This is a genomic window from Uliginosibacterium sp. sgz301328, assembly GCF_041807905.1.
Taxonomy (GTDB): domain Bacteria; phylum Pseudomonadota; class Gammaproteobacteria; order Burkholderiales; family Rhodocyclaceae; genus JBGVSA01.
On record NZ_JBGVSA010000023.1, the window covers coordinates 1 to 56,117 of the forward strand.

At 62.8% G+C, this 56,117-nt stretch carries 55 protein-coding genes and 1 tRNA gene (1 of these 56 running past the window's edge); 22 read left to right on the forward strand and 34 right to left on the reverse strand.

Going from position 1 to position 56,117, the window contains the following annotated elements; translation table 11 throughout:
• The 3 genes from ACDA63_RS15850 to prpR form a co-directional block, all read right to left on the reverse strand.
• Positions 1 to 626: DMT family transporter (locus ACDA63_RS15850; RefSeq protein WP_373664253.1), on the reverse strand; the 626-nt coding region annotated here is incomplete at its 3' end.
• 134 nt (positions 627 to 760) lie between these two features.
• Positions 761 to 1,555, reverse strand: a complete 795-nt coding sequence (locus ACDA63_RS15855; protein WP_373664254.1) for an SDR family NAD(P)-dependent oxidoreductase — start codon at positions 1,553 to 1,555, stop codon at positions 761 to 763.
• 50 nt (positions 1,556 to 1,605) lie between these two features.
• Positions 1,606 to 3,522: a propionate catabolism operon regulatory protein PrpR gene (prpR, locus tag ACDA63_RS15860; protein WP_373664255.1), complete on the reverse strand. Its 1,917-nt coding sequence runs from the start codon at positions 3,520 to 3,522 to the stop codon at positions 1,606 to 1,608.
• Positions 3,523 to 3,757: 235 nt separating this feature from the next.
• Here prpR and prpB point away from each other — a divergent pair, with 235 nt between their 5' ends.
• From prpB to ACDA63_RS15880, 4 genes are all read left to right on the forward strand, one after another.
• The gene (gene prpB, locus ACDA63_RS15865; RefSeq protein WP_373664256.1) at positions 3,758 to 4,645 is read left to right on the forward strand and encodes a methylisocitrate lyase; all 888 of its coding nucleotides are present in this window, start codon (positions 3,758 to 3,760) and stop codon (positions 4,643 to 4,645) included.
• A 108-nt stretch (positions 4,646 to 4,753) separates the two neighbouring features.
• Positions 4,754 to 5,923 (forward strand): 2-methylcitrate synthase, encoded by a 1,170-nt coding sequence (prpC, locus tag ACDA63_RS15870; RefSeq protein WP_373664257.1) that lies wholly within the window; start codon positions 4,754 to 4,756, stop codon positions 5,921 to 5,923.
• 23 nt (positions 5,924 to 5,946) lie between these two features.
• A complete protein-coding gene (locus tag ACDA63_RS15875) occupies positions 5,947 to 7,398 on the forward strand; it encodes a bifunctional 2-methylcitrate dehydratase/aconitate hydratase (protein WP_373664258.1) in 1,452 nt (483 codons plus the stop codon).
• Between the two features lie 72 nt (positions 7,399 to 7,470).
• On the forward strand, positions 7,471 to 9,363 hold the full coding sequence (locus ACDA63_RS15880; RefSeq protein ID WP_373664259.1) for a propionate--CoA ligase: 1,893 nt from the start codon (positions 7,471 to 7,473) through the stop codon (positions 9,361 to 9,363).
• 43 nt (positions 9,364 to 9,406) lie between these two features.
• On the opposite strand, the gene ACDA63_RS15885 is transcribed toward ACDA63_RS15880, so the two are convergent.
• Together ACDA63_RS15885 and ACDA63_RS15890 are read right to left on the reverse strand one after the other, a co-directional pair.
• Positions 9,407 to 10,450 (reverse strand): L-idonate 5-dehydrogenase, encoded by a 1,044-nt coding sequence (locus ACDA63_RS15885; RefSeq protein WP_373664260.1) that lies wholly within the window; start codon positions 10,448 to 10,450, stop codon positions 9,407 to 9,409.
• A gap of 53 nt (positions 10,451 to 10,503) precedes the next feature.
• Positions 10,504 to 11,280, reverse strand: a complete 777-nt coding sequence (locus tag ACDA63_RS15890) for an SDR family oxidoreductase (protein WP_373664261.1) — start codon at positions 11,278 to 11,280, stop codon at positions 10,504 to 10,506.
• Between the two features lie 320 nt (positions 11,281 to 11,600).
• On the opposite strand from ACDA63_RS15890, the gene ACDA63_RS15895 reads away from it, so the two are divergent.
• From ACDA63_RS15895 to ACDA63_RS15910, 4 genes are all read left to right on the forward strand, one after another.
• A complete protein-coding gene (locus tag ACDA63_RS15895; protein WP_373664262.1) occupies positions 11,601 to 12,317 on the forward strand; it encodes a FadR/GntR family transcriptional regulator in 717 nt (238 codons plus the stop codon).
• Between the two features lie 216 nt (positions 12,318 to 12,533).
• Positions 12,534 to 13,556 (forward strand): TRAP transporter substrate-binding protein, encoded by a 1,023-nt coding sequence (locus tag ACDA63_RS15900; protein WP_373664263.1) that lies wholly within the window; start codon positions 12,534 to 12,536, stop codon positions 13,554 to 13,556.
• 86 nt (positions 13,557 to 13,642) lie between these two features.
• On the forward strand, positions 13,643 to 14,191 hold the full coding sequence (locus ACDA63_RS15905; RefSeq protein ID WP_373664264.1) for a TRAP transporter small permease: 549 nt from the start codon (positions 13,643 to 13,645) through the stop codon (positions 14,189 to 14,191).
• The gene (locus tag ACDA63_RS15910) at positions 14,188 to 15,468 is read left to right on the forward strand and encodes a TRAP transporter large permease subunit (protein ID WP_373664265.1); all 1,281 of its coding nucleotides are present in this window, start codon (positions 14,188 to 14,190) and stop codon (positions 15,466 to 15,468) included. Before ACDA63_RS15905 ends, ACDA63_RS15910 begins: the two co-directional genes overlap by 4 nt.
• 75 nt (positions 15,469 to 15,543) lie before the next feature.
• Here ACDA63_RS15910 and mnmA read toward each other — a convergent pair whose 3' ends face one another.
• Both mnmA and ACDA63_RS15920 read right to left on the reverse strand, forming a co-directional pair.
• A complete protein-coding gene (mnmA, locus tag ACDA63_RS15915) occupies positions 15,544 to 16,653 on the reverse strand; it encodes a tRNA 2-thiouridine(34) synthase MnmA (protein WP_373664266.1) in 1,110 nt (369 codons plus the stop codon).
• 48 nt (positions 16,654 to 16,701) lie between these two features.
• A complete protein-coding gene (locus ACDA63_RS15920; protein ID WP_373664267.1) occupies positions 16,702 to 17,151 on the reverse strand; it encodes an NUDIX hydrolase in 450 nt (149 codons plus the stop codon).
• A gap of 218 nt (positions 17,152 to 17,369) precedes the next feature.
• Between ACDA63_RS15920 and ACDA63_RS15925 the strand changes: the two genes are divergently transcribed.
• From ACDA63_RS15925 to ACDA63_RS15945, 5 genes are all read left to right on the forward strand, one after another.
• Positions 17,370 to 18,290 (forward strand): branched-chain amino acid transaminase, encoded by a 921-nt coding sequence (locus ACDA63_RS15925; RefSeq protein WP_373664268.1) that lies wholly within the window; start codon positions 17,370 to 17,372, stop codon positions 18,288 to 18,290.
• Between the two features lie 13 nt (positions 18,291 to 18,303).
• Positions 18,304 to 18,501, forward strand: coding sequence for a zinc-finger domain-containing protein (locus ACDA63_RS15930; protein WP_373664269.1), 198 nt, complete (start codon positions 18,304 to 18,306; stop codon positions 18,499 to 18,501).
• An 84-nt stretch (positions 18,502 to 18,585) separates the two neighbouring features.
• Positions 18,586 to 19,614, forward strand: coding sequence for a lipopolysaccharide heptosyltransferase II (gene waaF, locus ACDA63_RS15935; protein WP_373664270.1), 1,029 nt, complete (start codon positions 18,586 to 18,588; stop codon positions 19,612 to 19,614).
• Complete coding sequence (locus ACDA63_RS15940) at positions 19,611 to 20,042, forward strand: nuclear transport factor 2 family protein (RefSeq protein ID WP_373664271.1); 432 nt, start codon at positions 19,611 to 19,613, stop codon at positions 20,040 to 20,042. Before waaF ends, ACDA63_RS15940 begins: the two co-directional genes overlap by 4 nt.
• Before the next feature lie 50 nt (positions 20,043 to 20,092).
• Positions 20,093 to 21,040 (forward strand): hydrolase, encoded by a 948-nt coding sequence (locus ACDA63_RS15945; protein ID WP_373664272.1) that lies wholly within the window; start codon positions 20,093 to 20,095, stop codon positions 21,038 to 21,040.
• Positions 21,041 to 21,170: 130 nt separating this feature from the next.
• On the opposite strand, the gene ACDA63_RS15950 is transcribed toward ACDA63_RS15945, so the two are convergent.
• The 4 genes from ACDA63_RS15950 to ACDA63_RS15965 form a co-directional block, all read right to left on the reverse strand.
• Complete coding sequence (locus ACDA63_RS15950; RefSeq protein ID WP_373664273.1) at positions 21,171 to 21,662, reverse strand: YajQ family cyclic di-GMP-binding protein; 492 nt, start codon at positions 21,660 to 21,662, stop codon at positions 21,171 to 21,173.
• Between the two features lie 103 nt (positions 21,663 to 21,765).
• Entirely contained in the window at positions 21,766 to 22,089 is a 324-nt protein-coding gene (locus ACDA63_RS15955) for a pyrimidine/purine nucleoside phosphorylase (RefSeq protein WP_373664274.1), read from the reverse strand.
• Positions 22,090 to 22,170: 81 nt separating this feature from the next.
• The gene (locus ACDA63_RS15960) at positions 22,171 to 22,383 is read right to left on the reverse strand and encodes a DUF2788 domain-containing protein (protein ID WP_373664275.1); all 213 of its coding nucleotides are present in this window, start codon (positions 22,381 to 22,383) and stop codon (positions 22,171 to 22,173) included.
• A gap of 198 nt (positions 22,384 to 22,581) precedes the next feature.
• On the reverse strand, positions 22,582 to 24,048 hold the full coding sequence (locus ACDA63_RS15965) for a mannitol dehydrogenase family protein (protein WP_373664276.1): 1,467 nt from the start codon (positions 24,046 to 24,048) through the stop codon (positions 22,582 to 22,584).
• A gap of 360 nt (positions 24,049 to 24,408) precedes the next feature.
• Here ACDA63_RS15965 and ACDA63_RS15970 point away from each other — a divergent pair, with 360 nt between their 5' ends.
• The 3 genes from ACDA63_RS15970 to ACDA63_RS15980 all read left to right on the forward strand — a co-directional run bounded on the left by ACDA63_RS15970 (position 24,409) and on the right by ACDA63_RS15980 (position 28,821).
• Entirely contained in the window at positions 24,409 to 25,176 is a 768-nt protein-coding gene (locus ACDA63_RS15970; protein ID WP_373664277.1) for an FCD domain-containing protein, read from the forward strand.
• A gap of 15 nt (positions 25,177 to 25,191) precedes the next feature.
• Entirely contained in the window at positions 25,192 to 26,376 is a 1,185-nt protein-coding gene (uxuA, locus tag ACDA63_RS15975; protein WP_373664278.1) for a mannonate dehydratase, read from the forward strand.
• Between the two features lie 288 nt (positions 26,377 to 26,664).
• Positions 26,665 to 28,821 carry a TonB-dependent receptor gene (locus ACDA63_RS15980; protein ID WP_373664279.1) on the forward strand — a complete coding sequence of 719 codons (2,157 nt, stop codon included), beginning with the start codon at positions 26,665 to 26,667 and terminating at the stop codon, positions 28,819 to 28,821.
• Positions 28,822 to 28,893: 72 nt separating this feature from the next.
• Here ACDA63_RS15980 and ACDA63_RS15985 read toward each other — a convergent pair whose 3' ends face one another.
• The gene (locus tag ACDA63_RS15985) at positions 28,894 to 29,058 is read right to left on the reverse strand and encodes a hypothetical protein (protein WP_373664280.1); all 165 of its coding nucleotides are present in this window, start codon (positions 29,056 to 29,058) and stop codon (positions 28,894 to 28,896) included.
• 117 nt (positions 29,059 to 29,175) lie between these two features.
• A complete protein-coding gene (locus ACDA63_RS15990; protein WP_373664281.1) occupies positions 29,176 to 29,448 on the reverse strand; it encodes a transcriptional regulator in 273 nt (90 codons plus the stop codon).
• On the opposite strand from ACDA63_RS15990, the gene ACDA63_RS15995 reads away from it, so the two are divergent.
• A complete protein-coding gene (locus ACDA63_RS15995; protein WP_373664282.1) occupies positions 29,447 to 30,190 on the forward strand; it encodes a LexA family protein in 744 nt (247 codons plus the stop codon). The genes ACDA63_RS15990 and ACDA63_RS15995 overlap by 2 nt on opposite strands.
• A gap of 326 nt (positions 30,191 to 30,516) precedes the next feature.
• Here ACDA63_RS15995 and ACDA63_RS16000 read toward each other — a convergent pair.
• The 7 genes from ACDA63_RS16000 to ACDA63_RS16030 form a co-directional block, all read right to left on the reverse strand.
• Positions 30,517 to 30,592, reverse strand: a tRNA-Thr gene (locus ACDA63_RS16000).
• Positions 30,593 to 30,656: 64 nt separating this feature from the next.
• A complete protein-coding gene (locus ACDA63_RS16005; RefSeq protein ID WP_373664283.1) occupies positions 30,657 to 34,556 on the reverse strand; it encodes a pilus assembly protein in 3,900 nt (1,299 codons plus the stop codon).
• Positions 34,557 to 34,567: 11 nt separating this feature from the next.
• On the reverse strand, positions 34,568 to 35,191 hold the full coding sequence (locus ACDA63_RS16010) for a hypothetical protein (RefSeq protein WP_373664284.1): 624 nt from the start codon (positions 35,189 to 35,191) through the stop codon (positions 34,568 to 34,570).
• Positions 35,191 to 36,372 carry a PilW family protein gene (locus ACDA63_RS16015; RefSeq protein ID WP_373664285.1) on the reverse strand — a complete coding sequence of 394 codons (1,182 nt, stop codon included), beginning with the start codon at positions 36,370 to 36,372 and terminating at the stop codon, positions 35,191 to 35,193. Before ACDA63_RS16015 ends, ACDA63_RS16010 begins: the two co-directional genes overlap by 1 nt.
• An 11-nt stretch (positions 36,373 to 36,383) precedes the next feature.
• Complete coding sequence (locus ACDA63_RS16020) at positions 36,384 to 36,830, reverse strand: hypothetical protein (protein ID WP_373664286.1); 447 nt, start codon at positions 36,828 to 36,830, stop codon at positions 36,384 to 36,386.
• Between the two features lie 10 nt (positions 36,831 to 36,840).
• Positions 36,841 to 37,434 (reverse strand): Tfp pilus assembly protein FimT/FimU, encoded by a 594-nt coding sequence (locus tag ACDA63_RS16025; protein ID WP_373664287.1) that lies wholly within the window; start codon positions 37,432 to 37,434, stop codon positions 36,841 to 36,843.
• On the reverse strand, positions 37,434 to 37,880 hold the full coding sequence (locus ACDA63_RS16030; RefSeq protein ID WP_373664288.1) for a type IV pilin protein: 447 nt from the start codon (positions 37,878 to 37,880) through the stop codon (positions 37,434 to 37,436). Before ACDA63_RS16030 ends, ACDA63_RS16025 begins: the two co-directional genes overlap by 1 nt.
• A 350-nt stretch (positions 37,881 to 38,230) precedes the next feature.
• Here ACDA63_RS16030 and ACDA63_RS16035 point away from each other — a divergent pair, with 350 nt between their 5' ends.
• On the forward strand, positions 38,231 to 38,854 hold the full coding sequence (locus tag ACDA63_RS16035) for a hypothetical protein (RefSeq protein ID WP_373664289.1): 624 nt from the start codon (positions 38,231 to 38,233) through the stop codon (positions 38,852 to 38,854).
• Here the strand turns inward: ACDA63_RS16035 and ACDA63_RS16040 are convergent.
• Positions 38,838 to 39,737, reverse strand: coding sequence for a LysR family transcriptional regulator (locus tag ACDA63_RS16040; RefSeq protein ID WP_373664290.1), 900 nt, complete (start codon positions 39,735 to 39,737; stop codon positions 38,838 to 38,840). The two genes, ACDA63_RS16035 and ACDA63_RS16040, sit on opposite strands and share 17 nt — an antisense overlap.
• Before the next feature lie 127 nt (positions 39,738 to 39,864).
• On the opposite strand from ACDA63_RS16040, the gene aceB reads away from it, so the two are divergent.
• A complete protein-coding gene (aceB, locus tag ACDA63_RS16045; RefSeq protein ID WP_373664291.1) occupies positions 39,865 to 41,463 on the forward strand; it encodes a malate synthase A in 1,599 nt (532 codons plus the stop codon).
• Between the two features lie 81 nt (positions 41,464 to 41,544).
• On the opposite strand, the gene adhE is transcribed toward aceB, so the two are convergent.
• A complete protein-coding gene (gene adhE, locus ACDA63_RS16050) occupies positions 41,545 to 44,196 on the reverse strand; it encodes a bifunctional acetaldehyde-CoA/alcohol dehydrogenase (RefSeq protein WP_373664292.1) in 2,652 nt (883 codons plus the stop codon).
• A 356-nt stretch (positions 44,197 to 44,552) separates the two neighbouring features.
• Positions 44,553 to 45,656 carry a glycoside hydrolase family 88 protein gene (locus ACDA63_RS16055; RefSeq protein WP_373664293.1) on the reverse strand — a complete coding sequence of 368 codons (1,104 nt, stop codon included), beginning with the start codon at positions 45,654 to 45,656 and terminating at the stop codon, positions 44,553 to 44,555.
• A 23-nt stretch (positions 45,657 to 45,679) separates the two neighbouring features.
• Here ACDA63_RS16055 and ACDA63_RS16060 point away from each other — a divergent pair, with 23 nt between their 5' ends.
• Complete coding sequence (locus ACDA63_RS16060; RefSeq protein ID WP_373664294.1) at positions 45,680 to 45,859, forward strand: hypothetical protein; 180 nt, start codon at positions 45,680 to 45,682, stop codon at positions 45,857 to 45,859.
• A 36-nt stretch (positions 45,860 to 45,895) separates the two neighbouring features.
• Entirely contained in the window at positions 45,896 to 46,924 is a 1,029-nt protein-coding gene (locus tag ACDA63_RS16065) for a LacI family DNA-binding transcriptional regulator (protein WP_373664295.1), read from the forward strand.
• A gap of 133 nt (positions 46,925 to 47,057) precedes the next feature.
• Here ACDA63_RS16065 and ACDA63_RS16070 read toward each other — a convergent pair whose 3' ends face one another.
• The 11 genes from ACDA63_RS16070 to ACDA63_RS16120 all read right to left on the reverse strand — a co-directional run bounded on the left by ACDA63_RS16070 (position 47,058) and on the right by ACDA63_RS16120 (position 55,538).
• Positions 47,058 to 47,495: a MaoC family dehydratase gene (locus tag ACDA63_RS16070; protein ID WP_373664296.1), complete on the reverse strand. Its 438-nt coding sequence runs from the start codon at positions 47,493 to 47,495 to the stop codon at positions 47,058 to 47,060.
• Positions 47,488 to 48,300 carry an enoyl-CoA hydratase/isomerase family protein gene (locus ACDA63_RS16075; RefSeq protein ID WP_373664297.1) on the reverse strand — a complete coding sequence of 271 codons (813 nt, stop codon included), beginning with the start codon at positions 48,298 to 48,300 and terminating at the stop codon, positions 47,488 to 47,490. Before ACDA63_RS16075 ends, ACDA63_RS16070 begins: the two co-directional genes overlap by 8 nt.
• Before the next feature lie 14 nt (positions 48,301 to 48,314).
• Complete coding sequence (locus tag ACDA63_RS16080) at positions 48,315 to 49,496, reverse strand: CaiB/BaiF CoA transferase family protein (protein WP_373664298.1); 1,182 nt, start codon at positions 49,494 to 49,496, stop codon at positions 48,315 to 48,317.
• An 18-nt stretch (positions 49,497 to 49,514) separates the two neighbouring features.
• Complete coding sequence (locus ACDA63_RS16085; RefSeq protein ID WP_373664299.1) at positions 49,515 to 50,864, reverse strand: MFS transporter; 1,350 nt, start codon at positions 50,862 to 50,864, stop codon at positions 49,515 to 49,517.
• 269 nt (positions 50,865 to 51,133) lie between these two features.
• Positions 51,134 to 51,550, reverse strand: a complete 417-nt coding sequence (locus ACDA63_RS16090; protein WP_373664300.1) for a hypothetical protein — start codon at positions 51,548 to 51,550, stop codon at positions 51,134 to 51,136.
• Positions 51,551 to 51,657: 107 nt separating this feature from the next.
• On the reverse strand, positions 51,658 to 52,311 hold the full coding sequence (adk, locus tag ACDA63_RS16095; protein ID WP_373664301.1) for an adenylate kinase: 654 nt from the start codon (positions 52,309 to 52,311) through the stop codon (positions 51,658 to 51,660).
• Positions 52,312 to 52,408: 97 nt separating this feature from the next.
• Positions 52,409 to 53,200, reverse strand: a complete 792-nt coding sequence (kdsB, locus tag ACDA63_RS16100) for a 3-deoxy-manno-octulosonate cytidylyltransferase (RefSeq protein ID WP_373664302.1) — start codon at positions 53,198 to 53,200, stop codon at positions 52,409 to 52,411.
• Positions 53,201 to 53,204: 4 nt separating this feature from the next.
• Entirely contained in the window at positions 53,205 to 53,387 is a 183-nt protein-coding gene (locus tag ACDA63_RS16105; protein WP_373664303.1) for a Trm112 family protein, read from the reverse strand.
• Positions 53,368 to 54,378 carry a tetraacyldisaccharide 4'-kinase gene (gene lpxK, locus ACDA63_RS16110; RefSeq protein WP_373664304.1) on the reverse strand — a complete coding sequence of 337 codons (1,011 nt, stop codon included), beginning with the start codon at positions 54,376 to 54,378 and terminating at the stop codon, positions 53,368 to 53,370. Before lpxK ends, ACDA63_RS16105 begins: the two co-directional genes overlap by 20 nt.
• A 116-nt stretch (positions 54,379 to 54,494) precedes the next feature.
• A complete protein-coding gene (locus ACDA63_RS16115) occupies positions 54,495 to 54,911 on the reverse strand; it encodes an ExbD/TolR family protein (protein ID WP_373664305.1) in 417 nt (138 codons plus the stop codon).
• A 9-nt stretch (positions 54,912 to 54,920) separates the two neighbouring features.
• On the reverse strand, positions 54,921 to 55,538 hold the full coding sequence (locus tag ACDA63_RS16120; RefSeq protein ID WP_373664306.1) for a MotA/TolQ/ExbB proton channel family protein: 618 nt from the start codon (positions 55,536 to 55,538) through the stop codon (positions 54,921 to 54,923).
• Positions 55,539 to 55,917: 379 nt separating this feature from the next.
• Between ACDA63_RS16120 and xseA the strand changes: the two genes are divergently transcribed.
• Positions 55,918 to 56,117, forward strand: the 5' portion of a protein-coding gene (gene xseA / locus ACDA63_RS16125; RefSeq protein WP_373664307.1) for an exodeoxyribonuclease VII large subunit. It continues 1,189 nt past the right edge of the window; the window shows 200 of its 1,389 coding nt (coding positions 1–200); the start codon lies at positions 55,918 to 55,920; the stop codon falls past the right edge of the window.

Below are 56,117 nucleotides of genomic sequence, written 5' to 3' on the forward strand. Positions count from 1 at the left end.
CCGCCGATGGAAAGCTGGTAACCCGTCATGACGACGGAATCCATACCCTGCGACACCTTCTTGCCGTAGATCATCGCCGCCGACAGGATGAACGCCGACATCACCACCGCACCATCGCCGGCGATGGTGAAAGTAAAGTCCAGCAGATCGTGGCTGAAATTCACCGCCATCACGCCGGCAAAGCCCAGCAGACAGCCGATAGCCTTGGCGCCCGTGATACGGTCGTTCTGGTAGATGAAGTGCGCCAGGATCACACTGAAGAAGGTCGCGGTCGAGTTCATGATCGAACCCTTCACGCCAGTGGTGTAGGCAAGGCCGATATAGAAGAACACGTACTGCAGCGAAGTCTGCGTCAGCCCGAGGATGGCGAGTTGCTTCCACTTGCCGGCCGACAGCGGCCCGAGCTTGCGATGCGTGAAGCGCGCCAGCACCAGCAGCACCAGCCCGGCAAAGAAGAAGCGCCAGCCGGCGAACACCAGCTTCGAGGGAATGTCATTGGCCGCGATGTTGAACAGCGCGTAGCCGTTCTTGATGGCCGGATAGGCGCTGCCCCACAACAGGCAGCACAACGTCGCTACGGAAAAGACAAATCGCCTGTCCGTGAATACTTGCGTGTTCTTCTTCAAAATGACTCCTGCGGCGCCCTTCGACGGACGCACCAAAAAAACAAAAGCGCGCCGCGATGGCGCGCCATCAAACCTGCCCGGGGGCTTCTCGCCGCGACCTGCACAGACGGGACGCGACAAACGGAAAAACAGAACTAGATGTCGGCCTCTCGCGAAGCGTCGTCCTGCATCCACTCCTGCGCCACATATCGCGCGCCGGCGGCCAACTCACCGGAAGCCAGGATGCGCAGGATCGCCGCAGCAACACGATCGGGTGACGCCAGTTCGCCCGCGTCGCGCCGCTGGATGAAGCGGCCCACATCGGGGAGGTCTTCTTCCGGCGTGGCACGGATCAACGACTGCATGCCCGTATCCATGACCCCCGGATTGATGTTCACGGCGATCAGTGGATGGGGCTGGCGCGCCTGCTCGAGTGCGAGCGACTGGATGAAGTTCTCCATGCCAGCCTTCACCGCGCAGTACAGCGACCAACCGGCATAGCCCTTGAGTGCGGCGCCAGACGAGATGTTGGCCACCACTTTGCGACATGCGTGTGACTGGAAAGCAGCGACGACTTCGGTGAGCACCAGGATCGCGCTCGAGAAATTGACGTTCAGATTGTCGAGCACCGCATCGCGCGCCTGACGCGAGGTCGGGCCGATCGGCTCGAGCGTGGCCGCGTTGCCAATGAAGATGAGTTCTTCGATCGGTTGCACCGCCAGCGGTGCGAGCGTATCGGCCACCACGCGAGCCGCTGACGAAGGCTGCGAGAAATCCACTTGCACCGACCAGTCGTGCGGGGCGCGACGCGAGAACTCCACCACCCGGTAACCAGCGCCCACCAGCCGTTCGCCGAGCGCGAGGCCCAGCCCCCGAGAGCCGCCAGTCAATAGTGCGAGACGCATGGCAAGGGGAATCTGCCGACAAAACAACTCGGCATTATAGGTCATCCGGTGTTTCGATGCAGGAACCTACCTACGACCACCCGAACCACCGCCCTCTACTGGCCTTCCTTGAGCAAGCGCCACAAGGTCGTCCGGCCCACGCCGAGCCGGCGCGCGGCGAGTGTGGCGTTGCCGCCCGCTTCGGCCAGCGCGACACGTGCTTCGCGCCGATCGAGTTCGCGCCGGGCGCGGCGCAATGGCGCTTCGTCCTGCACGATCGAGGTGCCTTCCAGTTCGGGAAACAGCATCGTCAGCAAACCCGCACGCAGGTTGGCGTCGGGCTCGCTGGCTGCGGCCATCAAGCGCTCGACCATGTTTTCCAGCTCGCGCACGTTGCCCGGCCACGTGTAGGCGCGCGTGCGCTCCAGAAAGCGCCCGAGCAGCATCGCGTCCGGCCGCTGAAGTCCGTGGCGGCCCGCGTGTTTGGCCACGAGTGCGTCAATCAGCGCGGGCAGGTCTTCGATGCGCTCCCGCAGGCTCGGCACCACCAACCGCAAGCCGTTGAGCCGGTAGTACAGATCCTGCCGGAAGGCACCGTCCTGAACGCGCTGTGAAAGGTCGCGGTGGGTGGCGGCCACGATGCGCACGTCAATGGGAATCGGCTCGCGCCCGCCCACGCGCAATACTTCGCGCTCCTGCAGCACACGCAGCAGGCGCGTCTGCAAGGCCAGCGGCATGTCGCCGATCTCGTCGAGAAAAACGCTGCCGCGATGCGCAGCTTCGAGCAGGCCGGGCTTGCCGCCGCGCGACGCTCCGGTGAATGCGCCCTCCTCGTAGCCGAACAGTTCCGCCTCCAGCAAGGATTCGGGCATCGCCGCGCAGTTGATCGCCACGAACGGCCCGCGCCGACGGGCGCTGGCGTTGTGCAAACCTTGCGCGATGAGTTCCTTGCCGGTACCCGATTCGCCGGTGATCAGCACCGTCAGGTCGAGACTCGCGAAGCGCTCGGCCAACGCGCGCAGGCGGCCCATGGCGTCCGACACGCCGACGAGATCGTCGAGTGCATGTTTCGCCCGCAGTGGCGTGCTGTGCGCGTGGCGGCGCAGGTCGCGGTCGGCACGCTCGACGCTGGCGGCCTCCTGCAAGGTCAGCAGTGCGCCGGGCTGGGCGCTCTGTTCGTCGATAGGAATGATGTTGCCGATCACCCGCCGTGCGCCCACGCTGAACACTCTCCGCAGCAAGGGGCGAGCATCCTTGCCCAGTGCATCGCGCACATCGACCTGCGGCATGACGTCTCCGAGCGAACGGCCGATGACGGCCTGTGCGGGTGCCCCCAGCAAATCGCACGCGGCCGGGTTGGCGAGCCATACCTGCTGCGCGGCGTCGACGGCGACGATGCCTTCGCGCACGTGCCCGAGCAGCGTCGCCAATTGCTCACGGCGCGCACGCTCCACCGCCCGCACGCGGGCCAGTTCGATGGCTTCTTCGATGGCGCGGCGCGCCGATTCCGGCGTGTAGATGAAGACGCTCTGCAGCCCGTGCTGCTCCGCCGTTTCGGTGACGAGACTGGTGCCGATGACGACTTGCGCCCCGGCATCGCGCAACGCCCGCACATGCGCCTGCACGTCGTGCTCGCTCGTATAGCGCCGTACATCCAGTCGGATGCGCAGCAGACGGCCGAGGTCGCCGAGGTCCGGGCTGATCGGCTCATACGTCACCAGTCCAACGTGGTCCCCCATGCCCGCTGCGCGCGACAGGGCCCGCATGATGTCATAGCCGGTCACGTTGACCAGCGCCACCGGGTATTCGAGTTGTCGCCGCAGCAGGGCGCCGTTGGCGCCCGCACTGATGAAGACATCCACATCGCCACGCTCGATGAGCGAACGCGCCTGGGCGACCGCGTCGCCGAAGCGACGATGCTCGACGACGATGTCGGCCTGGTCCGCGTAGTCGTCGCCCACGGATTCGATGAGCGCGGAAAGACGGCTGAAGCTCACGACGCACAGGCGCGGCCGATGGACGGTTGGAGACATGGCGGACCTCGTTCAACGAGGCTTCAACTGAAACACATGTTCCATATCTGAAACAGCCACGCTTACCCTAGGGCGGACGACACATCGCGCCTTGGCGAGCCGATCCGCCTGCATCGCTTGCGGATCAATGACATAGCGCCCGGATGCGTCCGCCTGCGCTGTGGAAAACCCGCAGGGCCAGCTCGGCTGGCACAGCCGTTGCACCGTATGGCACACAGAGTTCCGAGAGACCGCCATGACCGCCAAGACGCCGGGCCAGCTTTTCCGTGAAGCCCTTGCCGCCGAACGCCCCCTGCAACTGCCGGGCGCCATCAACGCCAACCACGCGTTGCTGGTGAAACAGGCCGGCTTCCGGGCTACGTACCTTTCGGGCGGTGGCGTGGCCGCCGGGTCGCTGGGATTGCCGGATCTGGGCATTTCGAATCTCGATGACGTACTGGTCGACGTTCGCCGCATCACCGACGTATGCGATCTGCCATTGATGGTCGATGCCGACACGGGCTTCGGCGCCTCGGCCTTCAACGTGGCGCGCACGGTCAAGAGTCTGATCAAGGCGGGTGCCGCCGCCATGCACATCGAAGACCAGGTCGGCGCCAAGCGTTGCGGCCACCGCCCCAACAAGGAAATCGTCAGCCAGGCCGAGATGGTCGACCGTATCAAGGCGGCCGTCGATGCCCGCACGGACGAGAGCTTCTTTGTCATGGCGCGCACCGACGCACTGGCCGTCGAAGGGCGCGAGCGCGCCATCGAACGCGCACTGGCCTGTGTCGAAGCCGGCGCCGACGGCGTGTTCCCGGAAGCCGTGACGGAGCTTTCGCAGTACCGCGATTTTGCCGAGGCGGTGCGCGTGCCGGTACTCGCCAACCTCACCGAATTCGGCAAGACGCCACTGTTCTCGCTCGATGAGGTCGCCGGCGCCGGCGTGGGCATCGCGCTCTATCCCCTGTCGGCGTTTCGCGCCATGAACAAGGCCGCGCTCGGGGTCTACAACACATTACGGCGCGAGGGCTCGCAACGCAGCGTGCTCGACACCATGCAGACACGCGAAGAACTCTACGACGCCATCGGCTACTGGGATTACGAGCGCAAGCTCGACGAGCTGTTCGCGCGTTCGCGCAACTAGGAACCCGAACGCACCCAACCCCGACAGAGAGCAACAGAGAGCCAAGAAAAGCGGCCGGCAACACAGCACACAACAGCCGGCCGCACCCCACGAGAGGAGACACACCCCATGAGCGTGCAAGCGATCGCAGAAGCCCCCGTCAGCGCCATCAAGCCGAAGAAATCGGTGGCGCTGTCGGGCGTGACCGCCGGCAATACGGCATTGTGTTCAGTGGGCCGCACCGGCAACGACCTGCACTACCGCGGCTATGACATCCTCGATATCGCCGACACCTGCGAGTTCGAAGAGATCGCCTATCTGCTGGTGCACGGCAAACTGCCTGCACGCAGTGAGCTGGCGGCCTACAAGACGCGCCTGACCGCAATGCGCGGACTGCCGGGAAACGTGCGCAACGTGCTCGAAAACCTGCCGGCATCCACGCACGCGATGGACGTGATGCGCACCGGCGTTTCCACGCTCGGCTGCCTGCTGCCAGAGAAGGACGACCACAACACCGCCGGCGCGCGCGAGATCGCCGACCGCCTGCTGGCCTCGCTCGGCTCCATGCTGCTGTACTGGTATCACTTCAGCCATCACGGGCGCCGCATCGAAACGGAAACCGATGACGACTCCATCGGCGCACACTTCCTGCATCTGCTGCATGGCCGCCGCCCTTCCGCCGAATGGGTACGCGCAATGCACACCTCGCTCAATCTGTACGCCGAGCACGAATTCAATGCGTCGACCTTTACCGCGCGCGTCATCGCCGGCACCGGCGCCGATGTGTATTCCGCCATGACCGGCGCCATCGGCGCCCTGCGCGGACCGAAGCATGGCGGCGCCAACGAAGCGTCGTTCGACATCCAGCAACGCTATGACTCGCCGGACGAAGCCGAAGCCGACATACGCCGGCGCGTGGATAACAAGGAAGTCGTCATCGGTTTCGGCCACCCCGTCTACACCATCGCCGACCCGCGCAACAAGGTGATCAAGGAGGTCGCCCGCCGGCTCTCGCAGCAGGCCGACGACATGAAGATGTTCAGCATCGCCGAGCGAATCGAAAGCGTGATGTGGAATGCCAAGAACATGTTCCCCAACCTCGATTGGTTCAGCGCGGTGAGCTACCACATGATGGGCGTGCCGACGAACATGTTCACGCCGCTGTTCGTGGTGGCGCGCACGACGGGCTGGGCCGCACACGTCATCGAGCAACGCATCGACAACAAGATCATCCGGCCGAGTGCGAACTACACCGGGCCGGAGAACCTCGCCTTCGTCCCCATCGAACAACGCCGCTGATCCACTTCGCACAGGAACCTCGTATGAGCAGTCATATCTCGAACGTCCGCCCGCAACCCGACAAGGTACTGAGCGACATTGCCGATTACGTGTGCGACTACCGCATCGACAGCGCGCTCGCATTCGAAACCGCGCGCAATTGCCTGATCGACACGCTCGGCTGCGGACTCGAAGCGCTGGAATACCCGGCGTGCACCAAGCTGCTCGGGCCGGTGGTGCCTGGCACGATCGTGCCCAACGGCGCCAAGGTGCCCGGCACGCAGTTCCAGCTCGATCCCGTGCAGGCCGCGTTCAATATCGGCGCGATGATCCGCTGGCTGGATTTCAACGACACCTGGCTGGCGGCCGAATGGGGACACCCGTCGGACAACCTCGGGGGCATTCTCGCCACCGCCGACTGGCTGTCGCGCAACGCTGTCGCGGCCGGCAAGCCGCCGCTGTCGATGCGCGACGTGCTCGCCGCGATGATCAAGGCGCACGAAATCCAGGGCTGCATCGCGCTGGAAAACAGTTTCAATAAGGTCGGGCTCGATCACGTCGTGCTGGTCAAGGTCGCCTCGACGGCAGTCATCGCGCAGATGCTGGGCCTGTCGCGCGAAGAGATCATCAACGCTGTCTCGCTGGCATGGGTGGATGGACAAAGTCTGCGCACGTATCGCCACGCGCCCAACACCGGCAGCCGCAAAAGCTGGGCGGCGGGCGACGCCACCAGCCGCGCGGTGCGCCTGGCATTGATCGCCAGGACGGGCGAGATGGGCTATCCGTCCGTACTGACCGCCAAGACCTGGGGCTTCTACGACGTGAGCTTCAAGGGCGAGCCGTTTCGCTTCCAGCGCCCCTACGGCAGTTACGTGATGGAGAACGTGCTGTTCAAGATCTCCTACCCGGCCGAGTTCCACAGTCAGACCGCCGTGGAATGTGCCATGACCTTGCACGAACAACTGCAGGCACGCGGCCGTAGCGCGCAGGACATCCGCAAGATCACCATCCGCACGCACGAAGCCTGCATCCGCATCATCGACAAGCAAGGTCCGCTCAACAATCCGGCCGACCGCGACCATTGCGTGCAGTACATGGTGGCCGTGCCCATGCTGTTCGGTCGCCTGACGGCCGGCGACTATGAAGACGCCATCGCCGCCGATGCGCGCATCGATGCGCTACGCGAGAAGATCGTGTGCGTGGAAGACCCGCAATTCACGCGCGACTATCACGACCCGGAAAAGCGCAGCATCGCCAATGCGCTCACCGTCGAATTCAACGACGGCAGCACGCTGCCCGAAGTGGTGTGCGAATACCCCATCGGTCACAAGCGTCGCCGCGCCGACGGCATCCCGTTGCTGGAAGCCAAGTTCCGCACCAACCTGGCCCGCCGTTTTCCGCACAAACAGCAGGCCGCGATCCTGGCGGCATCGCTGGATCAGGCGCGGCTCGAGGCAATGCCGGTCAATGAGTACGTAGATTTATATGTGATCTAGACGACACGACTCCCACCGACGCACAGAGACACAAGTCCGGCGCCGCGGGCAGAGGACGGAGGAGACACACCCATGAGCACCACGCTGCAAGCGTTCCATCGTCGTTCCATCGAAGACCGCGAGGGCTTCTGGAACGATCAGGCCAGCCTCATTCACTGGCACAAGCCTTTCACGCAGGTGCTCGACTACAGCCAGCCGCCTTTCGCGCGCTGGTTCGTCGGCGGTCAGACCAACCTCTGTTACAACGCCATCGACCGCCATCTGCCAGAGCGGGCGGACGCGCCCGCGCTGATCTGCGTATCGACCGAAACCAACACCGAGCGCACCTACAGCTTTGGCGAGCTGCATCGCGAAGTCATGCGCATGGCATCGATCATGCGATCGCTGGGCGTCAAGCGCGGCGACCGTGTGCTGATCTACATGCCGATGATCGCCGAGGCCGTGTTCGCCATGTATGCCTGCGCGCGCATCGGGGCAATCCACAGCGTGGTGTTCGGCGGATTCGCGGCCTTCAGTCTCGCGTCGCGCATCGAGGACGCCGAGCCGGTGCTGATCGTGTCCGCCGACGGCGGCTCGCGCGGCGGCAAGGTGGTGCCCTACAAGCCCCAACTGGATGAAGCGATCCAGCGCTCCACGCACAAGCCCGCCCACGTGCTGCTCGTCGATCGCGGGCTCGCACCGATGGATCGTGTGGAGGGACGCGATCTCGATTACGCCGCATTGCGCGAGCAACACGCACACGCGCAGGTGGACGTCACCTGGCTGGAATCGAACGAAACCAGCTACACGCTCTACACGTCCGGCACCACCGGCAAGCCCAAGGGCGTGCAACGCGATGTCGGCGGCTACGCGGTAGCGCTGGCGGCTTCGATGAAGTACATCTACTGCGGCAAGCCTGGCGAAACCTACTTCTGCACCAGCGACATCGGCTGGGTGGTGGGGCATTCGTACATCGTGTACGGCCCGCTCATCGCTGGCATGGCGACCATGCTGTATGAAGGTCTGCCGATCTGCCCGGACGCCGGCATCCTGTGGCGCCTGGTCGAAAAATACCGTCCTAGCGTGATGTTCTCATCGCCCACGGCGATTCGCGTGCTCAAGAAGCAGGACCCGGCATGGCTGACGAAGTACGACACCAGCAGCCTGCGCGCATTGTTCCTCGCCGGCGAGCCGCTGGACGAACCGACCGCATCCTGGATACAGGAAGGGCTCGGCCACCCGGTCGTCGACAACTACTGGCAGACCGAAACGGGCTGGCCGATCATGACCGTCGCGCGCGGAGTCGAAGACACGCCGACGCGACTGGGCAGCCCAGGCATGCCGATGTACGGATATGACGTCAGGATCGTCGACCAGCAGACCGGCAAGCCCGTCGGCGCGGGCGAGAAAGGCGTCATAGCCATCGCGCCGCCGTTGCCACCCGGCTGCATGCAGACCGTGTGGCGCAGCGACGCGCGCTTTCTGCATTACTTCGACACCCTGCCCGGCCAGATGCTGTATTCGACCTTCGATTGGGGCGTGCGCGACAAGGACGGCTACATGTTCATCCTCGGCCGCACGGACGATGTCATCAATGTCGCCGGCCACCGGCTTGGCACGCGGGAGATCGAAGAGTCGATCACCGGCCACCCGGCCGTTGCCGAATGCGCCGTGGTCGGCAAGGCAGATTCGCTGAAGGGCCAGGTGGCGGTCGCCTTTGCCGTGCTGCGCAGCGCTCACGGCGCGCAGGATGCCGCCGCGCGCAAGGCCCTGGAGGCCGACATCATCGCCACCGTCGACCGCCAGCTCGGCGCGGTGGCACGGCCGGCGCAGGTGTGCTTCGTCACGGCACTGCCCAAGACGCGCTCGGGCAAAGTCCTGCGGCGCGCCATCCAGGCCTTGTGTGAAGGCAAGGACCCGGGCGACCTCACGACCATCGAAGACGCTGGCGTGCTGGAGCAGATCCGCGAGGCCGTGGCCGCCTGACCACGGCATTGACGGCGCCGCGCGTCAGGCGCAGGTGCGATGCTCAACTGAAATCGAGCAGCACTTTCATGTGCGTATTGCGGTCCCCGGCGAGTTCAAACGCATGCGCGGCTTCATTCAGGGGGACGACAGCGCTGATGACGGGGCGCACATCGATGCGCCGCTCGCTGACGAGGCGCGCGGCAAGCGAAAACTCGCCATTGAAGCGATGCGTGCCGACAAGGCTGATTTCCTTGCTGATGAGGGTGCCGAGCGCCAGCGTTACCGAATCCGGATATCCGACCTGGACGATGACGCCGCGTGGCGCCACGGCAGGGAGTACGCCCGACAGGATGGCCGGCGCCCCCGTGCATTCGAGTACGACGTCGAAATAGCCTTTTCCCCCGCAGAAACGCCGCTCGATCGCGTCCGGCTGCGTTGCCGTGTTGACGACGTCGGTGGCTCCCATCTGGCGGGCAATCGCCAACGGGCGATCACGCAGATCGCACGCGACGATCTCCAGTGCGCCGGCAAAGCGCGCTGCCGCAACCGCGAGCGCGCCGATGGGGCCGGCCCCCGTGACCAGCACGCGCTTGCCGACGAGCCCGCCCGCCTGGCGCACAGCATGCAGCGCCACCGACAGCGGCTCGCAACACGCGGCCTCCGTCACCGAGATGTCCTCGCCGACAGGCTCGCACTGCGTCTCCTCTGCCACGATCCAGTCCCGGAACGCCCCCTGGCTATGGGGCATGGTGCGCGCGCTGCCGTAGAAGACCATGTCCACGCAATGCTGATGCTGGCCCGACTGACAGAAGCTGCACCGCCCGCACGCCCGGCTTGGGTTGAGCGCAATGCGCTGGCCCTCACGTACGCGCGTGACACCGGCGCCGATCCTCTCGACCGTACCCGCGACTTCGTGCCCGAGGGTCAATGGTTCGCGCACGCGGATCGCGCCGAAGCCGCCATCCTGAAAGTAGTGCAGATCGGACCCGCATATCCCGCCCGCGCCAATGCGCACGAGCACTTGACCGGGGCCGGGCTCACCTACATCGGCAGTATCGATGCGCAGGTCGCGTGCGGCATGCACGACACAGGTCCTTGACCTCATCTCGGAGACTCCTTCTTCTCAGTTCGGCGAAAGGCGCAGGGTGCAGTGCTGCATCACACCGTGCTGGTGAGACCGCCATCGACGTAGATGACATGTCCATTGACGAAATCGGAGGCCGGCGACGCCAGGTAGATGGCCGCGCCGCAGAGCTCTTCGACCTTGCCCCAGCGACCGGCGGGCGTGCGCTTGCACAGCCAGGCCGAGAATTCTTCGTTATCGACCAGTGCACGGTTCATTTCGGTGGCGAAATACCCAGGCGCGATGCCGTTGATCTGCAGGCCGTGGGAGGCCCAGTCTGCGCACATGCCCTTGGTGAGCATGGCGACAGCGCCCTTGCTCGCGGTGTAGGGCGCGATCGTCGGGCGGCCGAGCATGCTCTGTACCGAGCAGATGTTGATGATCTTGCCGCGCCGGCGAAGCAGCATCCGTCTGGCCACCGCCTGCGAGACGTTGAACACGCTGGTGAGATTCACCGACAGCACGCGGTCCCAGTCTTCCGGCGGAAACTCATCGAGCGGCGCGCGGCGCTGGATGCCTGCGTTGTTGACCAGGATGTCGATCGGCCCGAGCGTTCTTTCGATGCGTTCGACGGCGGCATCCACCGCCACGCGATCGACCACGTCGAACAATTCGCCACTTGCCTTGGCGCCCTCGTCGCGCAACGCCTGAACACCCTTGTCGAGACGCTGTGCGTCGATGTCGTTGAGCACGATGCTGGCTCCCGCGCTTGCCAATCCCCGAGCCAGCGACCAGCCGATGCCCTGGCCCGAACCGGTGATCAATGCGCGCTTGCCGCGCAGGTCGAAAAGGGCGTTGAGTTGGGCGGTCATAGGCTTCCTCATACGGTGCTGGTCACATCGCCATCGACGTAGATGACGGGGCGTTGACGGATTGAATGTTGGACGGGCGCCCTGATGCGTCGCGGCGCACGTCCCTGCATTCAGGGAATGGATAGAAAGGTAACGGTCTTTTTTATTGTATTACTTGATGACAATCACAGTTATACACATGAACTACGTTTGTACTACAAAAATGGCAATCCAAAGAAGCTCCGCGGGCCAGAGCGGCGCGCCGAACGCCCGCGTCACATCTAGTGGATAATGTGGGGCCAGATTGCATTGCCGCACTTCATTCGGACGGAGAGACTTGTTTGTTAGCCGGTATCACCAAGACTGAACGCATCATCGAACTCTTCGGCCGCCAGATCGTCTCGGGCGAGTACGCGCCGGGGAGCGCTCTGCCTTCCGAAAACGAGCTGTGCGCCGAATTCGACACGTCCCGCAACATCATTCGCGAGGCCGTCAAGGTGCTGTCGGCCAAACGCCTCATCGATGCGCAACGCCACCGGGGGCTGTTCGTCATGCCCCGCGAAGGCTGGAATTATCTCGATAGCGACGTGCTGCGCTGGGCGCTCGAAAAGGATGGCGGCGACCGCGCCCTGATCGCAGCGCTCAACGACGTGAGAAGCGTGGTAGAGCCCGCAATCGGGCGCTGGGCCGCCGAATGCGCGACGGCCATGGACCTGGCGCACATCGAGATGGCGCTCAACGACATGGAAAAGCACGCTTCAGGCGGCGACAAGGATGCCTTCAACGAAGCCGACATCCGCTTTCACAAGGCCGTGCTGGCGGCCGCACGCAACCCGGTGATGCTGCAATTGGCCGACGCCATCAGCGCACTGCAACGCGCCATCTTCGACCGCACGTTTCTCAATAGCGAGGCGCTGATCCAGCTCACGCTGGAGCAGCACAAAGACTTGTTCGAAGCCATTCGCTACAAGGATGGGGCCGCCGCCGAAGCAGCCTCGCTCACCATGATCCGGCGCACCGCCCGCCGCATGCTCGAACGCGACCAGGCAAAAGCCTGACGCATTCCTTTCCACGCAAATCCCCATGTCGCGCCGTCGGCGCCCCCGCTCTCGGCGCGCGCGTTGCCGTAGCGCGTTCGGGAAATCCCTTGCGTCGCCGGACCGCTCTGTCTCTTCTGGATTTGATCCATATCGCGGTACCTCATACCAATATGGTTTGTAGTACAGGCGTAACAAACCGGTACTTCACGAAACGGACACGTCTGAGGAGACATCATGCAATTTCCGACTCAATCGCTGAGCAGGCTCGTTTTGGCTGCACTGCTGGGCGCGGCCTGCATTGCAAGCGGCACCGCGCTGGCGCAACAGAAGGTCCGCCTGGGCCACGCAATGCCCACGGAGCATCCGCAGGCCAGGACAATGGACAAATTTGCCGAGCTGGCCGGCAAGTACACCGAAGGCCGCGTCCAGATACAGGTGTATCCGGGTGGCGTTCTAGGTGGCGACGACAAGATGCTGCAGGCCACCCAGGCCGGCACGCAGGAGATCTACTACGGCGCGGTGTCACCTATCGCCGGGCGGATCAAGCCGCTGCAGGTGTTCGACTTCCCGTTCATGTTCAACAACTACGACGAAGTGGATTACGTGTTCCGCGGCGCGATGGGGCAAAAGCTGTTCGACATGATGCGTCCGCTCAATGTCGTGGGCCTGGCCTGGGGCGAGGCAGGCTTTCGCCAGCTATCGAACAGCAAACGCGCCATCAAGCGAGTGGAAGACCTCAATGGCCTGAAGATCCGCGTCATGCAGAACCCGGTGGCGCTCGAAACCTGGAAGGCCATGGGCACCAATGCCGTGCCGATGTCCTTCGCCGAAGTCTTCACCGCGCTGGAGACCCGGGCGCTCGATGGGCAGGAGAACCCGCTCATCCACATGTACGCCAACAAGATGTACGAGGTGCAAAAGCACATCACCGTCACCAACCACGTCTATACGCCATGCGCGATCCTGGTGTCGACCAAGTTCTGGAACACGCTCTCGCCCAAGGATCAGGATGCGCTCAGGAAAGCCGCCACCGAATCGATGGTCTTCCACCGCCAGATCATGACCGCCGCCGATCAGGACGTGATCGCCAAGCTGCGTCAGCACGGCGTCAGCGTGGAACCCTTGCCCGCCGCGGAGCTCACCAAGTTGCGTACCAAGGTCAAGCCCGTCATCGACAAGTTCACGCCTGAAGTCGGCAGCGAGTTCGTCGCCAGCTTCTTCGCCGAGATCGAAAAGGCCCGCTCGCAAGCCAAGTAAGTCAGCCATGCGCCCCATCGTCCATCGCCCCGCTCCGCGGAGCCTTGTTCGGTGGGGCTTCTTCCCTGTCCAGACAAGGAGGCAACATGTCGACGACATGTCGTGCTTTGGCGAACGGCTTCTACCGGCTCCTCGAAGCGATCCTCGTGATCTGCATGGTGACGATGTTCGTGCTGGTGTTCGGCAACGTCATTCTGCGGTTCTTCTTCAACAGCGGCTTCGACATCGCCGAAGAGTTGCCGCGCTTCATGTTCGTGCTGATGACATTCCTCGGCGCCACGGTCGCCATGCGCGACCGCACGCACATCAGCGTCAACATCGTCCTCAGCCGTCTTTCCATTCCCGCCAGGCGAGTGTGCTGGGGTATCTGCCAGGTACTCATCCTAATCTGCGCCTGCTACATGCTGTACAGCTCCTACCTGCAGCACGAGATCGTGCGCGAGACGCTCTCGCCCGTCATGATGATCAGCATGCTGTGGGTCTATGGCGTGAGCTATATCGCTGGCGCGGCCATTGGCTTGCATGCCCTGGCGAACCTGCTGCGCCTGGCGTGTGGCCGCGTTGCCGACGATGAGTTGATGACGGTGTCCGAAGAGGGTTCCGCGACGCACGGCCCGGCGGAGGCGCAGTCATGACCATGCTCGTCTTCATTGGCGCCTTGCTCGGCACCATGGCGCTGGGCCTGCCAATCGCTTTCGCACTGCTCGTCACCGGCCTCGTACTGATGTTCTGGCTGGGCCTGACAGACCCGCAGATCGTCATGCAGAACATGTGGGACGGCGCCAATAGCTTTCCGCTGCTGGCAGTACCGTTCTTCATGGTGGCCGGCGAATTCATGAATGCCGGCGGCATGACGCGCCGGATCATCGCCATCGCCATGGCATGGGTCGGCCATATCCGCGGCGGCCTCGGCTACGTCGCGGTCATTGCGGCAGTCATCATGGCGTCGTTGTCCGGCTCGGCGGTTGCCGATACGGCAGCGCTGGCGGCGGTGCTGCTGCCCATGATGCGGGCCTCGAACTACAACGTGTATCGGGCTGGCGGCCTCATCGGCGCGGGCGGCATCATCGCACCGATCATCCCGCCGTCGATCCCGATGATCCTGTACGGCGTGAGCGGCCAGGTGTCGGTCACCAAGCTGTTCATGGCGGGCATCGTTCCCGGCATGCTCATGGGCATGGCGTTGATCCTGACCTGGCGCTTCTATGCCCACAAGGAGAAAGTCCACACCGCGCCCAAGGCGAGCATGAAAGAACGCCTGTCGAAGACGGGTGAAGGGTTCTGGGCCCTGCTGCTGCCGATCGTCATCATCGGCGGCCTGAAGACCGGCGTTTTCACGCCGACCGAAGCGGCCGTCACCGCAGCAGCGTACTCATTGGTGGTCGGCCTGTTCGTGTATCGGGAAATCAAGCTCAAGGACACCTGTCGCCTGTTCCTCAACGCGGCAAAGACGACGTCGATCGTGATGTTCCTGGTAGCGACTGCGTCGGTGTCGGCCTGGCTGATCACGGCCGCGGACATTCCGATGCAGTTGGCCGGTCTGCTCGCGCCAGTGATGGACAAGCCGGTTCTGCTCACGCTCACCCTGATGCTGATGGTGCTGCTGATCGGCACCGCCATGGACCTGACGCCCACGGTGCTCATCATGACGCCCGTGCTGATGCCGATCCTCAAGCAAGGGAATATCGATCCGGTCTACTTCGGCGTGCTGTTCATCATGAACGTATCGATCGGTTTGATCACGCCGCCTGTAGGTACCGTGCTGAACGTGGTCTGTGGCGTGGGCAAGCTGTCGATGGAAAAGCTCATCAAGGGCATCTGGCCGTTCCTGCTCGCGGAGACACTTGTGCTGCTGTCCCTGGTCGTATTTCCGGAGCTGGTCCTGGTGCCGCTGAAGTGGATGACGCACTGATCTGATCGCAGGCACAAAAAAGGGCGCAGACAATTGCTGCGCCCTTTTCTTGTCGTCTTCGCCCGGGGGCCCCTGTCAGGCGATGATGCCGCCCCCGAGGCAAACGCGGCTTTCATAGAACACGACCGACTGTCCAGGCGTGAGCGCCCATTGCGGCTCGGCGAAAGCGATCTCGCAGGTGCTGCCCGAGATCGATTCGATGTTGCACGGCGCGTCCGGCGTGCGGTAGCGCGGCTTGGCGGTATAGACCCAGTTGGTGCGCGGCGCATGGCCCGACACCCATGACAGATCGATGGCACTCAGGCGTTCGCGCAGCAGCGCCGGGTGATCGTGCCCCTGCACGGCGTACAGCACATTGCGTTGCATGTCCTTGCCGGCCACGTACCAAGCGTCGTGTTCGCCCGCGTGGTCGTTGCCCTTGATGCCGCCGATGTGCAGGCCCTTGCGCTGGCCGATGGTGTGGTACATCAGCCCTTGGTGTTCGCCTACCACGCGATCATCATCGAGCGCGCGGATTTCGCCGGGCTTGGTGGGCAGATAGCGCATGAGGAATTCGCGGAACGGCCGCTCGCCGATAAAGCAGATACCGGTCGAATCTTTTTTGGCCGCCACATGCAGGCCGGCATCTTCGGCAATGCGCCGCACGTCGCGCTTGTAGACGCCGGCCAGCGGGAACAGCGTCTTCGACAGTTGCGCCTGGTTCAGGCGGTACAAGAAGTAACTCTGATCCTTGGTGCCGTCCTCGGCCTTGAGGAGCTGGTATTCGACCTTGCCGTCGTTGTGCCATTCGCGCACGCCTGCGTAGTGGCCAGTGGCGATCTTGTCCGCGCCCAACTGCATGGCGTGGTCGAGGAAGGCCTTGAACTTGATCTCGCTGTTGCAGAGGATGTCCGGGTTCGGCGTGCGGCCGGCTTCGTATTCGCGCAGGAAGTCGGCAAACACGCGGTCCTTGTACTCGGCGCTGAAGTTGACCACTTCGAGGTCGATGCCGATCACGTCGCACACCGATGCAACGTCGATCAGATCCTGCCGCGTCGAGCAATATTCGTCGTCGTCGTCATCTTCCCAGTTCTTCATGAACAGGCCGATGACCTTGTAGCCCTGCTGCTTGAGCAGCAATGCCGCGACCGACGAATCCACACCGCCGGACATGCCGACGATGACCGTTTTGCCTTGACCATCCATTGCGTTGAGATTCCTGCTGAGCGGCGCGGGGCCGCGTGATACCCGTGTTCAGTTATCGAAGTGGCGGACCAGTTCGAGCGGAAAGCGCCGGCCAGCCGCGTGGTCGCGAATGCACTGCAGCACCAACGGACTACGCAGGCGTTCGGGGCTGGCTTCGAGTTCGGCCAGCGTCATCCACACCGTGCGCACGATCCCTTCGTCCAGCGCGCGCCCCTCTTCCTTGCCGGTGGCACGCGCGGCATAGGCAAAGCGCAGGTAGGTGATGTCCCCTGCCGGGCGCTTCCATTGATAGACGCCGACAAGGTAGTCGGGCACGACATGATGCGCGGTCTCTTCCATGGCCTCGCGGATACACGCGTTGATCAGCGATTCGTCCTCTTCGAGGTGCCCCGCCGGCTGGTTCAGGCGCAGCCCCTGGTCGGTATGTTCTTCGACCAGCAGGTAATAACCGTCGCGTTCGACGAGCGCTGCCACCGTTACATCGGGTTTCCAGGCCATGTTCGCCCCTGTTGCAAAAACCGCCCATTGTACCGTGCCGCATGGCAGCCTCCCACCCGCGGCGCCTTGGCCGGCCCCGCCTGCAGCCATTTCAAGCGCAAACATTTGTGCAAGTCGCTTGCTGCGGCAAGATAAAGACCGTTATGGGCAGGCGCGCACGCGGGCCGCCAATGCGATAAAATCGAAAGCTTCTTTTGCACCTTGAGCGGAGTTCTTTCATGTCGATGTCGGATCGCGACGGTTTCATCTGGATGGACGGCAAACTGGTGCCGTGGCGCGAAGCCACCACCCACGTGCTGACCCACTCCCTGCACTACGGCCTGTCGGTGTTCGAAGGCGTACGTGCATACAAGACCGAGCGCGGCACCGCCATTTTCCGCGTCAAGGAGCACACTGACCGCCTGTTCGCGTCGGCCCACATCTACCAGATGAAGATGCCGTTCGACAAAGAAGCGATCATCGAAGCGCAGAAGGAAGTCGTCCGCGCCAACAAGCTCGAATCCTGCTACCTGCGCCCGATCGCCTTCTACGGCTCCGAAAAGATGGGCGTGTCGCCCGTGGGCGCGCAAGTGCACGTGGCGATCGCCGCCTGGCCGTGGGGCGCGTACCTGGGTGCCGACGGGCTGGAAAAGGGCATCCGCGTGAAGATCGCCTCGTTTGCCCGCCACCACGTCAACGTGACGATGCCGCGCGCCAAGCTGGCCTCGACCTATGCCAACTCGATCCTGGCCAACCTCGAAGCCACGCAGGACGGCTACGACGAAGCCATGCTGCTCGACACCGAGGGCTTTGTGGCCGAGGGCGCGGGCGAGAACGTCTTCATGGTCAAGAACGGCGTGATCTACGAACCCGAGATCGCTTCGGCGCTGACCGGCATCACCCGCGACACGGTCCACACCCTGGCGCGCGAACTGGGTCTCGAAGTGAAGACCCGTCGCCTGACGCGCGACGACCTGTACATCGCCGACGAACTGTTCTTCACCGGCACCGCCGCTGAAGTCACGCCGATCCGCGAACTGGACCGCCGCGTCATCGGCTCCGGCTCGCGCGGCCCGATCACGGCCAAGCTGCAGGAACGCTTCTTCGACCTCGTCGGCGGTCGCCTGCCGGAACACGAAGGCTGGCTGGCCTACGTCTGACGCGGAGCGCGACATGCCCGAGAATCAAAACAAGGCCGAAGCCATCGCGGTGACTGCCAAGGACCTGCCGCTGCATTGCCCGATGCCCGACGCGCCCCTGTGGGCTCGTCATCCGCGCGTATTTCTGGATGTTGCCAAGACGGGTGAGGCAGCCTGCCCGTATTGCGGCGCCAAGTACGTGCTGCACGGCGAAGCGCCCAAAGGTCACTGAGCCGGTCAGAGAGTCGAACAGGGGCCCATGCGGCCCCTGTTTGTTTTGGGCTTCGATTGAGTGCTTGTTTCAGCGAGATATGCAGTGAGATCCGTCGCTCGCGCCATCCTGATCGTCGCGCCCTCGTGGATCGGCGATACCGTCGCAGCACACCCGCTCTTCGTGCGCTTGCGCCAGCACCACCCGCAAGCACGCATCGACGTGCTCGCCCCGCCGTGGGTCGCGGCCGTGCTGCGGTTCATGCCGGAGATCGACGGCCACATCATCGACAATCCATTCGCGCACGGCCAGCTACGCCTGAAGGATCGCTGGCGGCTGGCGCGCGAACTGGCGCGACGCGGCTACGACGCCACCTACGTGTTGCCCAATTCGCTCAAGTCGGCGCTGATTCCGCTGCTGGCAGGCATCCCGGACCGGGTCGGCTTTACCGGTGAATCGCGCTACGGTTTCATCAACGTGCGCCACACGCTGGACGAAAAGGCGCTGCCGCTGCAGGTGGAGCGCTACGCCCAGCTCGCCGAAGCGCCCGGCGCACCGCTTGCCCGCCCTCTCCCGAAACCGCACCTGACCGTTCCGCCCGAAACCGTCGCGGCAAGTTTCAGCGCCCATGGATTGGCACGGGAGCCCGCACCGGTGATTTTCTGCCCGGGCGCCGAATACGGGCCGGCCAAGCGTTGGCCGGAGCGGCACTTCGCGGAACTGGCGCGCACGCTGGCAGCTCAAGGCCGCCCGGTGTGGCTGCTCGGATCGAAGAAAGACGCCCCCGTGGGTGACGAGATCGTACGCCTGTCGGGCGGGGCGGCACGCAACCTGTGCGGCGTGACGTCTCTGTCGGAAGCCGTCGGCATTCTGGCCGGCGCGCATTACGTCGTGACCAATGACTCCGGCCTGATGCACGTCGCGGCGGCACTGGGCACGCCCCTCGTGGCCTTGTTCGGATCGAGCAGTCCGCTCTACACTCCGCCTCTGTCGGACAAGGCGCGCGTCATCTGGCTGCAACTGTCCTGCAGCCCCTGCTTCCAGCGCGAATGTCCGCTCGGCCATCTGAATTGCCTGAACCAGATCGAACCCAACCGCGTACTGGAAGAAGCCGACACCCTGCCGACCAAATGAGCAAGCCGATCTTCGCCACTCCCGACGATGCCGAACGCGCCTTCTACGAGGCCGTTGCCCGCAGCGATCTGGAAGGTGTGATGGCCGTGTGGGCCGAAGACGAGGAAGTCGTTTGCGTGCATCCGGGTGGCTCGCGCTTTACCGGGCTGGCCTCGATCCGCGAAATGTGGCGGCAGCTCTTCGCCGCCGAGGTGAAGATCCGCATCCGCACCAGCCATCCGGTCAAGACGCAAGCCATGCTGTTGGCCGTGCACTGCGTACTCGAACATGTGAACGTGGATGGGGAAGACCAGATTGGCCCCCCGATGATCGCCACCAACGTGTATTCGCGCGGCGCGCAGGGTTGGCAACTCATCGTGCATCACACTTCGCCGGCTCCGGATACGCACGGATTGCTGGCGCAGGAAGCGCCGCGCATCGTTCACTGATCGGCGCGCGGCCGCGGGGGCAGCCGTCGAACGAACAGAACTCCACCACCATGTCATACCGATCACCACGCTGGTTGCGCGGCGCACACGCACAGACGATCTGGCCGCTGGCCCGAAAGGGCGAAATGCCGCGCTTCGAGCGCGAACGACTGGACACACCGGACGGCGACTTTGTCGATGTCGACTTCTTGCCCCGACAGAAGGGCAAGCCGCTCGTCACGTTATTCCATGGCCTGGAAGGCTCCAGTCGCAGTCACTATGCGCGCGCACTCATGCGGGCGCTGATGGCGCGCGGATGGAATGGCGCGGTGGTTCACTTCCGAGGCTGCTCGGGCGAGCCCAATCGGCTGGCCCGCGCATATCACTCGGGCGACGCAGACGAAATCGACTGGGCCCTGACGCAGATCGCCGCTCGCTACCCGGACGTGCCGCGCTATGCCGCGGGCGTGTCACTAGGTGGCAATGCACTGTTGTGCTGGCTGGGCACGCGCGAATCGCTGGCGCACAGACTGGTGGACAAGGCGGCGGCGGTGTCCGCCCCGCTCGATCTGACGCTGGCCGGGCATCATCTGGACAAGGGCTTCAACCGCGTCTACACGCGGCACTTTCTGACCACCCTGCAACGCGCGGTGCAGGTCAAGGCGCAACGCTTTCCGGGCCTGTTCGACGCCGCGCGAGCAGCCGCCGCGCGCAGCCTGTTCGAGTTCGATGATGCCTACACCGCGCCCATGCACGGCTTTGCCGATGCTCACGACTATTGGCGGCGCGCGTCGAGCAAGCCGCTGTTGCGCGGCATCGCCGTACCGACTTTGATCATCAACGCGCGGAATGATCCCTTCATGCCGCTCGAAGTGTTGCCGTCGCGACAAGAGGTTTCGCCCATGGTAGAACTGGACCAGCCCGCCGAAGGCGGTCACGTAGGGTTTGCCAGCGGATCGTTCCCCGGCCACATCGACTGGTTGCCGAGACGGTTGTTGGACTTCTTCAGCGCACCGTAGCCCATCGCACCGGGCAAGCGAAATCGCCGAAGGACACCGGCCGGACCTGCACCCGCCCACCACAAAAACGAACGCCCGAGGCATTTGCCTCGGGCGTTCGCTTACTGGGCGGACTTCAGGGATGAGCTGGTCACTCGCGGAAGTTGCCGAACTGCAGCGGGAAGTCGGTGATCGACTTCTTCAGGAAAGCGATAGCTTCTTGTAGGGTGTCGCGCTTGGCGCCCGATACGCGCACGGTGTCGCCCTGGATGCTGGCCTGTACCTTGAGCTTTTCGTCCTTGATCAGGCGGACGATCTTCTTGGCCAGTTCGGAATCGATGCCGACCTTCACGACCACGCTCTGCTTGACCTTGTTGCCGCTGATCTTGTCGACATCCTTGCGCTCCATGCAGCGGATATCGACGTTGCGCTTGGCGAACTTGCCGATGACGATGTCCCACACCTGATCGAGCTGGAAGTCGTTGTCGGCGAAGAGGGTCAGCGTCTTGTCCTTCTCGGACATTTCGATGCGCGCGTCCGAGCCCTTGAAGTCGAAGCGGTTGCCCACTTCCTTGTTGGCCTGGTCGACGGCGTTATGGACCTCGACCCAATTCACTTCGTTGGTCACGTCAAAACTGGGCATGGGCGTCTCCTTGTAGGTGCTTGAGGGGAGGAACAATAGCGGAGGGCGAAGGATTCGGCCTTCGCGCGGCGCAACGAACGTCGCACCGCGGGTAATACAGCGATCAGCCGAAGTGGCAGACGTAGTGGTACGGCACGTCCTTCACTTCGATGTCGAAACTGGAGTTGGCCGGCACGCTGAAGGACTGGCCTTCGGTGTAGGTCTTCCATTCGGTCTCGCCGGCAATGCGCACGCGGCAGATGCCGCCCACGGTTTCCATGATCTCGGGCGCGCCGGTGTTGAATGTCAGCGTGGCCGGCAGGATCACGCCCACCGATTTCTTGGTCCCGTCGGCCAGCACGACCGTGTGACTGACGCACTTGCCGTCGAAGTACACGTTGGCTTTCTTGATGACGGCAACATTGTCGAACTGGGCAGCTTGGGTCATGGCGGATTTTTCCGGGTCGAAATGAAAAAAGGCCCCGGATTATAAACCGGAGCCTTCACTCACAGCCGGGGCGGCGGTGTCTCACATGCCCAGCACTTTGGCGATCACTTCCTTGGCCATGAAGCCGAACATGCCGAAACCGAGTCCGAAAAACATCATTGCCGTGCCGAATTTACCCGCACGTGATTCGCGCGCCAGATTCCAGATGATGAACAGCATGTAGGCAATGAGGCCACTGACGAAGAACTTGAGTGAAAGGTCTTCGAATTCGGCAATGGTCAGGCCAAAGATCACGGTGAGCTACCTTCGGAGATTCGGGGGTTGTCCGAAATCCGCTGGCTCGCCGGAAAAAACACTTCAGCGCAACGGATTTTGGGCAAACCCGTTGACGATTTTACCTAGCCTTGACGCAACGCACAAACAAAGGCGCCGCCGTCACACCCTTTTGCAGTCCGTCCCCCGGGCCGACCGAAGCCGGCCCGGAGACAACTATCAGGCGACCAGCGCGGCCACCGTCTTGCGCGCGCCCTGCTTCATCAGACTATCGAGTGCGGCAGTGACGGCTTCAACAAAACGCGGCTCATTCGGCAGATCGGTCTTGAAGACGCTATCGAGGCTCAGCAGTGCCTTGACACGCTCTGCCGCCGTCTGTTGCGGCGTGCACAGCGTGGTGAACTGCGCAGCCAGCGGATCGCGCACATCGATCGGCTGCCCGTTCTCATCCACGCCACCGACGTAGCGCATCCAGCCCGCCACGCCCAGCGCCAGGCACGGGAACGGACGATTGGCGGCCAGATGGGCGCGGATCGAATCCAGCATGCGCTGCGGCAGTTTCTGCGTGCCGTCCATGGCGATCTGCCAGGTGCGGTGCTTGAGGCTCGGGTTGCTGTAGCGCTCGATCAGGCGGTCGGCGTAGCCGGCCAGATCGACGCCCTGCACCTTCAGTGTGGGAGCTTGTTCCTGCAGCATCAGGCGGTGCGCGGCCTTCTTGTAGGCAGCGTCGGTCATGCAGTCGTTGATGTGCTCGTAGCCACCCAGGTAGCCGAGATAGGCCAGGAAGGAATGGCTGCCGTTGAGCATACGCAGCTTCATTTCTTCGTACGGCAGCACGTCCTTGACCAGTTCGGCGCCAGCGACTTCCCATTGCGGACGGCCCGCGACGAAGTTGTCTTCGACCACCCACTGGATGAACGGCTCGCAAGCGATGCCGACGGGGTCGGACACACCCAGCGCATCGGCGATCTGCGCCAGCGTCTCAGGCGTGGCGGCCGGCACGATGCGGTCGACCATGGTGGAGGGGAAACTCACGTTGGCGGCAATCCAGGCGGCCAGATCCTTGTCCTGCGCCTCGGCCATACCCAGCACCGCATGCTTCACCACGTGGCCGTTTTCCGGAATGTTGTCGCACGACAGCACAGTGAACGGCGCAACGCCCGCAGCGCGGCGGCGACGCAGCGCCTCGACGATGACGCCCGGCACGGTGCCGGGAGCCGCCGGGTTGGCAAGATCCTTGACGATGCCAGGATTGGCGCGATCCAGCTCGCCCGTGGCGGAGGAGACGCAATAGCCCTTTTCCGTTACGGTGATCGACACGATGGCCACTTGCGGTTCGGTCATCTTGACCAATACGGCTTCGATGCCATCGAAGGTCGGGTGCAGCGCTTCGACGACGGTGCCGATCACGCGCACGGTGCTCTCGGTCGCGCCTTTTTCCATCACGGTGTAGAGGTGGTCTTGCTCGCGCAATTGCGCAATCAGCTCTTCGCCGCCCACCAGGTTGACCTCGCAGATGCCCCAGTCCCCGCCCTGCGCGTTCAACACGCGATCGGTCAACAGCGACTGGTGGGCGCGGTGAAATGCACCGAACCCGAGATGCACGATGCGCGACTTGAGCGCGCGGCGATCGTAGCTCGGCTTGGCGACATTGGCGGGCAAGGCGGTATTGCTGATGTTCTTCATTGTGTGCAGCTCCATAGAGTGTTCCAGGGCGACGAATCGAAGATCTTCGGTCCGGGCCGATCAAAAGGTGAAGCTTCCTCTGCGAGTCATCGTCCGCCTTAGGCCGGCGACGGTTTGGCGCGCATGTCGAGCATGCGTCTTGTGCGGTTCGGCGACAGTATCGATCGGCGGCCGACCCGCATTGTGAATTGGTCCGACCACTTTATCATAGTGGCTTGACAATAGTCACTGTGCGGACCAATATCCAACACATCAACGGTCGATTGGCGGCATAGTACCGACACCGACCGGCCAAGGCTGGAAAAGTGTTCAGACCAATCTAGACCGATTATTCGACCGACGCAATTGCGGCCAGACCGCATGGCCACCCTCGACATGGACAACAAACGCCTCTACCAGACGATCGGAACCCGCCTGCGCGAGCAGTTGCAGGCTGGCGTCTATCCGGTGGGCGAACGCCTGCCGCCCGAGCGCAACATCGCCGAACAATTCGGCGTGAGCCGCAGCGTGGTACGCGAGGCATTGATCATGCTCGAGCTGGAAGGCTGGGTGGAAGTGCGCCAGGGCTCCGGTGTGTATGCCCGCCAGGCCGACAACATCAAACCGGTGGCGGACGACATCGGCCCCTTCGAACTGCTGCAGGCCCGCCAACTGCTCGAAAGCAACGTTGCCGCCTTCGCAGCCACGCAGGTGACAAAAGCCAATCTGAACGAGATGCGGCGAGTGCTCGATCTCGAGCAGAAAAACCTGCAGTCGGACAACGAATCCTACGAAGAAGACGAGCGCTTTCACCTGCTGATCGCCGAAGCCACGCAGAACAGCGTGCTGCACGACCTGGTGCGCGAACTGTGGGAACGCCGCGCCACAAGTCCAATGTGGAAGCAACTGCACGCGCGCATCGTGGGGCAGGACTATCGCGCCCGCTGGCTCGAAGATCACCGCCAGATCTTGCTGGCCCTGCAGCGGCGCGATGCCAACGCGGCCCGGCTGGCGATGTGGCAGCACCTTGAGAACGTCAAACAGTCGTTGCTGGTGCTCTCGGATGTCGAGAACCCGCACTTCGACGGCTACCTTTTCGCGACCGACCCGCTGACGTGGGCCGAACCGCTTTCGCAAACTGCAAGTTAATCACCGAGGAACACCATGGAACAGACCTGGCGCTGGTATGGCCCCAACGATCCCGTCTCCCTCTCGGACGTCCGTCAGGCGGGCGCCACGGGTGTGGTAACGGCCCTGCACCACATTCCGAACGGCGAAGTGTGGCCGCTCGAAGAGATCCAGAAGCGCAAGAAGATCATCGAAGACGCGGGCCTGGTTTGGTCGGTGGTGGAAAGCATCCCGGTTCACGAAGACATCAAGAAGCATGTTGGCGACTACGACAAGTACATCGCCAACTACCAGCAGTCGATTCGCAACCTGGCGGCCTGTGGCATCGACACCGTCTGCTACAACTTCATGCCGATCCTGGACTGGACGCGTACCGACCTGGAATACGAATTGCCCGACGGCTCGCGCGCGCTGCGCTTCGACCAGATCGCCTTTGCCGCCTTCGACCTGCACCTGCTGCAACGCAAGGGGGCCGAAGCCGACTACACGGCCGAGGAAATCAAGGAAGCCAAGGCCTACTTCGACAACATGAGCCAGGCCGACAAGGACAAGCTCGTGCGCAACATCATCGCCGGCCTGCCCGGCGCTGAAGAAGGCTACACGCTGGACCAGTTCCGTGCCCGCCTGGCCGAGTACGCCGACATCGACAAGGCCAAGCTGCGCGAGCACATGGCGTACTTCCTGCGCGGCATCGTGCCGGTGGCTGAAGAAGTCGGCGTCCGACTGGCCGTGCATCCGGACGATCCGCCCCGTCCCATCCTGGGCCTGCCGCGCATCGTGTCGACCATCGATGACATGGAATGGCTGGCGACGACCATCGACAGCATGGCCAACGGGTTCACGTTCTGCACCGGTTCGTACGGGGTGCGCGCCGACAACGACCTGGTGACGATGGCCAAGCGCTTTGGCAACCGCATCTATTTCACTCACCTGCGCTCGACCTGCCGCGAAGGCAACCCGAAGACCTTCCACGAAGCAGCGCACCTGCACGGCGACGTCGACATGGTGTCGGTGGTGCAGGCGATCATCGAAGAAGAGCATCGTCGCGCCCAGAACGGTGACACTCGTCTGATCCCGATGCGCCCCGACCACGGTCACCAGATGCTCGACGACCTGAAGAAAAAGACCAACCCGGGCTATTCGGCAATTGGTCGCCTGAAGGGTCTGGCAGAAGTCCGCGGCGTGGAAGTCGCGCTCAAGCGCACCCTGTTCGGCCAATAAGCCGCACAGGCGCCCACAAAGAGGCCGGCATCGCCGGCCTTTTTTTTCGTCCTTCGCCGGGCGTTGGTCGATGCTGCCTGCCCCGCCGCCAAGGCTGGACAGAGGCCACCACGCGCATGCAAAAAAGCAACAAGCCAGCGCACATCGGTAGAAATCAATCGAATCAATAGATCGTAGCTGCGAAAATCGACAATATAATGCGAACAATTCGCATCCACGAAAGCATTCCGCTGTTCGGATGCGGTTGCGGGGCCTCTTCGTCCCGCCCAACATTGATCGAACCATTCCATGCAACAACGCTCGCTCAAACTGTCCGTACTGGCGGTTGCCGTCCTGTCGTCTTTCAGCACCCTCGTGCGCGCCCAGGAAACAACCGAGAACAATGAGGCAACACTGCCCGCCATCCAGGTCAGGGCCAATGCCGACGCCTCAGCCGAAGGTCTTTCGGCCCCCTACGCCGGTGGGCAAGTCGCACGGGGCTCGCGAGTCGGTGTGCTGGGCCAGCAGGACTACATGGAGACGCCTTTCACCGTCACCAGCTATACGCAGGAACTCATTCAGAATCAGCAAGCCGCCAGCGTGGGCGACGTGCTGCTCAACGATCCCGCCGTGCGCGTCGCCCGGGGCTTTGGCAATTACCAGCAGCTCTACATGGTGCGCGGCCTGCCGATCTATTCCGACGACATGTCGTACAACGGTCTGTATGGCCTGCTGCCTCGACAGTACCTGTCGACCGAAATCATCGAGCGCGTAGAAGTCCTGCGTGGCGCGAATGCATTCCTGAACGGCGCAGCGCCCGGTGGCAGCGGCCTGGGCGGTGCCATCAACATCGTGCCCAAGCGCGCCGGCAATGAACCCATCACGCAGGTGACCGTCGGCACTCAATCCGGCGGCCAGGGGTACGTGGCAGCCGATCTCGGACGCCGCGTGGCAGACGATCGCCTCGGTATCCGCCTGAACGTGGCCCGCCGCGACGGCAACACGGCAGTGGACGGCGCGTCGGGCGAACTGACGGTCGCCGCCATGGGCGTCGACTATCGAGAGGGCCGCGTGCGCGTTTCTGCGGATGTTGGCTACCAGGATCACCGGCTCAAGGCTGCGCAACCCAGCTTCTACGTTGCCACGCCCGACGTGCCGAAGGCGCCGGACGCTTCCAGCGCCATCGCACAGCCCTGGACCTATTCGAACGAGAAGGACAGTTTTGGCACTCTCCGCGGCGAGTACGACTTCAGCAGCAACATCACGGGCTGGGCCGCGTTCGGCGTGCGCGAAGGTCGCGAGAGCTCGAGCTTTGCCAATCCAACCATCCTGAACGGCAACGGCGACACATCCACCTACGTCCTCGATACCGTGCGGGAAGACTCCATCCAGACCGGCGAAGTCGGCTTGCGCGGCAACTTCAAGACCGGCAGTGTGAGCCATAAGGTCAGCCTGTCGGCGATGGGCTACAAGGCCATCTCTAAGAACGCCTACGGTTTTTCCGACTTCTCAGGCTTCCCTGGCAACATCTTTTCGCCCACGCATATCGACAAGCCTTCGACCACGTTCTATACCGGCGGGCGCATGACCAATCCGCTGGTGACCGAGCGCCTGGAGACATCCAGCGTCGCACTGGCCGACGCGATGTCGTTCCTGAATGACAAACTGATGATCACCGTAGGCGGCCGTTACCAGTACATCGACGACACCACGTACAACTACGATACCGGCGTGGCGGACCCCGGCACGGCCAAGAGTGCCATCACGCCTGTCGGCGGCATCGTCTATCGGATCACGCCGGCCATGTCGGTGTACGCGAATTACATCGAAGGCCTGGTCAAGGGCGACATCGTGTCGGCAAGCTCGGGCGCCACCAACATCGGTGAAGCGCTGGACCCGTACAAGACCAGGCAGGTGGAAGCAGGCCTCAAGTTCGACACAGGTCGCATCGGCGGGGCCGTAGGCGTGTATCAGTCGCGCAGACCGGTCGCTGGCTTGCAGGATGACGGACGCTTCGACACTGTCGGCCATCAACGCTATCGAGGCCTGGAACTGTCGGCATACGGCGAAATCGTCCCCAGCCTCAAGGCGCTGGGCGGTGTGAGCTTGCTCGATACCGATCTGGACGGCAAGGACGGCATCGGTGCCCCCAAGACCCAAGCCAATTTCGGTCTTGAATGGGCCGTCAGCCAGATCAAGGGGCTGTCGCTCGACGGCCGCGTGATCTACACCAGTTCGCAGTACGCCGACGCGGCCAATACGCAGAAGGTTCCTTCCTGGACGCGCGTCGACCTTGGCGCGCGCTACGTCATGCCGCTTGGCGAACAAGTGCTCACGCTGCGTGCACGTGTGGAAAACGTGGCCAACAGGGATTACTGGGCATCTTCCGGTGGCTACCCAGGTCAGGGCTACCTGACGCTGGGTGCACCGCGTACCTACATCGTGTCGGCGTCAGTGGATTTCTGATCGATCCGCAACGCCCCTGCCATAAGCAGACGGGGCCGCAAGGCCCCGTTTGATTTGCACTGTCGCGCGCACTCACCAAGCGAAATCGCCGTCCGGATCTTCACCGTCCTCGTCGACTTCGTCGGGGTACTTATGGCTGCTGCGTTCATGGCAAGCCAGCAGCATGCTGTCCGAATCATCGGGCTCGAGGCAATGCTCGTTGCTCGGCAAACGGATGGGGTTGGGGCTGTTCATCATCGTCGTACCTCCTGCAGGGGATGTCGCACTCAAGGCTCGCAATCCGCGCGCCCGGCCCAAGTCATCCACTGATATTAGCCGCCCGTCACCAACTCGCCACCGACACAGCCACCGCGGTCAAGTCACCACACGCTCCGCTCCCGCCGTTGGCGTGGGACCGATCCGTCGCGGCACACTACGCACGTAACCCCAATCGATGTCGGGCCGCAGTTCCTCGCAGCTGACGAAGCCGGCCGTCATTCGTTCGATCAGCGGGCAGTACTTCGCCGGCACTCTGCGGTCCGGCTGCTTCCACTGCCCAAGTGCACTCCGGCTCACGCCAAGCATCTTCGCCATACGCGCATGTGAGCCAACGAGTTCAGCGGCAATCTCAAGAGGATGTTTGTCCATGGTGTGCGCTTCATTACATTTGCCCAAAAGTCTATTGTCACCATACCAGCCTGTCAATAAACAATATACTTACGCTGTCTCGATTTTCTTTACCATTCCCGCCATGAAAATGGGAATCTGGATCAGAAAAGCACGCGAAGCGGCAGGGCTCACCCAAACCGAATTGGGTGACGCTGTGGGCACCAGCAAAGGCAACGTCTCCGCGTGGGAACTTGGGCGCCATTCGGCAAGCTTCGATCGACTGCGAGCCATCGCCAGGGCCACAGGCTACGCCCTGCCCGACTCCGAAGCCGGCCTGGAGAACGTTGTGCCAGCCGACATCGGGGCACGGCAAATCCCCCTCATCAATTACGTCCAGGCGTGTCAGGTAGCGGAAACACTTGCCGCCTACGCAGTCGGCACGGCGACCGCGACTGAATACCTCCTGCCCGACAGGGACCTTTCCACCAACGCCTTCGCCCTTGAAATCAAAGGCAGTTCGATGCAGCCCGAATTCCGCGAAGGCGACCGCGTCATCATCGATCCCGCAGTGGAACCTCACCCCGGCGACTACGTCGTCGCCAAGAACGGCAAGAACGAAGCCACCTTCAAGAAGTACCGCCCGCGCGGCCTGAACGACGATGGCGAGGCAGTCTTCGAACTCGTTCCGCTCAACGAAGACTACCCGTCTCTACGCTCCGACCGAGAACCCATCACCATCATCGGCACGATGGTCGAACACCGCCGCTATCGCGCCCGCTGAGGACGCAGGGCAATAGCCCTTGTCAGATGATTAATCGTCCGCACGGCAACTTTTGCCTGCATCAAGTGAATCGTGAATAACTAGCGCGAGGACGACGCAAAGTCCACATTTTGTAGACGGCGGCGTCGTGTGTTCGAAAGAAGAATTGGCGGAAATTCTGGCCCAGGCACGGTGGCCCTCAGCACGGCGCCCGATCGGGGTTTTGTGAGTTCAAGAAGGCAAACGAAATCAACGAGAACGCAGTCGCCCTGCGCCCGCGTCATCCGCCGGCTCCGAACAAACCGGGCAAAGAAAAAGGGGCTAGCCGAAGGCTAACCCCTTGTATCTGGTGCTGCTGACCGGAATCGAACTGGTGACCTACTGATTACGAATCAGTTGCTCTACCGACTGAGCTACAGCAGCAAGAGGCAGCGATTATAGACAGGCCTTGGGTGAAACTCAAGGCCTGTTTTGCCGCCTTCGAACCTTACTCGCTCAGCGCGCGCCAATTGACGAACTTGGGACGGGAACCGCCGCCCAGGGGCTCGCCGACTGTCTGTGTGTTGCCCTTGTCGTCGGTCACGATGATGCGGATCTGGTTGCCGACGCGTCCAAAGACATCGCCGGTGACCGCAAAGGATGTCGTTATCTTGGCGATGATGGTCCCGTCGGAATTCTTCAGCGCGCTCTGGCCCGTCGCCATGTTGGCGACGTAGATGGACGTCGTCCAGCCCGGGTCGCACACGTCCATGCCGTTCGGTGTCGATCCCAGCCACATCACCAGCGACCCGTTGACCGAGAAGTTGGAGACGATCCGTTCGGTCTGGTTCGAGCTGTTCGTGCCGGGCAGATCGTAATACCACCCCATGCTGGTCGAGGCGAGGGACACTCCGGTCGTGATGTCCGACACCGCCGTGAGGTTGGTGCGCGAGATCGGGTAGGTGGCGCCCCCCGGTAGCGCATCGGCCGAGAATGTCGTGTCGTAGTTACCGTCCCGGATGGCATAGACGGTCTGGCGCTGCTCGGTGGTCGGATTGGCCACGCCCGTTTCGGCGAACAAGTCCGACGAGTCGAGCGCGCGGCCGGTGCCGACCATGATCCAGCGCTTGCCGTCGACCACGTCCACCCACGGCGGAATGGTCACCGATTGCGGGCGCGTGCCGTCGGTCAGCGTGGCAAGGCGGGTCACGGTGATGTCACCGGCGCCCTGCGCTTCGGCGGCATTGAACGTGCCGGGCAATGCGAAGCGCCATACGTTGCCCTTGAGGTCCGCGCCATAGACTTCGCGATAGGTCCAGTCGGTGTAGTTTCGGGTGAAGCCCGTCAGTTGCGACAGACCGGCCTGATCGGTCGCCGTGCCGGCGGAAGTCGCCTGCTTCTTGAGCAGCGTTCCGTCGCGCGGGTCGAGCACGAAGATGTAGCCCAGACCATCGCTGTTGTTATAGCCGGAGGAGATGATCACCACCCAGCCCCAGCGCTCCGTCTTGGCAATGATGGGCTCACCGTAGGTGAAGCCGAGGTCAGGATCGGTGAACTCCCACAGCACTTTCTTCTTGGCGCCGGAAGCGATGTCGCTTTCGCTGTCGCCTGCATCGGGCGGCGTCGTCACATCGAGCGCGTAGTAGCTCTTGCCACCCTTGCCGAGACCACCGACGAGAATCGTCCTCCAGTCGGGGCTGGCGTTTGTGGTTTTCCACGACAGGCTGCCCGCACGCGAGAAATCGACGTCGCGTATCGCGGGCGTTGCGTTGATGTAGTAATGGTGCGCGTATGACGCGTCGGCCAGCGCCGCCAGACCGTCGGTCTCACGCACGTTGGCGTTTTCGGTCACGCTGCCTTCGAAGAGATAGGACGGCACGTACGCCCAGGCCTCCGTGCCGTCGGAGTCATACAGCGCATGCAGCATGCCGTCATTGGCAGCCACATACACCATGGTCTTGCGGCCGTTCTGGGCAACCTTGAACGCGCCGTATCCCGGGTTGAAGTCGTCGGAGTACTTTTCCGCAGGGATGCTGACGGCCACCGGCTTCGCATCGACGATGTCGCCAAGCAGGTGCGTGCGTTTGCGCAGAGACTTGCCCTGGTCGGCCTGCTTGCCACGCAGATAATTCAGGACGTTCTGCTGCTCCGTCGAATCGAGTCCGAGCGTCGCTTTCTGGGCGTCATTCAGGCTGGTATAGCGGAACGGCACGCCCCGCGCCGTCGTCGTACCGTTGTTCGTGACGACGCTGTAAGTGACGATGCGGCGCGATGTATCCCATGCCGTGTTGGAAGCGTTGCTTGCACCAAACTGGTTGTCGATCACCGACTGCGCAGTCCAGCCTTCGCCGGCCTTGGTCTGCGCCGCTCCGGTCGTGTCATTGAAACCCGTGATGACAGCTTTGGTGACATTACCCGACCAATCACTGCTGTCATAGCTCGTCTGGTATGCGCCCTGCCCCACGCCCGAGGCGAAGTACGGCGACATGGCCGACACGCCTGTTCCGGAAGAGGCCTTTTCCTTGATGTTCGAGAACGCCTTGCCCAGGCTTTCCACCATCTTCTTGGCATCCGAGGCGGCATAGTAGTTGGTGGGCAGCATCCACTGCGTCAGCAAGGTGTTGCCATTCGTGAGCACGTTGTTGGTGGTGTACCAATCCTTGTTGGCCGCCACGCGCGCCGCTTCGTTCGACGCCGAAATCGAATAGTCGGTCGTCGGTACGTCCGTCGGCTTGAGTTCAATATCCTTGCCGTTGGCGTCCTTGCCCTTGTTGAAGCCACCGTACTTTGCCGCCAGCCAGAACTGGTTCCGATTCTTGTACAGACCGTTTTCCAGCACGTCGACCCAATAGGTCTGCACGGTCTGCTTTTCCTTTAGCGAATCGTTTACGTCGTTGGTGTTGGCCCAGTACGCGATACCGGCCATGTAAAAACCGTTCTTGTTGCAGCAGTAGTTGGTGGTGCCACCGCCGAGGAAGTTGTACCCCGTGCCGTCGCCGCTGATCGTCTGCGATGAAGCAATGGTGCCCATTTTCTCCGCTGCGCCGACCTTGTTGGTCCACTCGGCCGCATCCATGCCGACGTCGATGACGCCACTGGTCGGCTCGTTACCGGACTTGTCGGCAGTCTTGATGTTCTTGTCGGCGTGGGTATTGGTGTCGCCAATGCCGATGACGAAATTCTTGTCGCAATAGTTCTTGATGGCTGGATAGCCCGACCAGTCCTTGACGACCGGATACCCGTCCTTCTGCGTGTCATTGAGCGTGCCGCTCGGGATCATCGTCGTCGATGCCGTGGTGTAGCCGCGGAAGTAGCGAATGGTCTCGGCGTAGAGTTCGCTCACCGGGTCATATTGCTTGTAGGTGCGCGAATAGAAGCCGAAGTTGTTCAGGTAGTTCATCGCGCCACTGTTCGACACGCCCGATGCCGTCGCCAGCGCGGTGTCCGGGTTGGCGACGAAGCCGCCCATATCCGAAATCTCGATGCTGATGTTCTTCATCGGCGCGCGCATGACGCCGCCATCGAGCGTCAACGTGCCATCGTTCAGATAACCAAAGGCAGCAAACCGGAAGGTGCTCTTGTACTGCTGCATCAGCCCTTCGGGCTTGTACGCGATCTTGGTCTTGTCGTTCGGATTGACGTACTTCTGGCAGTTGGTCTCGAGCAGCGCGAGGTTCGAATCGGTATTGCAGACCTCCACGTAGGCATTGAACTTGTCGACCGTGCTGCCGCGCGTCATCGTGAAGCGGTTGCCCAGGCTCAGGCTCGTGAAGGAAACGTCGCTATTGCTGCTGTAAGGGATGTACTTGGACACGCCACCCGCGACCGTACTCTTGAGCACCTTGGTCGGGAACACCGACGAACTGGCCTGGTTACTGGCGTAGGCGCGCTGCAGGATGACCTTCTGCGCGCTGCTGTCCGTGGAATCGAACGGTTTGTCGACAACGCGGCTGCCACCCGTCATCGCCCACCGAAAAATGTCGATGGTCTGCATGGTGACAAAGTTGAGCAGGTTGCCGCTCCACGCACTGTTGCACTGGCGCGCACCGTTCGAAATCGTCGCCTTGGCCGTCGGCTTGAAGTAACCGGTGAGGTTCTTGCTGGTGTTGCTCCAGTCGTTGGGATCGTGCGACGTCACGGTGTCAGTCGTCCACACGTAGCACTTGTCCGGATCGAAGTAACCCACATACGCGTAGGTCGGATCGAACTGCGTCCCCTTGTGGGCGTCGCCGAGCGCGGTAGGCCACTCCACCGACAGCGCCAACGCGACGTTAGCGTTGGCGGCCTTGGATGCAACGATCGGCTGATCAGCCAGGCGTACCTGCGCATTTGCGCACGACAGGGCCAGGGCCGCCGCCATGCAGGCCAGCGCGCGGATGACATAAGCAGGGGTCTTCTTGTTGGGCATTGCCTGTGCTCCTACTTGAGCGCCACGAACATTTGGGCGTATGCGATGCTGTTGCGCGCGCCATCGGCACGCACGGTGACGCGGAACAAGGGCAGATCGGCCGTGCCGACCTTGCCGCCGAGCTGGCTGCTGCCGCCGCGATAGTCACCGTAGTTCTTGAGCGCCACACCAGCGCCATCGTCATAAGTGCAGTGCTCGTCCGACGGACTGCCCGCCTGATCGCACATTCGCTCGATCAAGTAGCGCAGTTCCACGCCGGCCGGCGTGCCGCTGCCGATGGGGTAGTACTCATCGAAGGTCGTCTTGTTGGTCATGACCACCGGTACGCCGTCGATGCGCGTCTCCAGCGCGACCGGAGAGTAGTGGCGCGTGTTCTGGCCCTTCGCCACCCCCGTCACGCCGTAGCTGTCAGTGATGCTGATGAAGTCGCTGGCGGTCATCTTGGACAGCACATCCCGCAGTCCTGCCGAAGCGCTGGTGAGCGCATCGCGCTTGAAACCGATGTTGGCCGACAGCAGCATGGCGGTGTCGACCGAACGGAACAGCGCGATGCTTGCAAGTGTCATGGCCACCAGGATCACCAGCGTGATGACCAGGATGGCGCCGCGTTGCGCGGCGGGACGGTAACGCTGCATCACAGACCTCGCGGATTCTGCAGGGCCACGGTCATGTCGTAGACCTGGTACTGGTAGCGGGCTTCGGCCCCGGAAAAGGAATACGTAATTTTTTTGCTGTCCCCCAGATCCGGGAACAGGGTCACCGTCGCCGTTGCGGCGTCCTGCGTCACCATCTGGGAGCTGCGCACCACGATGCCGATGCGGACGGCCCGTATCTTGTTGACGTTGGCCGCCTGCGCGCGCGTGCCGTCCAACAACGTGCCAGCCGCCCACGTACCGGTCGGTGCGACCCAATCGCCCGACGCGATGACGCCGTCGGAATCGCTGTCGATGCCGTACATGACCTTGATGGCATAGACGTTCTCCGCCACCGTCTGCACGTTGCCATCGAGCAGGTTGACCTGCTGCAGCGATGCGTTGTCACCGCGCGTCAATGCCACGAACGACGGCGCCGCGCCAAGGTTGCGAATGAGGAAATTGCTGCCGGTGCTGACCGCGTCGGGCGTGCCATAGTCGGCGTTGAGTTCGACGACCTGTTTGCCGGCGCCGATGGGCTTTCCGCCCCATGCATCGCTGAATGTCCCCAGGGTGCTGGGAGCGAAATTGCTGGCCACGCGCAGCATCTGGCAATCGGCCACATCGGTGACCGCCGAGGTCCCCGACGGCAGTGTCGGATCGGAGAACGCCAGCAGATAGTCGCTGGCGTTGAACAGAATGGCCGGCGTCGGAGAAAGCGTCAGCTTGGTGTTGAACACCGCCGGATAATCTTGCGGCGATGCGGTGGGCTTGCCGGTCATCAGGACCAGCGTGTCCGAGTCGGCAGAGCCTTCCGCGTTGGTACTGGCGATGGCAATCGCGGGCGCTACGCGCAGCGTGGCCGGAACATGATCGAAAGGTGCATCGAACGGAGCCGTGCGGGGCCACTTTGCATCGACACCCACCGTCAGTTGCAGCGCGCAGCCGACGATGCCTTCGCCGCGCACCAATGCAGAGCCCGACTCCTGGAACGCTTGCGAAAGATACGCCCCCAGCATGCCGGCGGTCTGCTGTGCGTCGCTCGCGCCGGTCGTGTTGCGCTTGTAGGCCTCGCTACCGGAGAACGCGTTGATGACGACCAGGCTGGCGAGCAAGGCGACGGTGATGCCCACCATCACCTCCACCAGGCTGATGCCGCGCTGGGTGCTTCTCGTACGTCGCATGTCGTGCGCTGTCATCGGTAGATCACCGCTGAAGTCTTGTATTGGCCCGAATACGGCTCGCTGGCCGAAATGGACTCTCCCGGCGCAGTCCATTGAAGCGTGAGATTGACGACAGTCCCGGTGACGGTATTGGCGTCGATCGAGATCGAAGCGGCCCCGCCCGGGAGCCCCGCGGCGCCCTTCACGCGGTTGTCCAGCCAATCCTTGAACTTGTTGCTGGCGCCGCCGCTGGAAAAATCGGTCGCGATCGTGCTCGGGTCCGACACGTTCATGCGGGCGATCAGTTCGTCGGCCAGCATGGCCGCTTCGGTCTGGTAGCGGGCATCCGCCGTCAGCTTGGAAGAGGCGGCCTGGAAACCGATGATGCCGAGGATCGCCAGCGAGAAGATCAGGATGCCGATGATCGCCTCGAGCAGGATAAAACCCTGTGATGTGGTCTTGCGCATGGTGGCAGGCATGATGCGGAGGCTAGTTCAACGGACATGCGTCGGCCGCTGCGCCGCAACCGCGCGGATCGCTTGACGCGACCGCCGGGTTGCACATGCGCACCGAAGCGCCGGGGGTCACGAGCACGCAGCGCACTTCGGACACCTTCGGACTGGCAATGCGGTACACCATCGTGCTGGTCAGCACGGCGTCGTCGCTGTTGCGCACCTGGCCAAAGCCGGAGAACCGCAGAATGTTGTTCTTGGCATCCGACGAGGTGAATTCCGCGTCGGCAGCGTTGGCCGAGACGTTGTCTCCCTGCACGAAATAATTGTCGCTGCGCACGCGCACCATCCAGCCCTTCCAGTCGTCGGTGTTGGTCGCCAGCGACGCGTTGCCCGCGTCGGCCGCCAGAGGCACCGACTGCACCAGCGCGAACTCCACCGGCGTGTTGCGGCGGATGGCTTCCTGTTGCGCCACGCGCAGTCCGTTCTGGATGCTCTCCGCCGCGGTGCGCACGCCCGCGCGCCGGACCCAGTCGCCCATGTAGGGGATGCCCATGGTCAGCACGAGCGTGATGATGAAGACCGACACCATCAGTTCGATCAGGGTGAAGCCTGCAACGGTGCGTCGCATCAGTTGCACTTTTGCCCCCGTTTGACGACCCAGCATCCGGTACCGGCCGTGCCCGATACGGCCCAACCGGCCTGCGTGATCTTCGATTGCTTGGTGCCCTGCTGATCGATGGTGTAGAGGAACTTGCCATCCGTGCTGGCGGCGCGCAGCGTGAAGGTGCTGGCCGTGCAATCGCCTGTGCCGTCGAGCTTCTTGCCTTCGATGACGAAGCTGTTGTCTTCGGTGCGGCGCGCCGTGCAGGCGGGCGCGCCCGAATAAGTCCGGTTGGCCGCGAAGTACTGTTCCATGCGTACCTTCTGCTCGGCCAGCAATTGAGTGCCGGCGGCGACCTTGCCACGCAGGATGTAGTCGGAGTACGCCGGCAGGGCGACGGATGCCAGGATGGCGATCACCGCCACCGTGATCATCAGCTCGATCAGCGTAAAGCCCGCATATCTGTTTGCCATGGCCCCTTGCCCTCTGCTTACAAACTAGTCGATAAAATCGCCATCCCCGACGGCGTACGACCGAAGGTCGCAGCAGCAGGATGGGCGCAGCGCGGCGGATGCGCATCAGTCTGCGATCGCCTTTTTCCACATCGCTGGAACAACGTCACAATGTCTTGTTTATATTGGTTTTTGGTGACGCACCCCCTCACCTTATGGGGTGTCGGCGACTGTAGCACCGCCCGCAGACGCTCACGACGGCGAGCGGATGGGCGCTCTCGATTGGGGGAGCAACGGGCAGGCCGCCGACTAGGCCCTGGGCGATAGTGTCGAACCGGCGCCCCGAGGCCAGGGCGCATCACGCCACACGCATGAAGATTACTTACCGACTCACCCTCGCCATTGCCGCTTCGCTGCTCGTCCACACCCTGGTGATTGGCGTGCTCGAGGCGTATCGGCGTGCGCCGGGGCCGCGCCCCTCGGCGAGCCGGCTGCCGACGCGCGTGCATGTGCAATTGGTGAAATGGCATGGGATCGACGCGCCCGCACAGACCACAGCCGCTGCGCAACAGCCCGCCCCCGCTCCGGCCGAAGCAGCAGCAACACCGTTGCCGGGCGTGGCGAATGCCTCGGTACCGACGGCCAGTGCGGACAGTACCCCCATGGCATCGCCGTACCTTTCGGCACGCGAAGTCGACTACCCGGCCGAGTTCGCCCGCGAGGTGGACTTCGACCAGACGCTGCAGAATGTTCCCGTCATGGCCGAAACCGTGCGCGTGGCGATTCTCATCAATGCGCGCGGGACGGCCGACGATGTCATGTGGTTGGGTGCGCAACCGCAGCCAGCGGTGCTGGAGCGCTTCACACCCTACCTGATGGGTCAGCCGTATCGGCCGGCCATGAAGAACGGCCAGCCCGTGGCCAGCCGCATGGTGCTGGAATTTTCGATCGGCCAGCCCGGCTCCGACATCCCCGAATTCAATCCTGGGCGCTGAGCGCCTGCGGCAGCATCTTGCGGACGGCATCGAGCAACAGGCGCAGGCGCAAAGTGCCGGTGCCGCCCGGTTGCAACAGCGCGTAGATCGGCACGGGCGGTGGCGCGAATTCGTCCAGCAGGCATACGAGCTTGCCTGCACGCACGTCCTCCCACACCTCCCACCAGCTACGCCACGCGATACCCAGCCCCGCCACGGCCCACTCGCGCAGGACCGCGCCGTCCGAACACTGGAAGCGCGAGCGCACGCGCATGACGGCAGGCTGTGCGTTCGGCGCTGGCCGGAGTTGCCAGCCACGTTGGTGGGAGAGCACGAGACAATCGTGCGCCATCAATGCCTGCGGCACTTCAGGCATGCCGTGGCGGGCGAGGTAGTGCGGGCTGGCCACCAGCACGCGACGATTCTCGGCCAGCCGCACGGCAACGAGCGCCGTATCGTTCGGTTCCCCGAAACGGATGGCGCAATCGAACCCCTCGGCGGCCACATCCACCAGGCGATCGGTCAGTTCCAGGCTCACGCTCACCTGTTGGTGCTCGATGAGGAATCGCTGCACGATGGGTGCGATATGCCGGCGGCCGAAGCCGGCGGGCGCGGTGAGCTTCAGGTGCCCGGCCGCGTGCGTGCGGCCTGCGCTGGCGGTGGTCTCGGCGCTGGCAAGATCGGCCAGGATGCGCTGACAGTGTTCGAGGAAACCCTCGCCTTCGGCCGTCAGCGACAGGCGTCGCGTGGTACGCACGATCAGTTTCACGCCCAGGCGTGCCTCCAGCGCATCGACACGACGCCCGATGATGGCCGGCGTCACGCCTTCCGCCCGAGCGACTGCCGACAGACTGCCGTGCTGCGTAATGGCGACGAAGGTTTCGATTTCCTTGAAACGGTCCATGCGGCGCTCCGCGCTCCGTATTTGGTACTTTCAGTACCAAATGAATTGATGGTTTGTCGGATTCTAGACTTTGTTGCAGCGCGCTACACTGGCCCGCACATTCAGATCCAGATCCGGAGACACGCTCATGAAGCTTGACCTACCCGAAGGCATGACCATCCAGGCCCCGCTGGCCGAAGGATTCGACCGTGTACTCACGCGCGAAGCGCTGGCTTTGGCCGCCATGCTGCATCGCCGCTTTGAAGGCCGCCGCCAGGAATTGCTCGCCGCCCGAGTGACCCGCCAACGCGAACTCGACGCCGGAAAGCTGCCGGATTTCTTGCCCGAGACACGCCACGTGCGTGAAGGCGAATGGAAGATCGCTCCGCTGCCCGCCGCACTGGAATGCCGGCGTGTGGAGATCACCGGCCCCGTCGAGCGCAAGATGATCATCAACGCGCTGAATTCGGGCGCGGATTCGTACATGACCGACTTCGAGGACTCCAACACGCCGAACTGGCTCAACCAGATCCAGGGTCAGATCAACCTGATGGAAGCCGTGCGCGGCACGATCTCGCTGGAGCAGAACGGCAAGCAATACAAGCTCAACGACAAGGTCGCCACCATGCTGGTGCGCCCGCGCGGCTGGCATCTGGATGAGAAGCACGTGATGGTGGACGGCCAACGCGTGTCGGGCGGCATCTTCGACTTTGCGCTGTTCTTCTTCCACAACGCCCGCGAGCAACTGGCGCGCGGCGCCGGACCGTATTTCTATTTGCCGAAGATGGAAAGCCACCTCGAAGCGCGCCTGTGGAATGACATCTTCGTCGCCGCACAGGACGCGCTGGCGATCCCGCGCGGCACCATCAAGGCGACCGTGCTGATCGAGACGATCCTCGCCGCTTTCGAAATGGAAGAAATCCTCTTCGAGCTGCGCGAGCATAGCGCCGGGCTGAACGCCGGCCGTTGGGACTACATCTTCTCGTGCATCAAGAAGTTCAAGAGCAATCGCGACTTCTGTCTCGCCAATCGCGGCAGCATCACCATGACGGTGCCATTCATGCGCGCCTATGCGCTGAACCTGGTCAAGGCCTGCCACAAGCGCGGCGCGCCGGCAATCGGCGGTATGAGCGCTCTCATCCCCATCAAGAGCGATCCTGTCGCCAACGAGAAAGCCATGGCAGGTATCCGCGCCGACAAGACACGCGATGCGGGCGATGGCTTCGACGGCGGCTGGGTGGCGCACCCGGGGCTGGTGGGCGTGGCGATGGAAGAATTCGTCAAAGTGCTGGGCGATCGGCCCAACCAGTGGGCAAAGCAGCGCAATGACGTCGTCACGCGCGCGGCCGACCTGCTCGACTTCCAGCCCGAACAGCCGATCACCGAAGCCGGCCTGCGCAATAACATCAACGTCGGCATCCACTATCTGGGTTCGTGGCTCGCAGGCAACGGTTGCGTGCCGATCCACAACCTGATGGAAGACGCCGCCACCGCGGAGATCTCGCGCTCGCAAGTGTGGCAGTGGGTGCGCTCGCCCAAGGGCGTGCTCGACGACGGTCGCAAGGTCACGACAGAACTGGTGAAGGCGCTGATCCCTGAAGAGCTTGCCAAGGTCAAGGCCACCGTGAGCGCGGCCGGCGAAGACGTCGGCAGCTACGAGCGCGCAGCCGAGATCTTCGAGCGCATGTCGCTGGCCGAAGAGTTCGCAGAGTTCCTCACGCTGCCGCTATACGAAAAACTCGACTGAACGCGGGCTGTCGTCACAACGAAAAAAAGGCTGGCTCCCAAACGGGAGACCAGCCTTTTTGCTGCGACCACAGAATGCGTGTTACGCCGCGTTGCTCTCCCGCACCGGCACTTCGCTGGTGACTTCGCGCAGATACGGTTCGACATAGGCGCGTCCGTAGAAGCTGTCCAGCAGCAATTGCTTGAGTTCCGAGATCAACGGATAACGCGGGTTCGCACCCGTGCATTGATCGTCGAAGGCCCCTTCGGCCACCACGTCGAGCTTGGCGAGAAACTCGGCTTCATTGACGCCGGCGGCCTGGATCGACGGCGGAATATCGAGCGTGCGCTTGAGCTCTTCCACCCATTCCACGAGCTTGTCCACGCGCTCATGGTCGCGATTCGCCTGCAGGCCCAGATGGCGGGCAATCTGCGCGTAGCGCGCCACGCCCTTGGGACGGTCGTACTGGCTGAATGCCGTCTGCTTGGTCGGAATGTCGGCCGCGTTGTACCGAATGACATTGCTGATCAACAGCGCATTTGCCAGCCCGTGCGGGATATGGAATTCCGCGCCGAGCTTGTGAGCCATCGAGTGGCATACGCCGAGGAAAGCGTTGGCGAAAGCGATGCCCGCGATGGTTGCCGCGTTGTGCACCTCTTCACGCGCCTTCGGATCATTGGCGCCGTTGACGTAGGCCGAGGGCAGGTATTCCTTCAGCAGCTTGAGCGCCTGCAGGGCTTGCGGGTCGGAATACTCGTTGGCCATGACCGACACATAGGCTTCGAGCGCATGCGTCACGGCGTCAATGCCGCCGTAGGCGGTCAGCGATTTGGGCATGGACATGACGAGGTTGGCGTCGACGATCGCCACGTGCGGCGTCAGCTCGTAATCGGCGATGGGGTACTTGATGCCGCTCTGCTCGTCGGTCACCACCGCGAACGGCGTCACCTCCGACCCTGTACCTGACGTCGTCGGCACAGCAACCAGCGAAGCCTTCGCTCCCAGCTTTGGGAATTTGTAGATGCGCTTGCGGATGTCCATGAAGCGCAGTGCGAGATCCTGGAAATGGACGTCCGGATGCTCGTACATCACCCACATGATCTTGGCGGCATCCATTGGCGAGCCGCCACCCAGCGCCAGGATCACGTCGGGCTGGAAAGCATTGGCGCGCGCCAGTCCGCGGTGCACGACAGCAAGCGTGGGATCGGCGGCCACCTCGTAGAACACTTCGACTTCGATGTTCAGCCGCTCGAGCAGATGCTCGGTCTCGTCGACGTAGCCGTTCTCGAAGAGGTAGCGGTCGGTCACGATCAGGCAGCGCTTCTTGCCCGCGAGGTCTTCGAGCGCCACCGGCAGGCAGCCGCGACGGAAATAAATGGAGCGCGGGAGCTTGTGCCACAGCATGTTCTCAGCCCTCTTGGCAACGGTCTTGCGGTTGATGAGATGCTTGGGGCCGACGTTCTCGGAGATCGAATTGCCTCCCCACGAGCCACAGCCGAGTGTCAGCGAAGGCGCCAGGCTGAAGTTGTAGAGATCGCCGATGCCACCCTGCGAGGACGGCGTATTGATGAGAATGCGGGCGGTCTTCATCTTGTCGCCGAAGTAGCGCACGCGCTGCGGCTGCAGATCCTGATCCGTATACAGCGCCGAGGTGTGTCCGATGCCGCCGAGTACGACGAGTTCGGCAGCCTTGTCGCAGGCATCGACGAAATCGCGCGCGCGGTACATGCCCAGCGTGGGTGAGAGCTTTTCGTGGGCGAACGCCTCCGCATGCGAAATCTCGCTCACCTCGCCAATCAGCACCTTGGTGTACGGCGGCACCTTCACGCCCGCCAGCTCGGCGATACGGGTGGCGGACTGCCCCACGATGGAAGCATTGAGCGCGCCGTCGCGGAGCAGCACATTGCGCACGGCCTCGGCCTCTGCCGCATCGAGGATGTATCCGCCGTGCTTCGAGAAACGCTCACGCACGGCGTCGTAGATTTCGTCCACCACGATCACCGATTGTTCGGACGCGCAGATCACCCCGTTGTCGAAGGTCTTCGACATCAGGATCGAGGCCACCGCGCGCTTGATGTCGGCGGTCTCGTCGATCACCGCCGGCGTATTGCCTGCGCCCACGCCGATGGCGGGCTTGCCGGACGAGTACGCCGAATGGACCATGCCGGGTCCGCCGGTGGCGAGAATCAGATCGACGTCGTCATGGTGCATGAGCCGGTTCGACAGATCGACGGAGGGCTCGTCGATCCACGCGATGATGTCGGCCGGAGCACCCGCCGCCACGGCCGCATCGCGCACGATGCGGGCGGCCTGGCAGGTCGAACGCTTGGCCCGCGGGTGCGGCGAAAACACGATGCCGTTGCGCGTCTTGAGCGCTATCAGGGCCTTGAAGATCGCTGTCGAAGTCGGATTGGTGGTCGGCACGATGCCGCACAGAATGCCGACCGGCTCGGCGATCGTGATGGTGCCGAAGTTGTCGTCTTCGGAGATCACCCCGCAGGTCTTCTCGTCCTTGTACTTGTTGTAGATGTACTCCGAGGCGTAGTGGTTTTTGATCACCTTGTCCTCGAACACCCCCATCCCGGTTTCCTCCACCGCCATCTTGGCCAGCGGAATCCGCGCGTCCGCAGCGGCCAGCGCCGCGCTGCGGAAAATGTGATCGACCTGTTCCTGGGTAAATTCGGCGTACGCAAGCTGCGCACGTTTGACGCGCGCCACTATGGCGTCCAGCTCCTCTGCATTGGTAACGGGCATGGCTCAAACCTCCATCATCATTCAAACGAAAATCCTGTGTGCGGCCATCCCATATGTTGCGACGCAGCGAAATCACTGAAACGTGCAATACCAAAGGACGGCAAAAGGCAGATGCCACAACGTATGCAGACGATGTACGCGCGTCAATGCGGTGCAGCACTAGTCCAGCTTGGCAAACATCAAGGAGAAGTGAGATACACAGACAGCCTAGTAGATGGCGCTACGAATGATGAGGATCGCCTACAAGAAATTCCCTATGCAGAAACGAGCCCTGCCCTGGCCGGTGGACGGGGCTTGAATGCGTACCTGGACTGCCTGCGCTCGCCATTGAGGTGCCAGACTGAGACGTTGCGATCTCAGCCCTCCGCGGCAAGCTCCATGGCCTCGATCAGGTAGTACCCTGCCCACATGACGCTTTCATCCACGCCAAGACCATTGCGCCGGTGATATGTGCTGTGCAGGACGATGCCTTCCCATTCAGGGCGGTCAACGGCGAGAAACTCCGACGACAGAAGTCGGGCCAGAATGGCCAGCCCATATGACCGGTATTTGGCCGCCCGTGGCGTGCCCCCAAGTGCATTCGCCAGATGCAACATGCCTGCCGCGGCAATTGCGGCAGCCGAACTTTCGTACTGCTGGTGCGGCGCTGGCTCCAGCCAATCGTTGGGAGGCACATGCTCGGGCGTCTGGGCAATGTAGTAATCCGCGGCATGGCAAGCGGAGTCCAGCATGTCGTCCGCGCGGGAGTGCTTGTACGCCGTCGTGAACCCATAGATGGCCCACGCTTGACCGCGCGCCCAGGTCGAATCCGGTCGCCACCCCTGGTGAGTGGCTGCGCGCAGGAATTCACCGGTGGCCGGGTCGAACCATCCTTCGTGGAGAGTGCTTCCGTCCCCTCTTTGAAGATGTCGGCGACTTGTCCGACTGTGGGCGAGCGCCACCTCAAAAAGCGCCGCGTCGCCGGAGTACTCGGCGGCGCGAAAGATGACGCCAACGTTCATCATGACGTCGATGAACGTGCTGCCCGCATCGACCCAGGTGCGCAGATAGCCGCCCGGCTGCTGAAAGCGGGCTGCCATGGTTCGGCCTGCTTCAATCAGCACAGCTCGAGCATGCGGCGTTGGCGTGTGGTCGTACCAGCGCCCCCAGCTTGGCTCGAATATGAAACCGATGTCGTGCGTACCGTCGTCGTGCTTGCGGGGCTCGATCAGGCGGCAGTACCGGGACGCTCGGTCCACCCACTTGCCGTCGCCTGAGCGTTGCGCAATCGCCCATATGAGTCCGGCAAGGAAACCGCTGCTCCAGTTGGGCGCCCACGGATCGTCCGCGAAAACCCAAATGCCACGCTCGGTATAGGCGGGGAATTGGTCCGGCGCCCGCTCCAGCAATCGCAGAACTTGCTGTTCAACGTATTCAAAAGCTTCTTGCATGGAAACCTGGCGGAAAACAGCATTGGCCATCTCGAGTACTCCTGAGAAATTTTGTGAAATCGATTTCACACCATTTCGTAAAAATGATCAAGCTTTCGCGTCAGGAAAATGGTGGCTGGGTGGCGGCACAGTATGCCGAAAAGGTGCATCGCCAAAGGCTTGCCGAAGATGTCAGAATGACGTCTGAAAAACAGGATGCACGGCGCCGGGCTACAGCGCGACGAACGCCGTGACGCGCTGGAGAAACACGTTTCACGAATCTGAATGCGATGAAAAACAAACAGACTTCAGTCAAGATCGTCGATGTCGCCAAGCGGGCCGACTGCTCGCCAGCGACGGTTTCGCGCGTGCTCAATGGCAATCAAGCCGTTGCAGAAGAGATTCGCGACCGCGTGGTGAAGGCGGCCAACGACCTGGGATACGTACCAAACGGCGCGGCCAAAGCCCTGAGCTCCACCAAGAGCCGCCTTGTCGGCGCGATCATTCCGACGCTCGACCACGCCATCTATGCCACGATGATCGACGCACTGCAGGCCCGCCTGGCGGACCGCGCCACATCGGTCGTTCTCAGCACCTCACTGTATGACGCCGACGTAGAACTCAAGCAGCTCAGGCTACTCATCGAACGCGGGGTGGAAGCGGTCGTGCTGGTCGGCGCGAGTCACCGCAGCGAGGCGATCAAGCTGCTCGATCGCCACAACATTCCCTATGTGCTGACCTACACGAACAAGCTGGGGCCGCGGGGCGCGGCCGTCGGATTCGACAACGTTGAAGCGGGCACCATAGCCGCCCGATTCCTGTATGACCTGGGGCACAGGCGCTTCGGCATGCTGGCGGGGATCACTCGCAACAACGACCGCGCAACCGATCGAGTCACCGGGTTCAAGCAGGCCTTGCAGGACGCGGGCGTTGCCGAGGACGCAATCACTGTCATCGAAGCGCCCTACCAGGTCCAGTCGGGCCAGGAAGGCGCAAAGGCCCTGCTGAAATCCGATCCGCGCATCACGGCAATCTTCTGCGGCAGCGACATACTTGCGGCCGGCGCCCTCAAGCACTGCGCCGCGTCGCGCATCCGCGTTCCTGAGGACATATCGGTCCTGGGATTCGACAATCTTGAGATTGCCGGCCTGACCACGCCCGAATTGAGCACGCTCGAAGTGCCCGCAAAAGAGATGGGGCGACTGTCGGCCGAGTACATCATGGCCGAAGCATCTCAGCAGGTACATATACGGCGCCCGCAGATATCCGTGAGACTGGTCATTCGCGGCTCGACCGGTCCGGGCAAGCTAGTCGATTGATGCTACGAAAGGCGTGAGAGGCGTGTCTGAGACGCGCCCAACTGTGCGCACGGGAGAACAGCCCGTACTTTGCCTTCAAACGTTTTTCCCCGGTGCGAAGGGCCTGTTTTCGCGCCCTTCGCACCGGGCGGTTTTACGCTTGCGCCACCCACTTCAGAATATGTTCCCCGACGCACACTAGCTCGCCGTCCTGATTGACGATCCGGATTTCCGAAACGGTTCGCCGCCGCAGCGTATCGACGTCGCGTACGGTGTATTCGAGCTTCAGGCGATCTCCGGCGAATACAGGCTTGAGATAGCGTATGCGATCGTAGCCAAGAGAAACTGGAGTCTCTTTGTCGCGAACGCCACTTACACGCTCCACGATCTCGGTCGAGCAATGCGACATGTAAGCCACCATCATCGCGCCATGAGCAATGACGCGGCCATACGGGCTCTCGGCCATTGCTGCTTCGTCGACGTGGTTCGGTGAGAAATCGCCACTCAGTTCGGCGAAGGCGCGGATAGCGCCGGCCGTGACGTGCTTTTCCAGAGAGACCGAATCGCCTCGTTGCAGATAGAACTCAGTCATTGGAAGACTCCGATTTCGATCGATCCGAGGATCGCTGCGCGCGTTTTTCGAGAAAGGCCGACACCGCCTCGCGGCAATCGTCCGAACGAAATACGTGGTCGGTCAGTTGAAAGTTGATCTTCAGCGCGTCCGCTCGCGAAACGCCCGTGCACTGACGCACGCCCAGCTTGATCGCCTTGATGGCCTCGAACGGCTTTGCGGCGATTCTCTCCGCCATCGCTACAGCCCTGGGAACAGCCTCGCCATCCGGCACAACGTGGCTGACCAGCCCAATCCGCTCTGCCTCGTCGGCCGGGATCAGTTCTCCCAGGAACATCAGTTCCTTGGCACGCGAAGCCCCCACCAAAGCGGGTGTACGGAACAGTCCTCCGCTTCCACCGAAAACGCCCAGGTTCACTTCGGGAAGACCGATACGGGCGCTGGCGGCCATGATGCGGATGTCGCAGGCCATCGCGAGCTCGCACCCGCCGCCGAGCGCGACACCTTCGATGGCCGCGATCACGGGTTGGCTCAGTTCTTCAACCATGTCGAAGACTTCGTTTTCCCGCCGCAGCTTCTTGCCGACGAAATCGTCCGAGATGGCCGGAAATTCCTTCACGTCGGATCCAGCGCAGAACGCGCGCGTCCCCGCCCCCGTCACCACGACCACTCGCGTTGCCGGATCTGCGTCGAGGGCACCGAGCGCTTCGGCGAGCTGCCGCGTCATTTCAATCGAATTGATATTCAGCGGCGGATTGTTCAGCGTCAGGAGCGACACCCCAGCCCCGAGCGCCTCCACCTTTATGAGTTTCGTTCTCTCTTCCATTACTGTCGCTCCGTTCATTGGGCTACGCGCACTACGCCCTTTTCGACCAGGGCTGCAATGCTGTCATCATCGACTCCAGCATCCCTCAGGATGGCTGCCGTATGCTCACCCAGTCGCGGCGGACTCATGCGGATCGGCGGCGCCTTGCCGTCATACCTGTTTGGGTGACTCAGCGTCTTGACCTCGCCGGCCACGGGGACGTTCATCGAAACGATCATCTCGTTCCACGCCACCTGCGGGTCGCGCACCACGTCGGCATATTCGTTTGCCGGCGTGTGCCAGATATCGAGTCGATCAAAAATCTCGTACCAGTCGGCCGTCGTTCTCTTCTTCATCTCGTCGGCAACGATGCGGTCGACCTCATCCCGCCGCATCATCTGGTCCTCGGCCGTATAGCCATCGAGGGAGTCAGACCCGAACGCTTCGCGCAGCTTGTCGACTGGCGCCAGCGACAAGGTGATCCATCCATCCGCCGTCCTGTAAACACCGTATGGAGCTTGGTGAAAGCGCGTGCAGAGGCCGGAATTGAGCTTGTCCCACAACGGCCCTTTGTTCAGAAAGTAGTTCAACGGTTCGATCTGCAGATCCAAGGCCGCGTTGAGCAAATTGCAGTCGACCTTGTGCCCCTTGCCCGTGCGCTCACGATCGAACAGCGCGGCCAGCACGCCCAGAGCAGCAAGCACGGCCCCGTGCTGGTCAACGGGCGCAGTGCCGACCGGCGTCGGCCCCGAATCCGCCTTGCCCGTCAGCGAAGCCAATCCGCTCAGACCTTGAATGAGCAGATCCTGTCCGGCCTTGCCCAGATACGGTCCGCTCGAACCGTAACCGGTGCATGAGCAATAGATGAGCCTCGGATTCAAGGCAGCCAGGGCTTCATACCCGAAACCGAGTTTTTCCATTACCCCCGGTCGGAAGTTCTCGACCACCACGTCGGCCTGTTTCACCAGCTTGTAGATGATCTCTTTGCCCTCTGGCGATTTCAGATCGATCGCCAGGCTCTTCTGATTGCGGTTGGCCATCATGAAGAACACGCTGACACCATTCATGTACGTGTCGAAGCCGGACCAGTGGCGCTCATAGGCCCCTTTTGGCGGCTCGACCTTGGTGACGTCAGCCCCCAGGTCCGCAAGGGTCTGCACTGCAGAAGGCCCCTGCAGATAGTGCGTAAAACTCAGAACTTTGATGCCATTCAGCATGATTGGGCTCCTCTACGTTCAGTCAGGGTCGCGTTCGTCTACGAGATCGCGGTCGCGGGTTTCGGGGACCGCCATGCACTGCACGAGAGAGATGCCGGCGATGATCATCATGTAAATCGCAATGGGCCAGTAACTGTTGGCATACCAGAGCAGCAATGCCGAACAGATCATGGGGGCGATGCCACCGCCAAAAATTGCCGAGAATTCGCGCGCAACGGCGAGGCCGGCATAGCGATAACGCGAGCCGAACAATTCGGCGAACATGGGCGACTGCGCGGCAATGGCGCCTTCGACCGCGAACACGAAGCCAAACACATAGACGATCGAAATCAGCCAGAGGTTGCCCGTGTGCATGAGCATGAATGCCGGTGCCGATCCCACGACCAGGAGCGCCAATATGGCGATATTGACGGGCTTGCGGCCCCACTTGTCGACAGCCCTGCCCGCCAACCAGGCTCCCGGGATGGCGAAGATGCCCCCCAGCAGCACCAGCTTCGGGACCGCCCCGGCATCGATGCCGACCGTTCCCACCAAGTAGGCGCCGACAAAGGCGTTGTAGATGTACGAGTGCGCGTGACTGCCAACGTTGATGAAGAACACGCGCCACAGCGGCTTGCGCCCGTACTTGAACACTTCGCGCAAGGGCGAATGCGCTTCGTGCCGCCGTTGGGCCTTCACCTCGGCAAATACCGGTGACTCCTTCATCTTGCGGCGAATGATGTATGCGCAGATCGTCACGACGATGCTCGACAGGAATACCAGGCGCCACCCGAATTCAAGGAATGTCTCCTTGGAGAGCTGCTGGGCCGCGATGAAGACCAGGCTGGCAATCACAAAACCTACCGATGCCCCCATCCACACAAGCGAGGTCGTTGCCCCGCGCTTGCCCTTCGGTGCGAACTCGGTCAGCAACACCACGGCGCTTGCCATCTCAGCCCCTGCGCCAAACCCCTGCAGCGTACGGCACAGCACCAGCAGTACCGGCGCCAGCAACCCCACCTGCTCGTAGGTCGGCAGCAGTCCGATGGCGAACGTCGCGGTTCCCATGAGGTATAGGGTCGCCACCATCACGAATTTCCGTCCCAGCCGATCTCCGTAACGCGAAAAGAACAGGCCTCCCAGCGGACGTGCTGCAAAACCGACGGCATACGCGCCGAAGCTCGCGATGTAGCCGACCGCGGGGCTGACCTTCGGAAAGAAAATGGTGTTGAACACCAAAGCCGAAGCCATGCTGTAGACCACCATGTCAAAGTTCTCGAGCAGCGTCCCTACGAATCCCGCCCATCTGGCGCGGTTCAACTCACTTGCGGAGTCTTGCGACTCCATCGTGACGGCGCCTTGCGCCGCAACGTCTTCACCGTATGACATCGTCTCCACCCTCCTCATGTTGCGCAGCGCTCGCCGCGCATTGCCTCGACAACTCCAGGTACCGTCCAAGAGAAGCCATATCTTGAGAAATTTTGTGAAATCGATTTCACGCCTTTTCAGATCGATTGTCAACGCCTGTTCAAAAGACACTAGACAGGGCTGTGCGCAGTGCAGGATGGGACAGAAGAAAAGCAGAAAATCCGACCGTCCAGTCAGACGTTCTGGCTTCGATACGGAATACGTGGCAGCTTATCGGCGCACTCGCGCGCTCAAGTCTGACGCTTGCGTGCGTAGGCCTGAGTGCGTATGAAATTGCCGATCAGCTCGGCGTCCCGCCGGGACTTTTCACCAGACTGCATGGCCATGGCCTTGAGCATGAGGAGATTGTCGATGGCGATCACGAGATGATCGCCGTCCTCCACTGCCCCCGGAACGAGCGCTGCATAGTCGAAGGTGCAGATGGTGTTCCACACTTCGAACGGGCCATGAATGACGCCGAGGTCGCCGTAGACGTCCTTCACCTGCGTCGGATATTGCTCGGTGAGTCGCGCATGGTCCGCCGGCGAAGCCACGAGATCGATATCGGGCCCCGACGGGCGAATACCGTAGAACTCCATCGCCCTGCCACCAATCAGCAGCGGCCTGTCGTAAAAATCGAACCCCAGGTGCGCCAGCGCAATATCCATGCTCCGTCCCGTCGATGCCTGCCATGCAGGCCGTGAGCCCGCACAGGCCACAAATGAAAACGGAGCCACAAGGGGCTCCGTTCTTCAGTGCTGCTGCGTCCAGCCGATCAGGCCAGTGCCGCAAACACGCGTGCGGTGATCTCTTCCACCGAACCCAGGCCGGAGATCTTCGCGTAGCGCGGCGCCGCCGCATCACCGGTAGCGGCCCAGTCGGAGTAATACTTGACCAGCGGCTTGGTCTGCGAGTGGTAGACCTCGAGGCGCTTGCGCACGACTTCTTCCTTGTCGTCTTCGCGTTGCACCAGCGGCTCGCCGCTCAGATCGTCCACGCCTTCGGCCTTCGGCGGATTGAACTTGACGTGGTAGGTGCGGCCGGAGCCGGTGTGCACGCGGCGACCGCTCATGCGCTCGACGATTTCTTCGTCGGGCACGTCGATTTCCAGCACGACGTCCAGCGCCACGTTCGAATCGCGCAGGGCATCGGCCTGCGGCAGCGTGCGCGGGAAACCGTCGAACATGTAGCCATTGCCACAGTCCGGCTCATTCAGGCGTTCTTTCACCAGGCCGATGATGATGTCATCGGACACCAGCTTGCCGGCATCCATGATGCTCTTGGCAGCCACGCCCAGCGGCGTGCCGGCCTTGACGGCGGCGCGCAGCATGTCGCCGGTGGAAATCTGCGGGATGCCAAAACGCTCGGCGATGAACTTGGCTTGCGTGCCCTTGCCGGCTCCCGGCGGTCCCAAAAGAATCAGACGCATGTCGCGTAACCTCCTGTCGAATAGTGAAGCGGGACTTCATTCGCCGCCACGCGGGCGGCGACGCTGTCGTTGGATGGCCGACAAGTGCCGGCCGTGATCATCGGTCTTGTGCGCCGTCGGCGAAATACCGTCTTACCCGCTCAAGGTCTTCCGGCGTATCCACGCCCGCCGGAGGCGCTTCGGCGAGTTGTTCGACGCGAATGCCATAGCCATGCCACAACGCGCGGAGCTGTTCGAGCATCTCGATCGACTCCAGCGGCGCCGGCGCGAGCTTGCCATATGCGCGCAGGAAAGCCACGCGATAGGCGTACAGCCCGACGTGGCGCAGCGGCACGAAGCCAGCCGGCAGCGGCTGGCCCGCCGCGACAAGCCCGGCGGCAGACGCATCGCGGGGCCATGGCATGGGCGCGCGCGAGAAATACATTGCACGTCCGGCCGCATCGCACACCACCTTGACGGCGGCCGGGTTGAGGAATTCTTCGGCGGAATGGATCGGGTGCGCTGCGGTGGCGATGGCGGCGGACGCGTCATCGGCCAGTACTTTCGCCACGCGAGCGACGACGGCCGGATCGATCAGCGGTTCGTCGCCCTGCACATTGACCACGATGTCGTCGTCGCGCCAGCCCAGGGCATCGACCACCTCACCCAGACGATCGGTGCCGCTGGGGTGGTCGGGGCGCGTCATGATGACCTGCATGCCGGCCGCGCGCACCGCGTCGGCAACCCCGGCATGATCAGTGGCGATCCAGACTTCGGCCGCCCCGGCCGCCCGGGCGCGCTCGGCGACGCGGACGACCATCGGCCTGCCGCCGATGTCGGCCAGCGGCTTGCCCGGCAGGCGGGTCGAGGCGAAACGGGCCGGAATGACGGCCTTGAAGGCAACAGTCACGGGCTTACAGACCGACGTCTTCGGCGCTCAGCGAGCGCGCGTCGTCGGCGAGCATGACGGGGATGCCGTCGCGTACCGGGTAGGCCAGGCGGCAAGGTCTGCACACCAGTTCCTGCTCCGGCTTGCGGTAATCCAGCGGCCCCTTGCACACCGGGCACACGAGGATTTCAAGCAGCTTGGGGTCCATGCAAACGCTCCAGAATGAGGGCGACCGCCTCGTCCGCGACGACGGCATTCACCGGCAGCACCCACGTCTGGGCGGGTGCGAAAGCCGAGCATTTTATCGCATCCTTCTCGGTCATCAGCAGCGCATCGCACGCCTGCAGCGCGAGATCGTCGGCCGTGAAGGCGTGATGGTCCGGAAAAGCCTGCATCGCCGTCGGGCGAATGCCTTCGGCGTGCAGCGTTTCGAAGAAGCGTTGCGGGCGTCCGATACCGGCCACCGCACGCGTCGTCATTCGCGCAAGCTCGGCCGATTCGCGATGCTCGGCGGGGTCGCCCAACCGGTACCAACGCCCGGCGAGCAAGGACATGGAGAAGACCGGCACATCGCCCAGCGCCTCGCGCACGCGAGCGGAGAGCGGCCCGTGCGCCAGCACCAGCGTGGCCCGTGCGGCGCGCGACACCGGCTCGCGCAGGGGGCCGGCCGGCATCGGCCAGCGGTTGCCCAGCACACGCTCATCGATCACCACGACCTCGACATCGCGGGCCAGCGCGTAGTGCTGCAACCCGTCGTCGGCGATCAGTACGTCCACCTCCGGATGGGCCGCGAGCAATGCGCGCGCAGCCTCGGCACGACGGTGCCCCACCCATACCGGCACGCGACTGCGGCGCGCCATCAGGGCGGGTTCATCACCCACCGCGGAGGGCGACGAGTTCGCCGTCACCTCGGTCGGCGCCGAGGCGCTGCCACCGTAACCGCGCGACACGATGCCCGGCGTCATGCCGCGTCGGCGCAGCGCATCGACGAGCCACAGGGTCGCGGGCGTCTTGCCGCTGCCGCCTGCCACCACGTTACCAACGACGATCACCGGCACCGGCAGGCGCACGCTTTTCAGGACCCCACGCCGATACAACGCGCGGCGCACGGCTGCGATGGCAGCGAACAGCGCAGCCAACGGCAGCCACGGCCAACTGACCGGACCGCGCGACGACCACCAGTCAGGAGCGCTCGCCATGAAGGCTGATTCCGTTTTCGAGATTGCTGGGAAGGACTGGGTGCGGCTCGAGCAACCGCACCTTGCGTATAGCACGACCGAGCCGGGCGACCAAGCGGCCGCCCGCTGGAACACGCCTACTTGGTGGCTTGCGTGGCAAAGCTCACCGAAGGCAGCCCGGCCTTCTGCGAAGCCTGCATCACATCGACGACGGCCTGGAAGTTCGACTTGGCGTCGGCGTTGATCACCACCACCGGCGACTTGCCTTCGGGCGTGGCGCGGCGCAGCGCTTCGACGATCGCCACCACGTCGTGCGAGCCGACCGGCGCGCGATTGACCATCACATCGCCATTGGCGGTGACGGCAACGTTGATCTCGTTGGGCTGGTCGGGCGTGGCGCTGGCGTCGGAAGTCGGCAGGTTGATCTCCAGCCCCGAAAACCGCGAATACGTAGTGGTCAGCATCAGGAAGATGATGATCACCAGCAGCAGGTCGATCATCGGGATCAGGTTGATCTCGAGTTCTTCGCGATGCCGTCCGCGTCGGAAATCCATGCTCGCCCCTTACTTGACGCGGCGTTCGCCGTGCGAGACTTCGACCAGTTTGACGGCCTGCTGCTCCATATCGACGACGATGCTGTCGACGTGAGCACGATAGTGGCGGTGCGCGATGAACGCCGGGATCGCCACCAACAGGCCGAAGGCCGTGTTGTAGAGCGCGATCGAAATGCCGTGGGCCAGTTGCACCGGGTCGGCACCGCCGCCCGTGGGCGAATTGGCGCCGAACAGTTCGATCATGCCGATGACGGTGCCGAACAGCCCCATCAGCGGCGCGATCACGGCGATGGTGCCGAGCGTGGTGAGAAAGCGTTCGAGGTCGTGCGCGACACCGCGGCCTTCTTCTTCGATGGCCTCTTTCATGACGTCGCGCGACGAGCGCAGGTTGCGCAGCCCGGCAGCGAACACGCGGCCCAGCGGCGAATGACTGGCCACGCGGCGGGTGAGTTCTTCAGTGACGCCGCCCTGGCGGACTTCATTGATGACTTTTTCCAGGAGACCCGGGGGGACGATGTGGCTGCGGCGCAGCGAAATGGCACGTTCGATGATCAGAGCCAGGGCAATAACCGATGCAAACAGCAAGGGAATGATCGGCCAACCCGCCGCACGAATGATGTCCAGCACGTAAACGACTCCGATGAGCGATATCAGGCGCCGAACTTTAGCCCCTGATGCAAGCGATGGGCAAGTTGCGCCGGTCGGACGCCGGACGGCCGGGGCTGTACGGATGTAGGAATCCGGCGCAAAGCCGCACAGGACAAAGCCGGACAACATAATCCACAATTTCTGTGGATAACTTTGTGGGTAGGTTTGTAACGAATTCTCTAAGTGGCCTAGGGGCAAGGGTTTTCATTGTGGCGATGAAAAATGAAGCTATGATGACATCATTTAAAAATCAATGACTTAGAAAAGCCCTTCGCTGTCAAGCCTGTTTTGTCGGCCAAACGCCAATCTCTTCGCACTGCACAATGCGCGGTGTGGATTTCGCTACAATCGCGAACCTATGACTGACGCGCTTTTCCAGCCAATTCCTGAGGCAAATGTACTTCCGGTGTCCGAAATTGTTCACCGGGCGCGTGCCTTGTTGGAGTCGAGACTTCCGCTGTGCTGGGTATCAGGAGAGATATCGAGCGTCACCCGTGCGGCGTCGGGGCATGTCTACTTCACCCTGAAGGATTCTTCCGCCCAGATGCGCTGTGTCAT

What these genes read in the sequence shown, in the direction of transcription:
- adhE (WP_373664292.1), bottom strand. Translation starts at nt 44,196, where the DNA reads ATGCCCGTTACCAATGCAGAGGAGCTGGACGCCATAGTGGCGCGCGTC.
- ACDA63_RS15940 (WP_373664271.1), top strand. Translation starts at nt 19,611, where the DNA reads ATGAGCAAGCCGATCTTCGCCACTCCCGACGATGCCGAACGCGCCTTC.
- ACDA63_RS15890 (WP_373664261.1), bottom strand. Translation starts at nt 11,280, where the DNA reads ATGACCGCCCAACTCAACGCCCTTTTCGACCTGCGCGGCAAGCGCGCA.
- ACDA63_RS16070 (WP_373664296.1), bottom strand. Translation starts at nt 47,495, where the DNA reads ATGACTGAGTTCTATCTGCAACGAGGCGATTCGGTCTCTCTGGAAAAG.
- ACDA63_RS15930 (WP_373664269.1), top strand. Translation starts at nt 18,304, where the DNA reads ATGCCCGAGAATCAAAACAAGGCCGAAGCCATCGCGGTGACTGCCAAG.
- ACDA63_RS16005 (WP_373664283.1), bottom strand. Translation starts at nt 34,556, where the DNA reads ATGCCCAACAAGAAGACCCCTGCTTATGTCATCCGCGCGCTGGCCTGC.
- ACDA63_RS16055 (WP_373664293.1), bottom strand. Translation starts at nt 45,656, where the DNA reads ATGGCCAATGCTGTTTTCCGCCAGGTTTCCATGCAAGAAGCTTTTGAA.
- ACDA63_RS15885 (WP_373664260.1), bottom strand. Translation starts at nt 10,450, where the DNA reads ATGAGGTCAAGGACCTGTGTCGTGCATGCCGCACGCGACCTGCGCATC.
- ACDA63_RS15920 (WP_373664267.1), bottom strand. Translation starts at nt 17,151, where the DNA reads ATGGCCTGGAAACCCGATGTAACGGTGGCAGCGCTCGTCGAACGCGAC.
- ACDA63_RS15955 (WP_373664274.1), bottom strand. Translation starts at nt 22,089, where the DNA reads ATGACCCAAGCTGCCCAGTTCGACAATGTTGCCGTCATCAAGAAAGCC.
- ACDA63_RS16085 (WP_373664299.1), bottom strand. Translation starts at nt 50,864, where the DNA reads ATGTCATACGGTGAAGACGTTGCGGCGCAAGGCGCCGTCACGATGGAG.
- prpC (WP_373664257.1), top strand. Translation starts at nt 4,754, where the DNA reads ATGAGCGTGCAAGCGATCGCAGAAGCCCCCGTCAGCGCCATCAAGCCG.
- ACDA63_RS15985 (WP_373664280.1), bottom strand. Translation starts at nt 29,058, where the DNA reads ATGATGAACAGCCCCAACCCCATCCGTTTGCCGAGCAACGAGCATTGC.
- ACDA63_RS15855 (WP_373664254.1), bottom strand. Translation starts at nt 1,555, where the DNA reads ATGACCTATAATGCCGAGTTGTTTTGTCGGCAGATTCCCCTTGCCATG.
- ACDA63_RS15925 (WP_373664268.1), top strand. Translation starts at nt 17,370, where the DNA reads ATGTCGATGTCGGATCGCGACGGTTTCATCTGGATGGACGGCAAACTG.
- mnmA (WP_373664266.1), bottom strand. Translation starts at nt 16,653, where the DNA reads ATGGATGGTCAAGGCAAAACGGTCATCGTCGGCATGTCCGGCGGTGTG.
- adk (WP_373664301.1), bottom strand. Translation starts at nt 52,311, where the DNA reads ATGCGTCTGATTCTTTTGGGACCGCCGGGAGCCGGCAAGGGCACGCAA.
- ACDA63_RS16065 (WP_373664295.1), top strand. Translation starts at nt 45,896, where the DNA reads ATGAAAAACAAACAGACTTCAGTCAAGATCGTCGATGTCGCCAAGCGG.
- prpB (WP_373664256.1), top strand. Translation starts at nt 3,758, where the DNA reads ATGACCGCCAAGACGCCGGGCCAGCTTTTCCGTGAAGCCCTTGCCGCC.
- aceB (WP_373664291.1), top strand. Translation starts at nt 39,865, where the DNA reads ATGAAGCTTGACCTACCCGAAGGCATGACCATCCAGGCCCCGCTGGCC.
- ACDA63_RS15945 (WP_373664272.1), top strand. Translation starts at nt 20,093, where the DNA reads ATGTCATACCGATCACCACGCTGGTTGCGCGGCGCACACGCACAGACG.
- lpxK (WP_373664304.1), bottom strand. Translation starts at nt 54,378, where the DNA reads ATGGCGAGCGCTCCTGACTGGTGGTCGTCGCGCGGTCCGGTCAGTTGG.
- ACDA63_RS16090 (WP_373664300.1), bottom strand. Translation starts at nt 51,550, where the DNA reads ATGGATATTGCGCTGGCGCACCTGGGGTTCGATTTTTACGACAGGCCG.
- ACDA63_RS15900 (WP_373664263.1), top strand. Translation starts at nt 12,534, where the DNA reads ATGCAATTTCCGACTCAATCGCTGAGCAGGCTCGTTTTGGCTGCACTG.
- ACDA63_RS15965 (WP_373664276.1), bottom strand. Translation starts at nt 24,048, where the DNA reads ATGAAGAACATCAGCAATACCGCCTTGCCCGCCAATGTCGCCAAGCCG.
- ACDA63_RS15970 (WP_373664277.1), top strand. Translation starts at nt 24,409, where the DNA reads ATGGCCACCCTCGACATGGACAACAAACGCCTCTACCAGACGATCGGA.
- ACDA63_RS16010 (WP_373664284.1), bottom strand. Translation starts at nt 35,191, where the DNA reads ATGCAGCGTTACCGTCCCGCCGCGCAACGCGGCGCCATCCTGGTCATC.
- ACDA63_RS15905 (WP_373664264.1), top strand. Translation starts at nt 13,643, where the DNA reads ATGTCGACGACATGTCGTGCTTTGGCGAACGGCTTCTACCGGCTCCTC.
- ACDA63_RS16115 (WP_373664305.1), bottom strand. Translation starts at nt 54,911, where the DNA reads ATGGATTTCCGACGCGGACGGCATCGCGAAGAACTCGAGATCAACCTG.
- ACDA63_RS16075 (WP_373664297.1), bottom strand. Translation starts at nt 48,300, where the DNA reads ATGGAAGAGAGAACGAAACTCATAAAGGTGGAGGCGCTCGGGGCTGGG.
- ACDA63_RS16040 (WP_373664290.1), bottom strand. Translation starts at nt 39,737, where the DNA reads ATGGACCGTTTCAAGGAAATCGAAACCTTCGTCGCCATTACGCAGCAC.
- ACDA63_RS15880 (WP_373664259.1), top strand. Translation starts at nt 7,471, where the DNA reads ATGAGCACCACGCTGCAAGCGTTCCATCGTCGTTCCATCGAAGACCGC.
- prpR (WP_373664255.1), bottom strand. Translation starts at nt 3,522, where the DNA reads ATGTCTCCAACCGTCCATCGGCCGCGCCTGTGCGTCGTGAGCTTCAGC.
- ACDA63_RS15910 (WP_373664265.1), top strand. Translation starts at nt 14,188, where the DNA reads ATGACCATGCTCGTCTTCATTGGCGCCTTGCTCGGCACCATGGCGCTG.
- ACDA63_RS15950 (WP_373664273.1), bottom strand. Translation starts at nt 21,662, where the DNA reads ATGCCCAGTTTTGACGTGACCAACGAAGTGAATTGGGTCGAGGTCCAT.
- uxuA (WP_373664278.1), top strand. Translation starts at nt 25,192, where the DNA reads ATGGAACAGACCTGGCGCTGGTATGGCCCCAACGATCCCGTCTCCCTC.
- ACDA63_RS15995 (WP_373664282.1), top strand. Translation starts at nt 29,447, where the DNA reads ATGGTGTGCGCTTCATTACATTTGCCCAAAAGTCTATTGTCACCATAC.
- ACDA63_RS16025 (WP_373664287.1), bottom strand. Translation starts at nt 37,434, where the DNA reads ATGCGACGCACCGTTGCAGGCTTCACCCTGATCGAACTGATGGTGTCG.
- ACDA63_RS16020 (WP_373664286.1), bottom strand. Translation starts at nt 36,830, where the DNA reads ATGCCTGCCACCATGCGCAAGACCACATCACAGGGTTTTATCCTGCTC.
- ACDA63_RS16015 (WP_373664285.1), bottom strand. Translation starts at nt 36,372, where the DNA reads ATGCGACGTACGAGAAGCACCCAGCGCGGCATCAGCCTGGTGGAGGTG.
- ACDA63_RS16035 (WP_373664289.1), top strand. Translation starts at nt 38,231, where the DNA reads ATGAAGATTACTTACCGACTCACCCTCGCCATTGCCGCTTCGCTGCTC.
- ACDA63_RS15990 (WP_373664281.1), bottom strand. Translation starts at nt 29,448, where the DNA reads ATGGACAAACATCCTCTTGAGATTGCCGCTGAACTCGTTGGCTCACAT.
- ACDA63_RS16080 (WP_373664298.1), bottom strand. Translation starts at nt 49,496, where the DNA reads ATGCTGAATGGCATCAAAGTTCTGAGTTTTACGCACTATCTGCAGGGG.
- ACDA63_RS16030 (WP_373664288.1), bottom strand. Translation starts at nt 37,880, where the DNA reads ATGGCAAACAGATATGCGGGCTTTACGCTGATCGAGCTGATGATCACG.
- ACDA63_RS16105 (WP_373664303.1), bottom strand. Translation starts at nt 53,387, where the DNA reads ATGGACCCCAAGCTGCTTGAAATCCTCGTGTGCCCGGTGTGCAAGGGG.
- ACDA63_RS15980 (WP_373664279.1), top strand. Translation starts at nt 26,665, where the DNA reads ATGCAACAACGCTCGCTCAAACTGTCCGTACTGGCGGTTGCCGTCCTG.
- ACDA63_RS15875 (WP_373664258.1), top strand. Translation starts at nt 5,947, where the DNA reads ATGAGCAGTCATATCTCGAACGTCCGCCCGCAACCCGACAAGGTACTG.